At 69.2% G+C, this 57,671-nt stretch carries 41 protein-coding genes and 1 pseudogene (2 of these 42 running past the window's edge); 23 read left to right on the top strand and 19 right to left on the bottom strand.

Features of this window, described 5'->3' with window-relative positions; all coding sequences use genetic code 11:
* From GGR16_RS16905 to GGR16_RS16895, 3 genes are all read left to right on the top strand, one after another.
* Positions 1-552, top strand: partial view of a lysine N(6)-hydroxylase/L-ornithine N(5)-oxygenase family protein gene (locus GGR16_RS16905; protein WP_053194195.1) — the 3' portion only. The gene continues 789 nt to the left of window position 1, outside the view; the window shows 552 of its 1,341 coding nt (coding positions 790-1,341); its start codon lies off the left edge, out of view; its stop codon occupies positions 550-552.
* Positions 549-1,349 (top strand): GNAT family N-acetyltransferase, encoded by an 801-nt coding sequence (locus tag GGR16_RS16900; RefSeq protein WP_019404887.1) that lies wholly within the window; start codon positions 549-551, stop codon positions 1,347-1,349. Before GGR16_RS16905 ends, GGR16_RS16900 begins: the two co-directional genes overlap by 4 nt.
* A 216-nt stretch (positions 1,350-1,565) precedes the next feature.
* The gene (locus GGR16_RS16895; RefSeq protein ID WP_026015613.1) at positions 1,566-2,972 is read left to right on the top strand and encodes an MATE family efflux transporter; all 1,407 of its coding nucleotides are present in this window, start codon (positions 1,566-1,568) and stop codon (positions 2,970-2,972) included.
* On the opposite strand, the gene fhuB is transcribed toward GGR16_RS16895, so the two are convergent.
* The 6 genes from fhuB to GGR16_RS16865 form a co-directional block, all read right to left on the bottom strand.
* Positions 2,947-4,926 carry a Fe(3+)-hydroxamate ABC transporter permease FhuB gene (gene fhuB / locus GGR16_RS16890; protein WP_019404885.1) on the bottom strand — a complete coding sequence of 660 codons (1,980 nt, stop codon included), beginning with the start codon at positions 4,924-4,926 and terminating at the stop codon, positions 2,947-2,949. The genes GGR16_RS16895 and fhuB overlap by 26 nt on opposite strands.
* Positions 4,927-5,173: 247 nt before the next feature.
* Complete coding sequence (locus tag GGR16_RS16885) at positions 5,174-6,046, bottom strand: ABC transporter substrate-binding protein (RefSeq protein ID WP_019404884.1); 873 nt, start codon at positions 6,044-6,046, stop codon at positions 5,174-5,176.
* Positions 6,043-8,517: a TonB-dependent siderophore receptor gene (locus GGR16_RS16880; RefSeq protein ID WP_156332929.1), complete on the bottom strand. Its 2,475-nt coding sequence runs from the start codon at positions 8,515-8,517 to the stop codon at positions 6,043-6,045. Before GGR16_RS16880 ends, GGR16_RS16885 begins: the two co-directional genes overlap by 4 nt.
* A gap of 122 nt (positions 8,518-8,639) precedes the next feature.
* Positions 8,640-9,653, bottom strand: a complete 1,014-nt coding sequence (locus tag GGR16_RS16875; protein ID WP_183317354.1) for a FecR family protein — start codon at positions 9,651-9,653, stop codon at positions 8,640-8,642.
* 98 nt (positions 9,654-9,751) lie between these two features.
* On the bottom strand, positions 9,752-10,252 hold the full coding sequence (locus GGR16_RS16870; RefSeq protein WP_019404881.1) for a sigma-70 family RNA polymerase sigma factor: 501 nt from the start codon (positions 10,250-10,252) through the stop codon (positions 9,752-9,754).
* A gap of 201 nt (positions 10,253-10,453) precedes the next feature.
* Positions 10,454-11,299 (bottom strand): SIR2 family NAD-dependent protein deacylase, encoded by an 846-nt coding sequence (locus tag GGR16_RS16865; RefSeq protein ID WP_183317353.1) that lies wholly within the window; start codon positions 11,297-11,299, stop codon positions 10,454-10,456.
* A gap of 454 nt (positions 11,300-11,753) precedes the next feature.
* On the opposite strand from GGR16_RS16865, the gene GGR16_RS16860 reads away from it, so the two are divergent.
* The 5 genes from GGR16_RS16860 (at position 11,754) to GGR16_RS16840 (ending at position 18,863) form a co-directional block, all read left to right on the top strand.
* The gene (locus GGR16_RS16860; RefSeq protein ID WP_082312701.1) at positions 11,754-13,127 is read left to right on the top strand and encodes a calcium-binding protein; all 1,374 of its coding nucleotides are present in this window, start codon (positions 11,754-11,756) and stop codon (positions 13,125-13,127) included.
* 297 nt (positions 13,128-13,424) lie between these two features.
* Entirely contained in the window at positions 13,425-15,182 is a 1,758-nt protein-coding gene (locus GGR16_RS16855) for a type I secretion system permease/ATPase (protein WP_210289601.1), read from the top strand.
* A gap of 19 nt (positions 15,183-15,201) precedes the next feature.
* A complete protein-coding gene (locus tag GGR16_RS16850; RefSeq protein WP_019404876.1) occupies positions 15,202-16,605 on the top strand; it encodes an HlyD family type I secretion periplasmic adaptor subunit in 1,404 nt (467 codons plus the stop codon).
* 40 nt (positions 16,606-16,645) lie between these two features.
* Complete coding sequence (locus GGR16_RS16845; RefSeq protein WP_183317352.1) at positions 16,646-17,863, top strand: helix-turn-helix transcriptional regulator; 1,218 nt, start codon at positions 16,646-16,648, stop codon at positions 17,861-17,863.
* Positions 17,841-18,863, top strand: coding sequence for a M23 family metallopeptidase (locus GGR16_RS16840; RefSeq protein WP_019404874.1), 1,023 nt, complete (start codon positions 17,841-17,843; stop codon positions 18,861-18,863). Before GGR16_RS16845 ends, GGR16_RS16840 begins: the two co-directional genes overlap by 23 nt.
* Positions 18,864-18,899: 36 nt before the next feature.
* Here GGR16_RS16840 and GGR16_RS16835 read toward each other — a convergent pair whose 3' ends face one another.
* Positions 18,900-19,574, bottom strand: a complete 675-nt coding sequence (locus tag GGR16_RS16835) for a TetR/AcrR family transcriptional regulator (protein WP_183317351.1) — start codon at positions 19,572-19,574, stop codon at positions 18,900-18,902.
* Between the two features lie 151 nt (positions 19,575-19,725).
* Between GGR16_RS16835 and GGR16_RS16830 the strand changes: the two genes are divergently transcribed.
* The 9 genes from GGR16_RS16830 to GGR16_RS16790 all read left to right on the top strand — a co-directional run bounded on the left by GGR16_RS16830 (position 19,726) and on the right by GGR16_RS16790 (position 30,059).
* A complete protein-coding gene (locus tag GGR16_RS16830) occupies positions 19,726-20,634 on the top strand; it encodes a shikimate dehydrogenase (protein ID WP_246373144.1) in 909 nt (302 codons plus the stop codon).
* A 38-nt stretch (positions 20,635-20,672) separates the two neighbouring features.
* Positions 20,673-21,659, top strand: coding sequence for a TRAP transporter substrate-binding protein DctP (gene dctP, locus GGR16_RS16825; RefSeq protein ID WP_183317350.1), 987 nt, complete (start codon positions 20,673-20,675; stop codon positions 21,657-21,659).
* Between the two features lie 62 nt (positions 21,660-21,721).
* A complete protein-coding gene (locus tag GGR16_RS16820) occupies positions 21,722-22,240 on the top strand; it encodes a TRAP transporter small permease (RefSeq protein WP_053194188.1) in 519 nt (172 codons plus the stop codon).
* On the top strand, positions 22,237-23,538 hold the full coding sequence (locus GGR16_RS16815; RefSeq protein ID WP_183317349.1) for a TRAP transporter large permease: 1,302 nt from the start codon (positions 22,237-22,239) through the stop codon (positions 23,536-23,538). Before GGR16_RS16820 ends, GGR16_RS16815 begins: the two co-directional genes overlap by 4 nt.
* 2 nt (positions 23,539-23,540) lie before the next feature.
* Positions 23,541-23,981 (top strand): type II 3-dehydroquinate dehydratase, encoded by a 441-nt coding sequence (locus tag GGR16_RS16810; protein WP_183317348.1) that lies wholly within the window; start codon positions 23,541-23,543, stop codon positions 23,979-23,981.
* Positions 23,978-25,876: a bifunctional sugar phosphate isomerase/epimerase/4-hydroxyphenylpyruvate dioxygenase family protein gene (locus tag GGR16_RS16805; protein WP_183317347.1), complete on the top strand. Its 1,899-nt coding sequence runs from the start codon at positions 23,978-23,980 to the stop codon at positions 25,874-25,876. The genes GGR16_RS16810 and GGR16_RS16805 overlap by 4 nt, the downstream gene beginning before the upstream one ends.
* 199 nt (positions 25,877-26,075) lie before the next feature.
* The gene (locus tag GGR16_RS16800) at positions 26,076-26,555 is read left to right on the top strand and encodes a hypothetical protein (RefSeq protein ID WP_183317346.1); all 480 of its coding nucleotides are present in this window, start codon (positions 26,076-26,078) and stop codon (positions 26,553-26,555) included.
* Positions 26,556-26,737: 182 nt separating this feature from the next.
* Positions 26,738-28,375, top strand: coding sequence for an alpha-amylase family glycosyl hydrolase (locus GGR16_RS16795; protein ID WP_183317345.1), 1,638 nt, complete (start codon positions 26,738-26,740; stop codon positions 28,373-28,375).
* Positions 28,376-28,445: 70 nt separating this feature from the next.
* Entirely contained in the window at positions 28,446-30,059 is a 1,614-nt protein-coding gene (locus GGR16_RS16790) for an alpha-amylase family glycosyl hydrolase (protein ID WP_183317344.1), read from the top strand.
* A 66-nt stretch (positions 30,060-30,125) separates the two neighbouring features.
* Here the strand turns inward: GGR16_RS16790 and glgB are convergent, their stop codons facing one another.
* From glgB to GGR16_RS26080, 7 genes and pseudogenes are all read right to left on the bottom strand, one after another.
* Entirely contained in the window at positions 30,126-32,369 is a 2,244-nt protein-coding gene (gene glgB, locus GGR16_RS16785; RefSeq protein ID WP_183317343.1) for a 1,4-alpha-glucan branching protein GlgB, read from the bottom strand.
* Complete coding sequence (gene treS, locus GGR16_RS16780; protein ID WP_183317342.1) at positions 32,366-35,641, bottom strand: maltose alpha-D-glucosyltransferase; 3,276 nt, start codon at positions 35,639-35,641, stop codon at positions 32,366-32,368. Before treS ends, glgB begins: the two co-directional genes overlap by 4 nt.
* A pseudogene (locus tag GGR16_RS16775) lies at positions 35,638-37,647 on the bottom strand (alpha-1,4-glucan--maltose-1-phosphate maltosyltransferase); the annotation flags it as partial. The pseudogene GGR16_RS16775 and the gene treS, both read right to left, overlap by 4 nt.
* Positions 37,610-42,379, bottom strand: a complete 4,770-nt coding sequence (gene treY / locus GGR16_RS16770; protein ID WP_183317341.1) for a malto-oligosyltrehalose synthase — start codon at positions 42,377-42,379, stop codon at positions 37,610-37,612. The gene treY and the pseudogene GGR16_RS16775, both read right to left, overlap by 38 nt.
* The gene (treZ, locus tag GGR16_RS16765; RefSeq protein ID WP_183317340.1) at positions 42,376-44,190 is read right to left on the bottom strand and encodes a malto-oligosyltrehalose trehalohydrolase; all 1,815 of its coding nucleotides are present in this window, start codon (positions 44,188-44,190) and stop codon (positions 42,376-42,378) included. The genes treY and treZ overlap by 4 nt, the downstream gene beginning before the upstream one ends.
* A complete protein-coding gene (gene glgX / locus GGR16_RS16760) occupies positions 44,156-46,288 on the bottom strand; it encodes a glycogen debranching protein GlgX (protein WP_183317339.1) in 2,133 nt (710 codons plus the stop codon). Before glgX ends, treZ begins: the two co-directional genes overlap by 35 nt.
* Positions 46,289-46,318: 30 nt before the next feature.
* Positions 46,319-46,648 (bottom strand): DUF2934 domain-containing protein, encoded by a 330-nt coding sequence (locus GGR16_RS26080; RefSeq protein ID WP_082312700.1) that lies wholly within the window; start codon positions 46,646-46,648, stop codon positions 46,319-46,321.
* 383 nt (positions 46,649-47,031) lie between these two features.
* Between GGR16_RS26080 and GGR16_RS16750 the strand changes: the two genes are divergently transcribed.
* Positions 47,032-49,395: a caspase family protein gene (locus GGR16_RS16750; protein WP_183317338.1), complete on the top strand. Its 2,364-nt coding sequence runs from the start codon at positions 47,032-47,034 to the stop codon at positions 49,393-49,395.
* A gap of 31 nt (positions 49,396-49,426) precedes the next feature.
* On the opposite strand, the gene GGR16_RS16745 is transcribed toward GGR16_RS16750, so the two are convergent.
* Positions 49,427-50,065 carry a class I SAM-dependent methyltransferase gene (locus GGR16_RS16745; protein ID WP_183317337.1) on the bottom strand — a complete coding sequence of 213 codons (639 nt, stop codon included), beginning with the start codon at positions 50,063-50,065 and terminating at the stop codon, positions 49,427-49,429.
* A 345-nt stretch (positions 50,066-50,410) separates the two neighbouring features.
* On the opposite strand from GGR16_RS16745, the gene GGR16_RS16740 reads away from it, so the two are divergent.
* The 5 genes from GGR16_RS16740 (at position 50,411) to GGR16_RS16720 (ending at position 52,977) form a co-directional block, all read left to right on the top strand.
* Complete coding sequence (locus GGR16_RS16740) at positions 50,411-50,854, top strand: cupin domain-containing protein (RefSeq protein WP_019402312.1); 444 nt, start codon at positions 50,411-50,413, stop codon at positions 50,852-50,854.
* Between the two features lie 18 nt (positions 50,855-50,872).
* Positions 50,873-51,232 (top strand): methyltransferase domain-containing protein, encoded by a 360-nt coding sequence (locus GGR16_RS16735; protein WP_183317336.1) that lies wholly within the window; start codon positions 50,873-50,875, stop codon positions 51,230-51,232.
* A gap of 79 nt (positions 51,233-51,311) precedes the next feature.
* On the top strand, positions 51,312-51,905 hold the full coding sequence (locus GGR16_RS16730; RefSeq protein ID WP_019402314.1) for an RNA polymerase sigma factor: 594 nt from the start codon (positions 51,312-51,314) through the stop codon (positions 51,903-51,905).
* Complete coding sequence (locus GGR16_RS16725; protein WP_019402315.1) at positions 51,898-52,140, top strand: anti-sigma factor family protein; 243 nt, start codon at positions 51,898-51,900, stop codon at positions 52,138-52,140. Before GGR16_RS16730 ends, GGR16_RS16725 begins: the two co-directional genes overlap by 8 nt.
* A gap of 21 nt (positions 52,141-52,161) precedes the next feature.
* Positions 52,162-52,977, top strand: a complete 816-nt coding sequence (locus GGR16_RS16720) for a methyltransferase domain-containing protein (RefSeq protein WP_183317335.1) — start codon at positions 52,162-52,164, stop codon at positions 52,975-52,977.
* A 145-nt stretch (positions 52,978-53,122) separates the two neighbouring features.
* Here GGR16_RS16720 and GGR16_RS16715 read toward each other — a convergent pair whose 3' ends face one another.
* From GGR16_RS16715 to GGR16_RS16700, 4 genes are all read right to left on the bottom strand, one after another.
* Positions 53,123-55,300, bottom strand: a complete 2,178-nt coding sequence (locus GGR16_RS16715) for a xanthine dehydrogenase family protein molybdopterin-binding subunit (protein ID WP_183317334.1) — start codon at positions 55,298-55,300, stop codon at positions 53,123-53,125.
* A gap of 4 nt (positions 55,301-55,304) precedes the next feature.
* On the bottom strand, positions 55,305-55,763 hold the full coding sequence (locus GGR16_RS16710; RefSeq protein WP_019402318.1) for a (2Fe-2S)-binding protein: 459 nt from the start codon (positions 55,761-55,763) through the stop codon (positions 55,305-55,307).
* A 286-nt stretch (positions 55,764-56,049) separates the two neighbouring features.
* Entirely contained in the window at positions 56,050-56,943 is an 894-nt protein-coding gene (locus GGR16_RS16705) for a LysR family transcriptional regulator (protein WP_183317333.1), read from the bottom strand.
* A gap of 259 nt (positions 56,944-57,202) precedes the next feature.
* Positions 57,203-57,671, bottom strand: the 3' portion of a protein-coding gene (locus tag GGR16_RS16700) for a LysE family transporter (protein WP_183317332.1). Its footprint extends 134 nt past the window's final position; only the last 469 of its 603 coding nucleotides appear in the window; its start codon lies off the right edge, out of view — the gene reads right to left on this strand; its stop codon occupies positions 57,203-57,205.

The following is a 57,671-nucleotide window of genomic DNA, read 5'->3' as shown; positions in this document are numbered from 1 at the left end:
TTCTTCGGCCAGCCGCCGGCGGCGCGCCACGCCTTTCTCGACGAGTTCCGCAACACCAACTACGCGGTGGTCGACCACGACCTGATCCAGCGCATCTACGACATGCTCTACGAGCAGCGGGTGGCCGACGGCTCGCGGCTCGCGCTCTCGAGCGGGCGCGCAGTGGTGGCCGCTGCGACCGACCGCGACGGCATCACGCTGACGCTCGCCGACAGCAGGGGCGGGGCGGCCGAGGAGCGGCGCTACGACGCCGTCGTGCTCGCCACCGGCTATCGCCGTGGCCTCGACCGTCGGCTTCTCGCACCGCTCGCGCCGTATCTTGCCGATGCAACGGTGGACCGGGACTATCGCCTGCCGATGGCGGAGGCCTGCGAGGCGGGGCTCTTCATGCAGGGGCAGTCGGAGACGACGCACGGGCTGAGCGATACCCTGCTCTCCGTCGTCGCCGTGCGGTCCCGCGAGATCGCGACGGCGATCGTCGAGCGGCTGCCGCCTCCACCTCTCCCGGCGGAGCAGTTCATGCGGCCCGTGCGCCTGGCGGCTTCCTCGTGACCGCCGCGGCGACAAGAACAGCGGCCGAGCCGGATGTCGAGGCGCTCGTCTCGGCGCATCTTGCCATGCTCGCCGGCAGCTATCTCACCGAGGTCATCGCAGGGCCGGGCCGCGCCCGCTACGCCTTTTCGGCCGGCATCCCGGACGTGACCATGAACTTCGCCGTCGGCCTCGGCACCGGCGGCATCGGCTGGCTTGAGGAGACGGCCCGAGCGCGTGGGCGCGCCCCGGCCTTCCTGGCCGAGGGGGAGGCGGCGCTCGGCTGGCTCCCCGGCGCCCGCGCCTATGCGGCGCGCTGGATGGTGGCCGAAGCCGCGCCCGTCGCACGGGACGACCTCGCTCTCGCCGGGCTTGCCTTGCGCCTGACCGACGGCCCTGCGCCGGATGCCTCCTTCCTCGCCGTCTTCGGCGCCTGTCACGACGGCGGGCCGATCGATGCGCATGTCGCGCGCTATTATGTGCCGGTGCTCGCCGCCGCGCAGCCGGTGGCCGGCGTCGCGACGCGCCACGCGGTCGTGTTCGACGGGCAGGATCCCGTCGCCTGCGCCACGCTGCATGTCGCCGGTCCGCTCGCCGGGCTCTACAATGTCGGCACGCGGCACACGCGCCAGCGCGGCGGCATCGGCCTCAAGCTCACGCGGCGCCTCATCGCCGAGGCGGCCCGGCTCGGCGCAAGCCACGTCTTCCTGCAATGCGCGGCAGGCACGCATCTCGAGCGGCTCTACGGGCGGGCGGGCTTCCGCACCACGTTCTCACCTCTGCTCGTTTGCCGGGAAGGCGCGCGGGATGACCATTGATGAACCGTCCGCCACTGGCCCGGCGCTTTCCGCCGTCATGGCCGGGCTTGTCCCGGCCATCCACGCCTCTAGCGTTGCCTCGAGCTGCAAGGCGTGGATGCCCGCGACGAGCGCGGGCATGACGGAGGGGGGCGTTGCGCTTCACCACCATGCGGGCGCGTTGCCCGGGCAGGGCGACCGAAAGACGGGCGCGGCAGAACGGGCAGGACGCAACCGATGAGGCCGCGGATGCGCCTCTTCCTCTCCGCGCCGCTCGATCTCGGCGCGCCGGACCTGCGGCGCCTCATCGTGCGCCTGGCGCTGCCGGCCGTGGCGGGGCTGTCCATCAACGCCCTGCATCACCTCGCCAATGCCGCCTTCCTCGGCATGCTGGGGGCGGAGGCGGTGGCGGCGGTGAGCTTCGTCTTTCCGCTCGCCATCCTGCTCGCAGCGCTCGGCGAGGGCATCGGCGTCGGCACGGCGGCGCTCGTCTCGCGCCTTCTCGGCGCCGGGCGAGAGGAAGCGGCCGGCCGCGCGGCGACCGCGGCCATGGTGGTGGCGCTCGTGACCGGCCTCGGCGCCGGCGGGCTCGTGCTCCTGTTTCTCGATCCGATCCTCCATGCCTTCGGCACGACGCCGGGAGCCTTCGGCGCGGCGCGGGCCTATGCGCTCATCCTCGCCCTCGGCACGGTGCTGACGCTGACGCAGATCCTCGCCGACTTCATCGCCATCGCCGAGGGCAACACGCGCTTCAGCATGTGGACGCTCGTCGGCTGCTTTGCCGTCAATATCGCGCTCGATCCCCTCTTCATCTTCGTCTTCGGCTGGGGCGTGCCCGGCGCGGCGGCGGCGACGCTCGTGGCGCAGCTCCTCGTCATGGCCGTCTGGGCCGTCTATTTCGCCGGCGGCTACGGGCGGGTGCGGCTGCGCCTTGGCCTGTTGCGCGGCCGGCTCGGCGCGCTCTGGCGGGAGATGCTGCGCCCGGTCCTCGCCGTCGGCGCGCCGGCGGGGCTCGCCAGCGTCGTCTCGGCCGCCGCCTTCACGCTCGTCTACCGCACGGCCGGGCCCTATGGCGAGGCGAGCGTCGCCGGCCTCGGCATCGCCCTCAGGCTGCTCGCGGCGGGGGTGCTGCCCGTCGCCGGTTTCTGCATCGGTGCCCAGGCGGTGCTCGGCTATGCGCTCGGCGACGGCGACACGGCGCGCGTGCGCGCGGCGCTCGGCTTCATGCTGCGCGTCACCGGCGTCTTCGCGCTCGTCCATGCCGTGGTCATGATCACCTTCGCCGATGCCGTCGTATCGGTGTTCTCGGCGGATGCGGCGGTGCGCGCGGTGGCGGCGCGGGCGCTCGTCGCCGTCCATCTATTCTTCGCCCTCTTCGGCCTGCAGATGGTGCTCGTCGTGCTGCTGCGGGCGAGCGGGCGGGCGCGGCTCGCGGCCCTCGTGACGCTGGCGCCGCAGGGCTATCTGCTGGTGCCGCTCGTTCTCGTGCTGCCGCGCGTCTGGGGGCTCGACGGGCTCATCGCCGCGCCGGCCGTCGCCGCAGGCTTTGCCGGCTTTGCCGCTGCCGTGCTGCTGGCGCGCGAGATGCGCGCCCTCGGCCGCGCCGCGCGGCCGGCGCTCAGCGCCTTCGCAGCAGCCAGATGAGGCAGGGCGTGCCGACGAGCGTCGCCATCAGCCCGGCGGGGATGGCGCTCGTCGGTGACACGAGCCGGCCGAGCCAGTCGGCCATGGCCATGACCGTGCCGCCGAGAAGCGCGGCGCCGAGCGCCTGCGGCAGGCCCTGCGCGAGCCCGGCGAGCCGCGCCAGATGCGGCGCCATGAGCCCGACGAAGCTGAGAGGGCCGACGACGAGCGTCGCGGTGGCCGTCGCGACCGCCGAAAAGAGAAGAACGGCGAGGCGGCTTGCGCCGAGCGGCAGCCCGAGCGTGCGGATTGTGGCCGTGCCGAGGGGCAGGATGTCGAGCCAGCGCGCCATCGGCGGCAACAGGGCGATGAGCGCCACGGCGACGCCCGCGGTGACGAGCGCATCGCCCGCGCCCACTCGATAGGTCGAGCCAACGAGCCAGGCGAGCAGCATCTGGGCGCGTGGATCGCCCGCGGCCATCAGCGCGACGACGAGGGCGTCGAAGAAGGCACCGAGGGCGATGCCGGCGATCAGCACCCGCTCGGGTGAGAAACTGCTGCCGCGGGCGAGCGACAGGATGGCGAAAAGGGCGAGGAAGGCGCCGGCCGCGCCCGCCGCGAGGCTCTCGGACCGGCCGGCCGCCGGCACGAGGATGAGCAGGAGCACGAGGCCGAGCGCCGCGCCGGTCGAGATGCCGAGCACCTCCGGGCTCGCCATCGGGTTGCCGGTGAGGCGCTGCATCAGCACGCCGGCCGCCGCGAGCATGGCGCCGGCGGCGAAGGCAGCCGCAATGCGCGGCAGGCGCCACGGCAGCAGAGCCGACAGGTTATCCGGCCCGGCGACGGCGATCCCGTCCGGCCCGCGGCCGATGACGAGCGTTGCCGCAATGACAACGAGCGCGAGGAGAGCGAAGAACCCGACGCTGCGCCACGGCCGCCGGCTACGGCGGGCTGCGGGCAGAGCGGCGCTGCGCGGCGGCGTGGCCGTCATCGCGAGACGCCGCAGCAGGACGAGGAGGAGCGGCGCCCCGAGGAGGGCCGTCACGGCCCCGGTCGGCACCATCTCGCCGAAGGGCCCGGCCCAGCGCTGCAGGAGTTGGTCGGTCAGCCACAGGAGGGCGGCACCGGTGAGCGGTGCCCAGAGAAGGCGCTGCCGCAGCGTCCGCGCGCCCATGAGGCCGGCGAGCGTCGGGGCGGCGAGATCGACGAAGCCGATGACGCCGACGGCGCTGACGACGGAAGCGGCGAGCGCCACGGCCAGCCCCAGCAGGACGAGGCGGGCGCCGCCGAGCGCGAGCCCCAGGCTGCGCGCCTGCCCGTCGTCGAGGCCGGCGAGCGTCAGCGGGCGCACCATCAGCGCGACGAGCAGCGCAACGGCGGCGAGCCGCGGGGCGAGGAACCACACGGTGCCCCAGCCCTGCTGGCTGAGCGAGCCGCCGCCCCAGAGGAAAAGGGCGGTGAGATAATGCTCGTTGAACAGGACGAGCGCCGCTGCCGCCGTGCCGGCGGCAAGGCTCACCGCCATGCCGGCGATGACCACGGCGAGCGGCGACAGCGCCCGGCCCCAGGCGATGGAAAGGACGAGGAGGAGCGCGGCCGCGGCGCCGCCGAAGGCGACGATCTCGCTTCCTTCCGTCAGCACTCCCGGCAGCCACAGCCCGGCAACGGCGAGGGCAAGACGAGCTCCGGCCGCGACCCCGAGCGTCGTGGAGGAGGCGAGGGGATTGCGCAGCACCTGCTGGAACACGGCGCCCGCGAGACCCAGCGCCGCTCCGGCGAGGATGCTGACGACGAGCCGGGGCAGAAAGCTCTCCCGCGCCACGAGCTGGCGCATGTCTGCGAGGTCCGGAGCGGTCAAAGCGGTAAGCCACAGCTCCGGCGGCAGCCGTGCCGCAAGCGCATCGACGCTGAGGAGTGCCGCGACGGCGACCATGGCCGCGACGCCCCAGGCCGGGTGGAGGCGCGCGCGCGACAAGTCCCTCTCCCCGCAATGGAGCTCGGGCTTGCCCGAGCTCCTATTCGTCTCGCGCAAGTCGGGTGAACCCGACTTGCCTTCGGGGCGAGGGTCGGGGTGAGGGGGAAGACGCATCCGCCGATGCGGCGCCGTCGCCTCCGGTCCAGGCCCTTGCCCTTCATCCTGCCCTCTCCCCGCAGGCGGGGAGAGGGTTCCTGCGGCCGGCGTCGATCTTTCCGGCTCGGCGGCCGCATGCTCACGAGCGCGCTCAGCCATGACCGTTCTCCCCCGTGAGCGCATCGGTGAGGAGGGTGCAGAAGCGCATGGCGGCGGGCAGGGTGCCGAACATCAGGACGGGCGGCAGGCGCAGCACACGGCCGTCCCGCGCCATGGGCAGGTTGTTCCACAGGGGGCTGTCGCGGAAGGTGCGCGCCGTCTCGCGCGGCAGGGGCTCCAGGAGCACGAGCCGCGCCTCGGGCATTTCGGCGAGGGCCTCGAGGCCGACCGTGGCGAAACCCCAGGCGTTCGTCGGCCCCTGCCAGGCATTGGCGAGGCCGATGCGCGCGAGCACGGCATCGAAGAGGCCGTGACGGGCATAGATGCGCACATGCCGCCCGTCGAGGAAGGAGGCGACGATGACAGGCCGCGCGTCAGCGGAAGTCGTGAGCCGCGCCCGGGCCGACGCCATCGTTTCCTCGGCGCGGAGGGTGAGCGCCTCGGCCTCCGCCGTCCGGCCCGTGACGGCGCCTAGGCGACGGGTGGCCGCCTGCGCGACGGTATAGGGCGTGCCTTCCGGGCCGTAGATGGGCAGGGACAGCACGGGAGCGATGCGCTCGAGCAGGGGGCGGACCGTCTCGTGCTCGGCGATGGCGAGGATGAGGTCGGGCGCCAGCTGCTGCAGGATCTCGAGGTTGGGCTCGACCCTGAGGCCGACGTCCGCCGTCCCCGGCGGCAGCGCCGGGGAAACGACCCAGTCGGCATAGGTGCGCGTCTCGGGCACGCCGACGGGCGGCGCGCCGATCGCGATCAGCGTCTCGGCCAGCCCCCAGTCGAGCGCGACGATGCGCCGGGCGGGGATCGGCGCCGCCGCCGGCAGGAGCGCCAGGCCGGCGAGCGCCGCGAGGACCTGCCGCCGCCTCACCAGCGATAGCGCAGCGAGGCGATGACGCTGCGGCCCGGGCCGTAGACGCAGGAAAGGTCGCCGCCGTTGCAGATGACGTAGGTCTTGTCGAACAGGTTCTTGGCGTTGACCGCGAAGCGCCAGTTGTCCCGCTCGTAGTGCACGGCGGCGTCGACGAGCGTGAAGGCCTGGTTCTGGAAGGTATTGGCGTTGTCGGCGTAGCTAGCGCCGACATAGCGCACGCCGCCGCCGAGCCCGAGGCCCTTCAGCACGCCCTCCTGCAACGTGTAGTCGAGCCACAGCGAGGCCATGTGACGCGGGGTGACCGCCGGCGTGTTGCCGACGAGGGCCGCGTCGGTGTCCTTGCTGATCTCGGCGTCCGTATAGGTATAGCTGGCGACGAGATCGAGCCCGTCCATGAGGCTCGCCAGCGCCTCCACCTCGAGGCCGCGCGTGTGGATCTCGCCGGTCTGGACGCTGAAGAAGGGATTGAGCGGGTCCGTGGTCAGCACGTTCTGCTGCTTGAGGTCGAAGAGTGCGAGGGTGACCATCGAGCGCATGCCGGGCGGCTGGTACTTCAGGCCGACCTCGAACTGCTCGCCGGTCGTCGGCTTGTAGGCGGCGCCGAGCCGGTCGGTCCCGACGACGGGCTCGAAGGAGGTGGCATAGGCGGCATAGGGCACGAGGCCGAAGTCGAACTCGTAGCCGAGGCCGACGCGCCAGGTGAGCTCGTTGTCGTCCTGCGTGCGCGAGGAATTGGCGATGTAGTTGTTCAGCTTGCTGGTGGCCCAGTCCTGCCGCAGGCCGGCCGTGAGGATGAAGCCGCCGAACTTGATCTGGTCCTGGGCATAGAGGCCGAGCTGCGACAGCGTCTGCTCGTTGTTCTGGTAGATCGGGGGCAGCGCCACCGCCTGGCCGTAGCTGGGCTGGAACAGGTCGATCGGCGGCACGCCCGGATCATAGGTGCTGTCGGAATAGCCCTGCACCGAACGCGCGGAGAGATTGAGGTAATCGAGGCCGAAGAGCAGGGTGTGCTGCAGGGGCCCGGTCTCGAACTTGCCCTCGACCTGGTTGTCGACCGTGAAGGAGCGCAGCTTGCCGTCGACGGTGAAGGCGGCGCGGTCGAGCGTGCGCAGGTCGGCGCGCAGGCCGGCGCCGTAGAGCACGTTCTGGTCCGCCTCGAGATGACCCCAGCGCAGGTTCTGCCGCACCGTCCAGGCTTCGTTGAAGCGGTGCTCGAAGGCGTAGCCCAGCGAATAGGCGGTGCGGTCGACGCGGTCGAAGTTCGGGTCGCCGATGAAGAAGCTGCGCGCGATGCGGCCGTTGGGATTGGCGAAGCGCGTGCCGAGCGCCGGCAAGGTGCCGTAGGCGGAGGCCTCGTCGTGCTGGTAGCTGCCGAAGAGGGTGAGCGAGGTGTCGGCGCTCGGCCGCCAGGTCAGCGCCGGGGCGATGAAGCGCCGGTCGTTGCGCGTGTAGTCGACCTGCGTCTCGGAATCGCGCAGGAGGCCGGTGACGCGGTAGGACCAGATGCCGTCCTTGTCGATGGGGCCGCCGAGGTCGGCGTTGATCTGCTTGTTCGCGTAGCTGCCGCCGGAGACTTCCACCTCGTGGAAGGGGGTCGACGGCGGGCGCTTGGTGACGAGGTTGACGATGCCGCCCGGGGATGCCGCGCCGTAGAGCACGGAGGAGGGCCCCCGCAGCACATCGATGCGCTCGACACCGTAAGGGTCGTAGGCCCAACTCATCATGCCCACCGTCGGCATGCGCATGCCGTCGCGGTAGGCGCCCACGGAAGTGATCTCGAAGCCGCGCACCTTGAACTGGTCGAAGCGCGGGTCGAGGCCCCACGGCTGGGCGAGGACGCCGGGCGTGTAGCGCAGCGCTTCCGGCAGCGTCTCCGCCTTCTGCGCCTCGATGCGGTCGCGGGTGATGACGGAGATGGACTGCGGCACCTCGATGATGGGCGTATCGGTCTTGGCGCCCGTGCCGGTGCGTGTAGCGACATAGCCGTCGACCGGGCCGTAGGCCGTCTCGGCGCTGCCTTCGATATTGATGGTGTCGAGCAGGATGGAGCCGTCGGCGGTCGGCGCCGCACCACTGGCGGCACCGCGCGCCACAGTCACCGTGCCGCCGGCGATGCGGAAGCTCGCGCCGGTGTCGGCGAGCAGGCGGCGCAACGCGGCCTCGGCGCTCATGGTGCCGCGCACGGCCGGCGCGTTGAAGCCGGCCACGGCATCGGCCGCGGCGCTCACCTGCAGGCCCGCCTGGCGGCCGAAGGCGGCGAGGGCGCGTGACAGCGGCTGCGCCGGTATGTCGAACGCGCGTGCGGCGCCCGCCTGGCGCGCGTTGCTCGTCTGCCCGGCGGGTGCAGCCGTCTGCGCCATTGCCGGACCGGCGATGATCAGCGCCATCGCCGTCGCGGCAAGCCATGCCCCCTGTCCGCGCGGCCGCGCAACGCCCCGCACCTCGGCACCCGATACCCTACGCCCCATCGATCGTCTTCCTTCGCTTGCGGCCACGCCGCCGTTATTCCGCCGGCGATCGCACCAGCCCCGTGGGTCATGACGAATGGGAGCGAAGGATTTTTCAGAAGGGACGCTTTTTTCGGCAGCTTTCAGCGGCCGCCGACGAGCACGAGATAGGGCGTGATCCGGTGCACGGAGCCGCCGTAGGGCCGCACGGCGGCGCCGAGCGCCTCGACGGGCCGCGACAGGTCGTAGATGCCGGTGACGCGCTGCTCGGCGAGCGTGCCGTCGAGCGTCAGGATCAGCCCGCGGTGGTGATCGGCGAGCCTCGCCACAACATCGGCGATCGTCTCGTTGTCGGCGACAAGGCGCCGCTCGCGCCAGCCGGCAACGTCCCCCGGCTCGCGCTGGCGCCGCCGTTCGCTGCCGGACGCGCGGTCGACGGCAACCTCCTCGCCAGCCGCGATCTCGCTCGCGCCACCCGGCCGGTCGAGGCGCACGCGGCCTTCGGCGACGGCAGCGCTCAGCCAGCGTGGGCCGATCTCCACCGAGAAGGCGGTGCCGACGGCCGTCACGTGAACATCCTCGGCCGCCACGACGAAGGGCCGGGCGGCATCCGGGCGCACGTCGAAGAAGGCGGCGCCGGCCAAGAGGCGGATGTGTCGCTCCTGCCCCGAGAAATCGACGTCGACGGCGCTGCGGGCGTCGAGGACGAGGCGGGAGCCGTCCGGCAGCGCGACATCCCGGATCTCGGCCGTACCGGTGGCGTAGTCCGCATCGCTCCGGCTCAGGAGCTCGTGGCCGGCGACGAGGAGGAATCCGGCGACGATCGCGGCTGCGACTGCGGCCGCCCAGCGCGGGACCGCGCGGCGGCGTGGTTGCGGGCGCTGGCCCGCGGGTGCGGCGGCGACAATCCCTTGCCGCGGGTTCGGTCTCGGGACCGCGCTGTCGAGGGGCGTCTCGCGCAAGCCGGCGAGCGCGCCGGTGAGCTGCCACGTGCGCTCGGCCCGGCGCCAGGCGCGGGCATTCTCGTCGCTCTCGGCGATCCAGGCATCGCGTGCCCGGCGCAGCGCCTGATCGGCGGGGGCATTCTCGATGGCAAGGAGCCAGTCGAGCGCCTCGTTGAGAACCGGATCTTCCCCCTTGTCGCGCGCTCCCGCCATGTCCCGTCGCTTCCTGCGGCGCCCGGCCGTCCCGGCCCTGCTTATCTCCTTAGAGACGTTCCGAGGAGGGGATTTTTTCAGGCGAAGGCCGGATTTCGCTAATCGTCGTCGCCGAGCCGGCGGGCACAATGGGCGAGCGCGTCGCGCACGAGGCGATGGGCCCCGGCGACGGAGATGCCGAGCCTGTCGGCGATGACCTGCAGCGTCAGGCCGTCGAAGCGATGCATGGTGAAGGCGCGCTGCGTCGTCTCGGGCAGTTCCGCCAGCGCTTCGGCGAGCAAGCGCAGTTCGTCGCGGTAGAGCACCTCGTCCTCGGGCGAGGGCGTGTCGGCCACGAGCGGCTCGGCGGTGCCGGCGTCCTCCCGCACCTCGGCGCCGAGGCGCCGCACCCAGTCCACGGCGAGGTTGCGCACGATGCGATAGAGATAGGCCACGGGCTGCAACACCTTTTCGTCCCGTGCGACCTGGACGAAGCGCAAATAGGCCTCCTGCACCACATCCTCCGCCCGCGCCCGGCAGCCGACGATCGGCGCGGCATAGTTGATGAGCGCCGGGCGGTGCGTGAGATAGAGGACGAGTGTGTCGGAATCGGGCCGCATGCCGCTTTTCGCCACCTCTTGCAAGTAGTGGCCCGTGTATAAACATGGTGCGCAGCGCGCTCAACGGAAATTTATTGGAACGGTTCTATGGAGTGACCTCGGTGGATTGAGTTAAAACAGTTATAAACTGCGATGGGGAATTTCTTCACGATAGCGGCCGTGGCCGCCGCGGGTTCAACCCCGTCGCATTCCCCGGCCGGATCACACCCGCTGCCGCAGCTGTTCGAGAAAGCCGGTCAGCGCCTCCTCGGGATCGGCTCCTTCCTGGCTGAGGAAGGTTATCCCCCAGCGCGCCAGCACCGCTTCCTCCACCTCGTCGCGGTGCGGCATGAAGACGAAGGATGGCGGCCGGTCGTCCTCATAGCCGGAGCGATGCCATGTCTGCCACAGGCGGTGCAGCAGCAGCCGGATGTTCATGTCGGTGAGGCTGTAGCCGATGAAGAGCACGGTCCTGCCGAGCGCATCGGACCGGAACTTCACGTCGAGGGGAGAATCGAACGACAGCCGCTCGTAATAGTCGGTTTCCGTCAGCACCAGCGAAGCGTCGTCGTCGAAATCACCATGGTACTTGACGATCTGCGTGGCGGCGTTCGCGGCCGTGCTGACGTCGCGGGCATTGGCGATCTTCACGTAGGGGCGGCCATGGGCTTCGTAGGCGACCTCGAGATTGCGATCGTAATTCGTCGTGTAGATGATGGGGAAGTCGAGTTCCACCAGCACGCGGTGCAGGCGCGAGCGGCGAACCTGCTCGGCCGTGACGCGCCAGTTGCGGTCCATCCAGCTGCGCAGCGGACCGATGCTGCCCTGCTTCAGCCGGTAATATTCGGCGAGCGTCTGGTAGCGGTCGCGTGACTGACCCTGTTCCTCCTCGTCGAGGCCGAGTTCAGCGCGCATGTGGCGGATCAGGGCGTCCCAGGAGGGCAGCCCGAGGCTCATCGACACGCCGGCGCCGACGAAGAGGATCGCGTTGCGGCGCCGGATGGCGTCGGCCAGACGCTCGATCGGATCCTCCGCGGCCGACGAGCAGCGCTGACGATCGGGAGCCATTACGGCGACCTCGTCAATGCTTCGCCCGGCGCGGCCGGGGGGCCGCCGCTGTCCCTCGGTCATCTCCGGACGGCCCGGGAGGCCTTGGCTCGGAGCGCTCGGATTGCTGCTTCCGGCGCCGCAACTCGCGCTCGACCACGTCGCGCGAACCCTCCGGCGGATCGGCCTGCGGCGTCCTTGTCTCGTCTGCCATCTCGTGCCTCCGGTCCGGCTGGTGGGGGTGAGTTGTTCGAACCGCCGGGACGGAATGATGTTCCCGCGAGCCCTTCTGCGCACCGCTATGCCCTTTTGTCTCCAGTTGGGGATTGTGTCCTGTTCCGGTGCTCGCTAGCCTCCCCAAGCTCTGCACGGCGCGAACCCCTCGGATCGGGGCCTGACACGCGTAAGCAGTCAATGCACATCAAGAAGAACCGCGCGCTCATCGCAGGCTCGTCCTGAACGATGGAGTATCACCATGGCTGTTATCGTTGGAACGCTTGGAAACGACAACGGCATCGACAATCCTATTCTCATCGGGACAGCTTTGGCCGACACGATCAGCGGCCTCTCCGGTGATGATGTCCTGTTGGGCCTCGCTGGCGACGACATCCTGAACGGCGGCCCGGGCGATGACCTGCTCGACGGCGGCGACGGCAACGACACGCTCAACGGCGGTGCCGGCAATGACGTAATCGATGGCGGCGCCGGTGACGACATCGCCTTCGGAGGCGCCGGCGACGACTGGATCGACGGTGGCGACGGCAACGATGTTCTCAGCGGCGGGGCAGGCGCGGATACGATCTTCGGCGGCGCGGGCACCGACACGCTGAACGGCGGCGCCGGCGACGACTGGCTGGACGGCGGCGATGACAACGACGTCCTCAACGGCGGTGCCGGCAACGATACGCTGTGGGGCGGGGCCGGTGACGACACACTGAATGGCGGTGCTGGCGACGACGTCATGGACGGCGGCGACGGCAACGACCTGCTGAACGGCGGGCTCGGTGACGACACGCTCAGCGGCGGCGCCGGTGACGACACGCTCAATGGCGGCAACGACAACGACACGCTGGACGGCGGCGACGGCAATGACGTGCTCAACGGCGGCAACGGTGACGACACGCTGGACGGTGGCGCCGGGGACGACACGCTGGACGGTGGAGCCGGCAATGACGCCCTCAGCGGCGGCGACGGCAACGACACCATGAACGGCGGCGACGGCAGCGATCTCATGGATGGCGGCGCCGGTAACGACACCATGTTCGGGGATGCCGGTGACGACGTGATGGACGGCGGCGACGGCGACGACACGATGAGTGGCGGCGACGGTGATGACGAGCTCAACGGCGGGGCCGGTGTCGACGTACTCAATGGCGATGCGGGTGACGATACGCTCATCGGCGGTGACGGCGCCGACACGATAAACGGCGGCGACGGGGCGGATGACCTCGCCGGCGGCGCGGGCAACGACGAGCTCTACGGCGAGGCCGGCGACGACACCCTCGACGGCGGCAACGGCGCCGACTTCCTCGACGGCGGTGAAGGCGACGACACGCTGACCGGCGGAGCCGGGACCGACACCTTCAGCTTCGGCGACGATACCGACACCGGGTTCGGCGACGACGAGGTGACGGACATGAGCTTCGCCGATGGGGATGAAGTGGTCGTCGACGCTCCGGACGATTTCGACCCGGAGACCGTGGTCGTCACCGACGACGGCACCAACACGACGCTCGACTTCGGCTTCGGCAGCATCCAGCTCGATGGCGTCACCGGAGGTGCCACGCCCTATACCTCGATCGCCGACATCAACGACGATGCGGGCTACACCGCCATATCGATCGTCTGACCGGCGGCGGCCAACGGCCACGAGGAGCGGCGGCTCGCGCTGCCGCTCCTTTTTTGCTGCCAGGCCGCTGCGGGATCATTTCCCGCCGGCGACGCGTGGACGCTTTTTCATCCCCAATTGGGGATTTTTATCCGAGGCGCTCTTCCGTAACCTCGGCAGGTATCAAGACGGCGGTGGACGGGGCGGCGGAGGGTGTTTTTCTCCGAAACCCCGGAGGGGTGGCCGGTACGCAGAGCGCGGCGGCGGTGGGGCTGTCGGTCGCGAAGGACGTCTATGCTGTCCGCTGTCGGAGGGCGCATGCCGCGAGTATCGGCAAGGCTGGCGACTGGCAAGGACCGCCCGGAGAGCCTGGTGTCGCTGCTCGGCGCGATACCGGGCCGCGGCGTCTTCGTCTGGGTTGTCGTCTTCAGCGTCGCGATCAACACGCTCCTTCTGATCCTGCCCCTCTTCGCGATCCTGGTCTTCGACAGGGTGCTCACCAGCGGCAGCATCGAGACGCTCGTCGCCCTGACGGCGCTCGCCTTCGGCGCCCTGGGCTTCGGCGCGGCCTTCGACGTGCTGCGCGACCGCCTTCTCGGTCGCCTGGCGGTGCGGTTCGAGCAGCATGTCGCCCCGCTCGTGCTGAAGGCCTCCATCGCCGATCCGGCGCGGAGAACCGAGGGCGGCATCCACGACATCGTGCGGGTGCGCGAGCTCAGGGGCCTCCTGTCGAGCGGCACGATCCCGATGCTGATCGACGCCCCCTTCCTGCCCGGGTTCATCGTCGTGCTCTACCTGATCCACCCCTACTATGGTCACATCGCGCTCGGCGGCGCCGCGATCCTCGCGGTCCTCGCGGTCGTCAGCCAGCGCATCGCACGGGCGGAAAGGGAGGGCGCCGCCGCCGCGGCAGGCCGGGCGCAAGGCACCCTCGACGGCATGATCCGGCATGCCCATCTCATCCGGGTGATGGGCTGGAGGACCGGGGCGGTCCGCGAATTCCTCCGCCTCAACGACGAGGCGCTGGCGCCGGTCGTCAGGGCGAGCGAGCGCGTCGCGGCCGTCGCCTCCATCGCCCGCATGCTCAGGATGGCGCTGCAGGTCGCCGCCATCGCCGTCGGCGCATGGCTCGTGCTGCAGAACGAGGCGCTGCCCGGCAGCATGATCGCCTCCTCGATCATCATCAGCCGCACGCTCGCCCCGATGGAACATCTGGTGGCGGCCTGGCGGCCCCTGATGGCGGCGCGCGATGCCTGGACGCATGTCCGGGCCGCCATCGCCGCCGTCCTCGCCGAGCGGCGCAAGACCCTGCTGCCGCCGCCCTCCGGGGCGATCGACGTGCAGGGCCTCGTCTTCCGCACCGGCGAGGCCCGGCGCCCGATCCTCGCCGGCGTCACCTTCGCCTGCCCGCCGGCGAGCGTCGTCGTCGTCATCGGGCCGACGGGGGCGGGCAAGTCCACGCTGCTGCGCATGATCGCGGGTCTCGCCCGGCCGACGACCGGCATCATCCGGCTCGACGGGGCCTCGCTCGACAACTGGGACGCGGACCAGCTCGGGCGATATGTCGGATATCTGCCCCAGGAGGCCGAGCTGATGGGCGGCACGGTCGCCGAGGCGATCGCCGGCTTCGACGAGAATGCGACGGATGACGACGTGGTCAGGGCGGCCCTGCTCGCCAACGCCCACGACATGATCCTGTCCCTGCCGCGCGGCTACCAGACCGAGATCGGCCGCGACGGCAGCAAGCTGTCCGGCGGCCAGCGCCAGCGCATCGGGCTGGCGCGGGCGTTCTTCGGCGACAGGCGCCTCGTCCTGCTCGACGAACCCAACTCGAACCTCGACCACGATGGCGAGGAGGCGCTCTGCGATGCGATCCGGGAAGCCAGGATCCGCGGCGCCACCGTGCTCGTCGCCTCGCACCGGCCGCGGCTGCTGACCGTTGCCGACTTCATCCTGTTCCTGCGCGACGGCGCCCAGGTCGCCTTCGGCGTGCCGGGCGAGGTGATGCCGCGGTCCATGGCGAGACCCGCTTCCGTCCGGCCCATGAAGCCGGCGCACAGCGGGGTCGGTCCGTGATCGCCGGGAGGAAGCGCTGATGCATCCGGAGCGCGACGGTTCCGACGGGCGATGGACGCCGACGCTGGTCGGCGAGAGACGGCCGACGCTGGCAGGCGAGGTCGTGGGCATCCGGCCGGCGGTCGCCCTCGACCAGCCCCGCTCGGAGACACGTCGCCTCGTCGCCTGGGGCTGCGTGCTGTGCATCCTGCTGTTCGGCGGCTTCGGCGCCTGGAGTGCCACCGTGCCCCTGAGCAGCGCCGTCATCGCCCCCGGCGTCGTCAAGGTTCTGTCGAAACGGCGTCCGGTGCAGCACCTCCAGGGCGGCATCGTCAAGGAGGTCCTCGTGCACGAGGGCGACCAGGTGGAGCGCGGCCAGCTCGTGGCAAGGCTCGACACGACGCAGATCGAGGCCAATCTCGGCGTGCTCGAGACCAAGCTCTTCGCCGATCTGGCGATGGAGGCCCGGCTCGCGGCCGAGGGGGCGGGCGCGGGCATGATTTCCTTCCCCGAGGAGCTCAACGCCGCGGCCGCGCGCCCCGAGGCGCAGGCGGCCATCCAGGCCCAGCTCGCCGAGTTCGCGGCGCGGGCGGCTTCGCTCGAGGGGCAGCGCAAGGTGCTCGACGAGCAGGTGCGCCAGCTCGAGGACGCGATCCGCGGCCTCGAGACGAGTTCGGACGGGCTGCGGCAGCAGCTCGATTATCTACGGGACGAGATCAAGGATTCGGAGGTGCTGCTCGCCAAGGGCCTCGCCAGGAAACCGCGCGTCCTGGCCCTGAGGCGCGCCGAGGTGGAAGCTTCGACACAGATCCAGGCGAATGCCGCGTCGATCGCCCAGTCCAGGAGCAAGATCGCCGAGGTGAACGAGAGGCGCCGCCAGCTGCTCTACGACTGGCTTGAGAACATCGCCAAGCAGCGTCACATTGTGCGGGAGGAGATCGCCGATGTGAGGCACCGCATTGCGGCCGCGCGCGACATGCTCGTTCAAAGCGAACTCAGGGCGCCCGAGAGTGGCATCGTCGTCGGTCTCAACACCAGGGACCTGAACGCGACGCTCGGTCCGCGCGAGACGCTTCTCGACATCGTGCCGGTGGCCGACCGCCTCAGCGTCGAGGGCGAGGTGCGCCCGGCCGACCGCGACGAGGTGAGCGTGGGGCAGCACGCCCGCATCCGCATCCTCGCCTTCAACTCCCGGCGTGCGCCGATGCTCACCGGGGCGGTGACGACCGTATCGGCCGACGCGCTGCTCGAGCCGAAGTCGGGCATCCTGTTCTACAAGGTGGAGGTGGAGCTCCACGCCGGCCCCGATGCCACGCCCTATCTCGGCCAGCTGCAGCCGGGCATGCCGGTCGAGGTGTTCATCGAGACGGGGCAGAGGACGTTCGTGGACTATCTTCTGACACCGCTGATGCTGCGCGTCGAGCGCGCTTTCAGGGAAAGTTGAACGGTTCTTTGGGGGGCCCAGGTAGCGTCGGAGGGCGCCCATGCGCGAAGCAGCGAATGAATCCGGAGGCCAGAACGGAAGCGATTTCATCCTCTACAGGGCCGAATTGCTCCTCGACGAGACGTCCGGGGCCCGTCGGACAGGCCGTCAGCCGCTGTCGAGCGAGATCGTTCGGATGACGCGCGCCTCGGCCGAGGTCTTCGGCCGGGCCATTCTCGATCTGCTCGGTTGCGAGCGCTGCTGCGTGGCCATGGTGGCCCGGGCGGCGGGTTTCGTGATCGACGTGGTCGAACTCGGACCGGCCGCCGGCAATCCCGCCGCCGTCGAGGCCATGACGCAACTCGCCCTCGGGGAAGACCCCGACGGCGCCGCGATCCGCCTCGTCGGCCCGGAGAATGCCCCGGCGGTCGCTGCCCTCGGCCGCCCTCCCGCCGGCCAGCTGCGGGGGCTCGCGGGAAGCGTGCGGGCGGAAGACGGCATCGATCTCGTCTTTCTCGCCGGCTGGCATCCGGCGCCACTCTCGTCGCTCGAACTCGACCGCATCGCCCGCGCCGTGCGCGCCATCTGGACGGCTGCGCGACATGCGCCGCCGAGCAGGCAGGAGGGCAGCGTGGGTGCCTTTCTCAACGAGCTGATCTTCCCGGCTTTCATCGTCGACGGGGGCTTGCACCTCCTCAAGACCAACGACGCCGGACGGGACTATCTGCTCAAGGGCGGCCCGCTGCAGCTCAGCGCCGGGGTGCTCACCGGCGCGAACGACTCCGTGACGCGGCAGCTGCAGCAGGCGCTCGGCGACGCCGCGGCGGCGCAGCCCGAGCGCATGCCGCCGACGATGGTCGTTCCCCTGTCGACCGAGCGGGGCGCTTTCGCCTTCGCCTGGATCGGCCCGGCTTGGATGGAGGACGAGGCTGACCGCTTCCTGCTCGTCGTTCCCCAGGTCGATCCAGCCGCAGGCGCCAAGCGCATCGCATCGGCCTTCGGTCTCAAATGGGCGGAGGAGCGGATCGTGGCCTGCGTGCTGTGCGGCCAGCCGCCTTCGCGGATGGGCAGCGTCCTCGGCCTCACCGAGGCGACCGTCAGAACCTACACGAAACGCATCATGCTCAAGCTCGGCATCAATCGACAGGTCGAGTTCTTTCTGCTCTACATCCTCACCATGTCGCCCTTCAGGCGGGGAGCCCGGGAACCTGCCCGCGCCCCGGAAGGAAGCCTTTCCGCGACCGGAGGCACAGGCGATGAGCGACCGCACGACGCGTAACCCGCGGACCCTCGTCGCGGCGGCGCTGCTGGTTTTCGGGTGGACGGCCGGTGCCGTCGCTGCCGACCGCCCTGTCTTCCAGCTGCCCATCGCCTGCGACATCGGCCGCGACTGCTTCATCCAGACCTATGTCGATGCCGACCCATCTCCCTCCGCCCGTGACTACATGTGCGGCACCCGCGCGCAGGACGGTCACAACGGCACCGATTTCCGCCTGCCGAGCATGGCCGCGCAGCGCGCCGGCGTTGACGTGCTCGCCGCTGCCGACGGACGCGTCCTGCGGCAGCGCGACGGCATGGCCGACGTGCTGGTCGCGGGCAGCGACCATTCGGCCGTGCAGAACACGGAATGCGGCAACGGCCTCGTCATCGACCACGGCGGGGGGTGGGAGACGCAATATTGCCACCTCGCCAAGGGGAGCCTGCGGCTGAAGCCGGGCGAGATGGTGAAGGCGGGGCAGCCGGTCGGGCGCGTCGGCCTTTCCGGCCTCAGCCAGTATCCGCACGTCCATTTCACGGTGCGCCATGGCGGCCGGATCATCGATCCCTTCGCCCACGATGCCCCGCCCGGTTCCTGCGGCGCGGGCGCGAGTCTGTGGGCGCCGGCACTGCAGCCGGGCCTCGCCTATCGACCGCGCGCGATCATCAACCACGGATTTGCCTCGAGCCCGGTGACGATGCAGATGGTCGAGGAAGCCGGCGCCGGGCAGGCCCCGGACGGCGCCGATGCCGCCGCGCTCGTGGCCTATATCCGCGCGATCGGCCTTCAGGCCGGCGACATCCAGCTTCTGACTGTCAAGGACCCATCCGGGCGCGTCATCGCCGAAAACCGGGCGAAGCCGATGGAGCGCAACCAGGCGCAGACGCTGCTCTATTCCGGCAGGAAACGGCCCCAGGACGGGTGGCGGCCGGGGCTCTACCAGGCGAGCTACCGCGTGACGCGCGACGGCGCCGTGGTGCTTGAGCAGGATTTTTCAGTGGAGCTGCGCGAGCAGCCCTGAAACCTGCCGGCGATGCCCGGCCGCGGCCGGCGAGCGTCAGGACATCTTGTCCTTGAGCATGAAGCGCAGGATCAGCTCGACCACGTGCCGGCGCATGGTCTCCTGGCCTTCGGAACCGTAGAGCCGGCCGCCGAAGATCCGCGAGAAGGTTGCGCGGTTGGACACATTGAAGAAGCTGAGCGCGCTGATCTGCCAGTGCAGCTCCAGCGGCTCGACGTCATCGCGGAACAGCCCCGCCTCGCGCCCGCGACGGCAGATCGTCTCGAGCTTCTCGATGGCGCCGGCGTTCAGGCGCCCGATGAGGTCCGAGCGCTCGAGATAGGCGCCGTGATGGATGTTCTCGATCATCACCAGCCGGATGAAGTCGGGGTTTCGGCTGTGATGGTCGAAGGTGAACTCGACGAGCCGCGTGAGCGCCTCGACCGGCGGCAGATGGTCGAGATCGAGCTTGCGCTCCCCTTCGCGGACCTTCCGGTAGGCCTCCTCCAGCACACGGCGGTAGAGACCCTCCTTGTCGCCGAAATAGTAGTAGATCATGCGCTTGGAGGTGCGGGTCTTGGCGGCGATCTCGTCGATGCGCGCGCCTGACAGGCCGTTGTCGGCAAATTCCGACATGGCGACCGCGAGGATGTTCGACTGCACGCCGGCGGGGTCCTGCTTCCAGCCGCCGCGGCCGGTGGCCTTCTCCGTGTCCACTCCTGCCTCGTCCATCGCTTGAATCGCCCCCGCGTCCGCTCCGTCCTACTATATGAATTATCCGGATCGTTCAAAGTGCTTGCCAGAATTAACCAGGTGGTTCAAAGTTGGTCCCATGGACATGGAGCGCTGGACGGACAGCGCTCCGGCAGGGGAGGCGATCGTCTTGGACGGAACGGCAATCACGGCCGAAGCCCCGGCGGCACGGGAGCGATCCCGCCGCGGCGTACTGGTGGGTCTGCTCGGCCGCGGCATCCAGCTGTCCCGGACGCCGGCCATGCATGAGGCCGAGGGGCGCGAGCAGGGGCTCGCCTATGTCTATCGCCTGCTCGACACCGAATTGATGGGCGATCCCGCTCCGCCGATCGCCGAGATCATCCGCTTCGCCGAGTTCTTCGGCTTCTCCGGCTTCAACGTCACCTTTCCCTACAAGCAGGAGATCTTGCCGCTGCTCGACGAGCTGTCGCAGGCGGCGCGCCAGGTCGGCGCGGTCAACACCGTCGTGTTCAGGGACGGGCGGCGCTTCGGGCACAACACGGATGTCTGGGGCTTTCGCGAGAGCTTTCGCACGGGCATGGCCGGCGCCCCATGCGATCACGTGCTGCTGCTCGGAGCGGGAGGAGCCGGCGCGGCCGTGGCGCATGCGCTGCTCGACTGCGGCGTCAGCCGGCTCGCCATTGCCGACGTCGAACCGGACAGGGCGGGGGCTCTCGTCCGCAACCTCGCCGCCAGTTTCGGCGCCGGCCGCGCGGAGATCGTCGACGACGTGCGCGAGGCCGCGAAGGCGGCGCAGGGGATCGTCAATGCCACTCCGGTCGGCATGGCGAAACTGCCGGGCATCCCGATTGCGGCCGACTGCATCGAGGCGCGCCACTGGGTCGCCGACGTCGTCTATTTCCCGCTCGAGACGGAGCTGCTGCGCGAGGCGCGCCGCAAGGGCTGCCGGACGCTCTCGGGCGAAGGCATGGCGGTCTTCCAGGCCGTGCGTGCCTTCGAGCTGTTCACGGGCATCGCGCCCGACGCCAACCGGATGAAGGCCGCCTTCGCGGCATTCACGCACGAGCCTGCCGGATAGCAGGCCAGTTTCGGAAAGAAGAACAGGGAGGAATTCAAATGAAATTACATGCCACACGCCGCCAGTTCCTCATCGGGAGCAGCATTCTCGCAGCCTCCTCGGCCATCCCGGCGCTCGCGCAGGACAAGCCGAAGCTGCGCTTCTCGGCCGTCTTTTCCGAGCAGGACATCCGTGCCGAGATGATGAAGAAGTTCGCCGACGCGATTGCCGGCGACTTCACCTTCGAGGGCTATTACGGCGGCAACCTGTTCAAGCAGGGCACCGAGCTCGTGGCGCTGCAGCGCGGCAACCTCGAGATGGGCAACATCGCCCCGCAGGACATCTCCAACCAGATCCCCGCCTGGTCGATCCTGACCGCCGGCTACCTCTTCCGCGACGCCGCGCATCTCAAGGCCTTCTTCGCCAGCGAGGCCGGCGCCGAGATGAAGAAGATGACCGAGGACCAGCTCGGCGTGAAGGTGCTGGGCCCGACCTATTTCGGCGTGCGCCAGGTCGGCCTCAGGGTCGACAAGGAGATCAAGACGCCGGCCGACATGGCGGGCATCAAGCTGCGCATGCCCGGCGGCGACGCCTGGCAGTTCCTGGGCCGCGCGCTCGGCGCCAACCCGACGCCGATGGCCTATGCCGAGGTCTATACGGGCCTGCAGACCGGCGCCATCGACGGCCAGGACAATCCGCTGCCGAACGTGGAGAACATGAAGTTCTACGAGGTGATGAAGCAGATCGTGCTGACCTCGCACCTCGTCGGCTTCGATCTCCTGACCGTGTCCAAGAAGACCTGGGACGGGATGGATGCCGACAGGCAGGCGCGGTTCCAGGCGGCGGCGGACGCGGCGATCGACTTCTCGACCGAGAAGCACCTCGCCCGCGAGACCGAGCTCGCCGAACGGTTCAAGGCGGCCGGGCTGAAGATCTACGAGCCCGACGTCGAGGCCTTCCGCAGCCATGTGCAGCAGCAGTATCTTGCGTCGGACCTCGCGGCGAGCTGGCCCGCGGGCATGGTCGACAAGATCAACGCCCTCTGAGAACGTCACGCGGCGTACCGCCGCCCGCGAGGGCCGGCGGTACGTCCACGGGAGACAAGCCGATGCGGCACGGTGCGCGGCTCCTGGCGGGCTGGCTCTATCGACGCGGCGAGAACCTCGTCGTCGTCATGATCGGCGTGATGTTCGCCGCCTTTCTGCTCCAGGTGATCTTTCGCTATCTCCTGCAATGGCCGACCGGCTGGAGCAACGAACTCACCGTGGTCCTCTGGATCTGGGTCGTCCTGTTCGGGGCCGCCTTCGTGGTGCGCGAGGAGGAGGAGATCCGGTTCGACCTCATCTACGGCGCGGTCCGCCCCCGCGTGCGCCGCGTGATGACGGTGATCGCGGCGGCCGCGCTCCTCGTGCTCTACGGCGGCTCGCTTCCCGCCGTCTACGACTACGTGACCTTCATGAAGGTGCAGAAGACCGCCTATCTGAAGATCCGTTTCGACTGGCTGTTCTCGATCTATGTCATCTTCGTCGTCGCCGTCCTCGCCCGCTACCTGTGGCTCGGCTGGCATGCTCTCACGGGTCGGGAGCCGGACGAAACCGATCCCGCCAAGGCGAGCCCCACCACATGATCGTCATCGACCCGTTCTGGCTGGCGCTGGTCTCCATCTGCGCGCTGGCACTCATCGGCCTGCCGATCGGCCACGCGATGATCGCATCCTCGATCCTCTATCTGTGGCTCGCCGGGCTCGACATGGGCACCGCGGCAGAGCAGATCCTCAACGGCCTCTATACCGGATACCTCCTGCTCGCCGTGCCCATGTTCATCCTCGCCGCCGAGATCATGAACGCGGGGACGATGACGCAGCGGCTGCTCCATTTCTGCAATGCCGTCGTCGGCCGCTTCCGCGGCGGCCTCGCACAGGTCAACGTGTTGCAGTCCCTCATCTTTGCGGGCATGTCCGGCTCGGCGATCGCCGATGCGGCCGGCACGGGCAAGATGATGCAGCAGCTCATGACGAAGGACGGCAGGTATCCTGCGAGCTATGCCGCCGCGCTGACGGCGGCCACGGCCGTGATCGCGCCGATCATCCCGCCCTCCATTCCGCTCGTCATCTACGCGCTCGTCTCAGACGCCTCGGTCGGCTTCCTGTTCCTCGCGGGGATCACGCCGGGGGTGATGCTGGCGCTCGCCCAGATGTCGATCGTGGCCATCGATGCCCGCCGCAAGAACTTCCCCGTGGAAAAACCCGTTCCGCTGCGCCTGCTGCCGGGCCTCACCCTGCGGGCCCTGCCGGCACTCATGCTGCCGGTGGTCCTGCTCGTCGGCATCAGGGGCGGCGTGATGACGCCGACAGAGGCGGCTGCCGTGGCGGCGGGCTATGCGCTCCTCATCTCCATCGTCATCTACCAGAGCGTCACGCCCGGGCAGCTCTATCGCGCGCTCCTCAGCAGCGGGCGCACCACCGCCTCGATCGGCATGCTGCTGGCCGGCGCGATGGTGTTCAACTACGTCGTCACCGTCGAGAACATCCCGCAATCGCTGTCTGCCCTGCTGCTCGGCTGGAATCTCACGCCGACGCAGTTCCTCCTCCTCGTCAACGTGCTGCTCCTCCTCCTGGGCTGCGTGCTCGAGGGCACCACGATCCTGCTCGTCATCGTGCCGGTGCTGATCCCCACGGCGCGGGCCCTCGGCATCGACATGGTGCATTTCGGCGTGGTGGTCGTCCTCAACATCATGCTCGGGCTGATCACGCCGCCCTACGGGCTGCTGCTCTTCATCATGACCCGCATCGCCGAGGTGCCGCTGCGCGACATCGTCCTGAACGTCCTGCCTTTCCTGTTCGCCATGCTCGGCGCGCTCGCCATCGTCACGCTGGTGCCGGGCACCGTCCTGTGGCTGCCGCGCCTGCTCGGATACGGGGGATGACCATGAAGCCGATATTCGTTCTCAACGGGCCCAACCTCAACCGGCTCGGCACGCGCGAGCCGCACGTCTACGGCACGACGACACTGGCCGAGGTCGAGGCGATGTGCCGGCAGGCGGCCGGCGACACGCCCGTGCGCTTCCACCAGACGAATGCCGAGTACCAGCTCGTCGACTGGGTGCACGAGGCGATCGACGGGGGAGCGGGCATCCTCATCAATCCGGCGGGGCTGAGCTTCCGCTCCATTCCGCTGCTCGACGCCCTGAAGATGTTCCCCGGGCCGATCGTCGAAATCCACATCTCGAACATCCATCGGCGCGAGGAGATCTATCACCACTCGCTGGTGTCCAGGGCCGCCACGGCCGTCATCGCCGGGCTCGGCCCCCGCGGCTACGTCCACGGCATCCGTGCCCTGATCGAGATGATCGATGGAGGATCGCCATGAAGACATCCATCGCCACGGTCTCGATCAGCGGTGACCTGCGCGAGAAGCTGGCCGCGATCGCCGCGGCCGGGTTCGACGGGGTCGAGATCTTCGAGCAGGACTTTCTCGCCTTCGACGGCACCCCGGCGGAGGTCGGCCGCATGGTGCGCGACCACGGGCTCGAGATCACGCTCTTCCAGCCCTTCCGCGACTTCGAGGGCCTGCCCGAGCCGCAGCGCAGCCGCGCCTTCGACCGGGCCGAGCGCAAGTTCGACCTGATGCAGGAGCTCGGCACGGACCTGATGCTGGTCTGCTCCAATGTCTCGCCGGCGGCGCTCGGCGGCATCGACCGGGCCGCCGCCGATTTCCGCGAGCTCGGCGAGCGGGCGGGCAAGCGCGGCCTGCGCGTCGGCTATGAGGCGCTCGCCTGGGGGCGCCACATCAGCGACCACCGCGACGCGTGGGAGATCGTCCGCCGCGCGGACCACCAGGCGATCGGCCTCATCCTCGATTCCTTCCACACGCTCGCCCGTGGGATCGACGCCGACACCATCCGCGCCATTCCCGGCGACCGCATCTTCATCGTGCAGCTCGCCGACGCGCCGAAGATGACGATGGACCTGCTCTCCTGGAGCCGGCACTACCGCAACATGCCCGGCCAGGGCGACCTCCCGGTCGTCGATTTCATGCGCGCGGTGGCGGCGACGGGCTATGCCGGGCCGCTCTCGCTGGAGATCTTCAACGACCAGTTCCGCGGCGGCTCGCCCCGGTCGATCGCGGTCGACGGCCGGCGCTCGCTCGTCAACCTCATGGACCAGGTGCGCCGGTCCGAGCCGGCCATCGCGATCGACGTGCCGGCGATGCCGGAGCCGGTGCAGGTGGAAGGCGTCGCCTTCGTCGAATTCGCGGCGAACGAAGAGGAAGCGGGCGCCCTCGGTTCCCTGCTCATGACGATGGGTTTTGCCCCGCACGCCAGGCACCGCAACAAGGAGGTCGTGCTGTGGCGGCAGGGCACGGCCGCCGATGGCATCAACATCGTCATCAACACCGAGCACGAGGGCTTTGCCCACTCGTCCTACCTGGTGCACGGCACCAACGCCTATGCCTTCGGCATCAAGGTGGGGGACGCCGAGGCCACGGTGGCCCGCGCCCGTGCGCTCGGCGCGGAGCCCTTCGAGCAGAAGCACGGGCCCGGCGAACTGGCGATCCCGGCCATCCGGGGTGTCGGCGGCGGCGTGATCTATTTCATCGACGACCGCAGCGCCTCCGTCTGGGACATCGAATTCGAACCCGTGCCGCAGGCCGCCCAATCGACGCAGGCGGGACTCGTCGGGATCGATCACGTCGCCCAGACGATGAACTACGAGGAGATGCTGACCTGGATCCTCTTCTACACGGCGATCTTCCGCATGGAGAAATCGCCGATGGTGGACGTGGTCGATCCCGGCGGCCTCGTGCGCAGCCAGGTGGTGGAGAGCGCCGACGGGGCCGTCCGGCTCACGCTCAACGGCGCCGAGAACCACAAGACCCTCGCCGGTCACTTCATCGCCGAGAGCTTCGGCTCATCCGTGCAACACCTCGCCTTCCGCACGGACAACATTTTCGCGACCGCGGCGGCGATGGCGGGACGCGGCTTCCGCGCGCTGGAGATCTCGCCCAACTACTACGACGATCTCGCGGCCCGCTTCGGCATCCAGCCGGAGCTGCTCGACCAGCTGCGCACCCACAACATTCTCTACGACCGCGACGACGGTGGAGAATATTTCCAGGTCTACAGCACCAACTACAGCGAGGGCTTCTTTTTTGAGATCGTCGAGCGCCGCGGCGGCTATCGCGGCTACGGCGCCGCCAACGCACCATTCCGCATCGCGGCGCAGAAGCGCCAGCTCCGGCCGACGGGGCTGCCCAGAAGCTGAAGCGCCGCAAGCGGCGCATCCTGCGTCAGACGACGTAAAGTGCGCGGCGGCCGGGGGCGAACCTCGCGCAGGCGCAAGCGTCCTCCTCGCCTGCAAACCTGCGCGATCTTGCGGCCCGCCCTCCGCCATAACAAACTTGGCGGGGCCGAAAGGCCGCTCTGCCGGAGGAGCGCAAGCCCAGAAAGGCGGATGGCGTCGCATGATCACGAAGGATCCGCTGCCGAACTGGTCCGAGCCTGCGTCCTATGCGGCGTGGGGCAGGGAATGGATGCCGCCGCTCGAATGCGCCTGGCTTTCATGGATCGCCCACAATGTTCATCCCGACGAAGTCGTCGCCGTGGGCCGGCTCCTGTTCCCCCGCTTTGTCGAGTTCAACGGCGGCGTTTTCCTGGAGATGAAGTTCAAGGAAGCCTCCTTCTTCGAATGGATGGCCAAGCTGAAGCGCCTGCCGGACGTCGAAAGAATTCTCAATCACGTTCACATCTATGATCTGTTTTCAAACTCCACGGACGCGCCCGAAGAATCATACATGGCCGTCGCCGAATTGCTCGCGGCAACGTGGAGACAGGCACTGGGCACATGCTTCCCCGACCGGCGCTTCCTGGTGGAGGTCTCTGCGGATCCCGACGGTGATCCGGTCGTCACCTTTGCGCAATCCGGCCAGACGGCTTCCACATAGGAGCGTTGCGGGCGGGAGCTCCAGGAGCCGGAACCGAACGGGCCGGCCGAAGTTGGTGCGGGTGCAGGCCGACGCCCATCCCCACGACCGGCCGCACTCCCGGCAGAAACTGGAGGCGATGGAGCTTGCCGAGGGTTCGACGATCTCATCGCCGAAGAGCGGGCGGAGCAAAGGCCAAGCGAATGAGCATCGGCGAGCCAGCGGCAGGCGGCGCGTGGTGGCAGGCGGCCGTCATCTACCAGATCTACCCGCGTTCGTTCCAGGACACGAACGGGGACGGCATCGGCGATATTCCCGGCATCATCAGCCGGCTCGACCATCTCGTGGAGCTCGGGGTCGACGCCATCTGGCTGTCGCCGATCTTCCCTTCGCCCATGGCCGATTTCGGCTACGACATCTCGGATTATACGGCCATTCACCCGCTGTTCGGCGACCTCGGCGATTTCGACCTTCTGCTCGCGGAGGCGCATGCACGGGGCCTGAAGGTGCTGCTCGACCTGGTGCCCAACCACACCTCCGACCGGCACCCCTGGTTTCGGGAAAGCCGTTCGTCACGTCGCAGCGACAAGCGTGACTGGTATATCTGGCGTGATCCGGCGGCGCAGGGCGGGCCGCCCAACAACTGGCTCTCCGAGTTCGGCGGCAGTGCCTGGGCATATGACGAGCCGACCGGCCAGTATTATTACCATGCATTTCTCGCCGCGCAGCCCGACCTCAACTGGCGCAATCCGCAGGTCCGGGCGGCGATCTACGAGGTGATGCGCTTCTGGATGCAGCGTGGCGTCGACGGCTTTCGCGTCGACGTCATCTGGCACCTGATGAAGGACGACCGCTTCAGGGACAACCCGCTCAACCCGGACTACCGGGAAGGGGACCCCGAGCCGCATCGGCTGGTGCCGCTCTATACGACCGACCTGCCCGAGGTGCACCAGGTCATCGAGGAAATGCGCTCGGTGGTGGAGGAATTCGAGGACCGGCTGCTGATCGGCGAAATCTACCTCCCGCTCGAAAAGCTGGTCGCCTACTACGGCCGCGATCTGCGCGGCGTCCATCTGCCGTTCAATTTCTCGCTCCTTCTCGTCAATTGGCATGCTCCGACGATCGCGCGCCTGATCGAGGACTATGAAGCGCTGCTGCCGCGCGGCGGCTGGCCCAACTGGGTGCTCGGCAACCATGATCGCCCGCGCGTCGCAGGCAGGGTCGGCGAGGACCAGGCGCGCATAGCGGCCATGCTGCTCCTGACCCTGAGAGGAACCCCAACCATCTATTACGGCGACGAACTCGGCATGCCGCAGGTTCCGATCCCGCCGGAGCGCGTCCACGATCCGGTGGAACGGAACATGCCCGGCAAGGGTCTCAGCCGCGACGGCGCGCGCACGCCGATGCAGTGGGACGGAGGGCGCTTCGCCGGCTTTTCCGAGGTGGAGCCCTGGCTGCCACTGGCGGCGGACCACGCAAGCCGCAATGTCGCGAACATGCGCGAGGACACCGGGTCGATCCTCAACCTCCACCGGAGGCTCATCGCCCTGCGCCGGCGGCATCCGGCGCTGACGACCGGCAGCTATCATCCGGTTCACGCGAGGGACGATCTGCTCCTTTTTGCCCGGCACAGCGGCGGGGAACGGTTCCTCGTGGCGCTCAATCTCGGGCGGGATCCCGTATCGCTTGGTTTCCGCGAGCCGCTGCGCGGGACGGTGATCTTGTCCTGCTTCGCCGATCGGGACGGAGAGGCCGTCCGAGGGTCTATCGACCTTGCCGGCGACGACGGCCTCGTGATCGAACTTGAGCCCGAAAGCGCCATGCCGGCTGCATCCTTCTGAGCCGGCGGAACTTCGTGCGGCCACCGGCGTTCGTCAGCATGAGCATGGGGCTCCAAGGGCGGCACGCATCATGTCCTCCGCTATCCGCGCGGTCGAGCAACCGGAATGGTGGAAGCGGCATGCGATCTACCAGATCTATCCGCTCTCGTTTCAGGACAGCGACGGTGACGGGATCGGGGATCTCGCCGGCCTTGCCACCCGCGTCGATTATCTCGCCTGGCTCGGCGTCCACGCCGTCTGGCTGTCGCCGGTCTACCGCTCGCCGATGCTCGATTTCGGCTACGACATCTCGGATTACACCGACATCGACCCGGTCTTCGGCTCCCTCGACCAGTTCGACCAGCTGCTCGAGGCGTTGCATCGCCGCGACATCAGGCTGATCCTCGATGTGGTGCCCAACCACACGTCCGATCGCCATGCCTGGTTTCGCGAGAGCCGCTCGTCCCGCCACAACCCGAAACGGGACTGGTATGTATGGAGCGATCCCCGACCGGACGGAGGACCTCCGAACAACTGGCTGAGCCGCTTCGGCGGCAGCGCCTGGGAATGGGATCCACAGACGGGACAATATTACTATCACGCCTTCCTGCGGGAGCAGCCGGATCTCAACTGGCACAATCCGCAGGTGCGGGCGGCGTTTGCCGACGTTTTGCGGTTCTGGCTGAAGCGAGGGGTCGACGGTTTCCGCATCGACGCCAGCGCGGTGCTGGCCGAGGATCCTCTCCTTCGCGACGATCCGCCTAATCCCGAATTCGACGACAAGATGCCGCCGCCGGAGAAGTTCAGGCGCGTGTTCACGGACGCGCGGCCGGAGACGATGCGGTATCTCGAAGAGATGCGGGCGGTGGTGGACGAATTCCCCGATCGGGTCGTTCTCGGCGAGGTGCAGGGCGGCACGGGCCGCATCGGCCAGTTCTATGCGGGTGAGCGACCGCGGTTTCACCTGCCGCTCAACTTTCTGCTGCTGGACACGCAGTGGGACGCCGCCTCGCTCAGTGGCGGCATCGACCAATATCTCAACGCCGTCCCCGAGGGCGCCTGGCCCGTGTGGATCCTGGGCAGCCACGACAAGCCGCGGATCGCGTCGCTGGTCGGCGAAGACCGCGTCCGGCTCGCCGCCATGCTCCTCTTCACGCTGCCGGGGACGCCGATCCTCTTCGCCGGCGATGAAATCGGCACGCCGAACCTGGACATGTCGGGGCGGGAACCCCGCGACCCCTTCGAGAAGCGGGTCCCCGGCTATGGCCTCAACCGCGACAAGTCGCGCAGCCCCATGCGCTGGAACGCCGAGCCGGGCGCCGGCTTCACGCAGGGCATCCCCTGGCTGCCCGTCGGGGACGGGCTCGACGAGCACAACGTGGCGAAGCAGCGGGACGACGAGCACTCCCTGCTGTCTCTCTACCGCCGTCTCATTGCGCTGCGCCAGAGCGATCCGGCCCTGCTCGAGGGGTCCTACGAACCCATGCGCTGCCAGGACGAGGTCCTGATGTTCAGGCGCTGCCATAAGGCACGGCAGCTGTTCGTCGCTCTCAACCTGGCGGGCGAAGAGAGAGAGGTCCGGCAGGAGATCTCCGGCACCATCCTGGTCTCGACCCACCTCGACCGGTGCGAGGCGATCGTAGCGGGCTTTCATCTGCGCCCCGGCGAAGGGATCGTGCTGGCCGTCGCCGAGCAGGGGCAGTGACACCGCCTTGTGCGAGCCGCGGCGTTCACGAGCCGCGAGCCGCGCCGCGTCGCATGGCCGCTGCCATCACGGCCGGATCCGGCGAAGGAAAAGCGTCGCGAGCGGCGGCAGTGTCAGCGACAGGTGGTAGGGCCGGCTCTGCGCCGCACCTTCCCGGGCCTCCACGGCGCCGAGGTTGCCCACGCCCGAGCCGCCGTAGGCGCTGGCATCGGTGTTGATGATCTCGCGGTAGATCCCCGGCCGCGGCACGCCGACGGCATAGCCCTCCCGCGGCACCGGCGTGAGGTTGCAGACGACGATCACGATGTCCTCGGCATCGCTCCCCTGGCGCAGGAAGGCGAGGACGCTGTTGGCGGCATCGTCCGAGACGATCCACTCGAATCCCTCCGGCTCGCAGTCGCGCTCGTGCAGCGCCGGCACGGTGCGATGCGCGCCGTTGAGATCGCGCACGAGGCGCTGCACGCCGGCGTGGAAGGGATCCCCGGTCAGGTGCCAGTCGAGGCTAGTGTCGTGATCCCACTCGCGCTCCTGCGCGAACTCGCCGCCCATGAACAGCAGCTTCTTGCCCGGATGCCCCCACATGAAGCCGTAGTAGGCCCGCAGGTTGGCGAAGCGCTGCCAGCGGTCGCCCGGCATGCGGCCGAGGAGCGAGCCCTTGCCGTGCACGACCTCGTCGTGGCTGAGCGGCAGGATGTAGTTTTCCGAGAAGGCGTAGAGCATCCCGAAGGTCAGGTCGTGATGGTGGAAGCGGCGGTGCACGGGGTCGTACTGCATGTAGCGCAGCGTGTCGTGCATCCAGCCCATGTTCCATTTGAACCCGAAGCCGAGGCCGCCGTGGTCGGGCGGTCGCGATACGCCGGGCCAGGCGGTCGATTCCTCGGCGATGGTGACGATGCCCGGCGCCGCCGTGTAGGCGGCGTGGTTCATCTGCCGCAGGAAGGCGATGGCTTCGAGGTTCTCGTTGCCGCCGTAGCGGTTGGGCACCCATTCGCCGGGCTGCCGGCTGTAGTCGAGATAGAGCATGGAGGCCACGGCATCGACGCGCAGCCCATCGAGATGGTAGCGCTCCAGCCAGAAACGGGCGCTTGCCGTGAGGAATGTCCGGACTTCGTCGCGACCGTAGTTGTAGATGTAGGTGCCCCAGTCGAGGTGGAAGCCCTGGCGCGGATCGGCATGTTCGTAGAGCTCGGTGCCGTCGAAATCGGCGAGACCGTGCGGATCGTTGGGGAAATGGCCCGGCACCCAATCGAGGATGAGGCCTATGCCATTCGCGTGCGCCGCGGCGACGAAATCGGCGAAGTCTTCCGGCGTGCCGAAGCGGCGCGTGGGCGCGAACAGCGACACGGGCTGGTAGCCCCACGAGCCGTCGAAGGGATATTCGGTGATCGGCAGCAGCTCGATATGGGTGAAGCCGAGATCGCGCACGTAGGGCAGGAGACGCTCGGACAACTCGCGATAGGTGAGATAGCGGTTGCCCTCCTCGGGCACGCGCGCCCAGGAGCCGAGATGGCATTCGTAGATCGCCATGGGCCGGCGGCGCGGATCGCCCGCCTGCCCGCGCTCATCGAGCCACGCGTCGTCACCGGCGGGCCGGCGCAGGGGCCCGTGCAGCACCGAGGCGGTCGCCGGCGGCGCTTCCGCGGCCAGGGCGAGCGGGTCGGCCTTGAAGTGAAGATTGCCGTGCGCGTCCCTGATCTCGTACTTGTAGCGCATGCCAGGCGACAGGCCGGGAACGAACAGTTCCCACACGCCCACGTCGTGCCGCAGCCGCATGGGGTGGCAGCGGCCGTCCCAGTCGTTGAAATCGGCGATGACGCTGACACGCCGGGCATTCGGCGCCCAGACGGCGAAGCGGAAGCCGTCGATCTCGCCGAGCCGCGTCGGCCTCGCCCCGAGGATATCGGGATACGCCGCCGTGTCGCCCGTCTTGAGAGCCGCGATCTCGTCGTCCGTGATCGCCGCGAAGAACGCATAGGGGTCGTGCCGCACCTCGGTCCCGGCCGCCCGCTCCACCTGCAGGCGGTAGTCGGGCCTGTCGGCCTGGCCGAGGCGCGCGACGAAAAGCCCGGCCGTATGGACGCGGACCATCGGCGCGAGCACTGTCTCGCCGTCGGCGCCGAGAAGCCGGGCCGCGTCGGCTTCCGGCAGCATCGCGCGCACCTCCCATGTGCCGACCGAGACCCGGTGCGGCCCGAGCACCGCGAACGGGTCGCCGTGATCGGCACCGACGAGTGCCGTGATCTCGGCCTGCGAGAGGGTCGTCGGGACGACTTTCTGCGTTGCCCCCGGCTTGTTCTCTGTGGGTCTCATGTCCCCACTCCTTGGCGCAACAGGTCGAGGACGCCGCGCACCGGCGTGCCGATCCACGCCGGACGGTGCGCCGCCTCGTAGCAGATCTCGTAGAAGGCCTTGGCGAGAAGGAAGAGGCGCAGCAGCCCGAGGCGCCGTTCCTCCTCGGCGATCCACAGGGGATGGCCGGCCGCCGCAGCGGCATAGGCCTCGAGGAACACGTCCTGCGTCAGCCGGCGCTTGTGCTCCGCCACATCCGCGATGCGCCGATCCGCATCGGGGAAACGCTGGCGGACCTCCTCGGCGGCCGTGTCCGCGAGATAGGCGAACGACCGCAGCATGCCGGCCACGTCGCGCAGGGGCGAGGTCTTGGCACGCCGCTCGTCGGCCGGCCGCGCGGGCTCGCCCTCGAAGTCGACGATCACGACGTCGTTCTCCGAGATGAGCACCTGGCCGAGATGGAAATCACCGTGCACGCGCATGCACAGCCCGGCCGGCCGGATGCGGGCGCTGCGCTGCAGCAGTGCTTCCGCCTGGCCGCGGCGGGCGAGCAGGTCCGCGATCGCTTCCCGCGCCCGTTCGGGGGCCTGCGAACGGAGTTCCTGCAGGGCGCTGAAAGCCCGTCCTGCCAGCGCGAGCGCGTCGTCGGCGACGGCCGCAACGTCTTCGGCCGCCAGCGGCGCGGTGCGGAAGGCGGGATCCTCCGTCGGCGTGGCGAGGGCAAGGTGCAGTTCGGCGGTGCGGCGCCCGAGCAGGTCGAGGTAGCCCCGCAGGTCGCGGGCCGAGATCCCGGCCGCGATCGCTTCGGGATGGCCGTTCAGCGGCTTGTTGAGGGCGACATGCTCGAGGTCCCGCTTCAGGGCTTCCAGCGACCAGGACCAGGCATCGCCCTGGTTGGCGACGAAGAGCTGCAGGACGGCGAGCGCCGTCGGTGTGCCGTCCTGTTCGACATATTCCAGCGTGCCGAGGAGCCCGGGCGTATTGCGGTAGCCGACCTCGGTCAGAAAGCGCCCCACTTCGAGCTCGGGATGAATGCCCGGCTGCAGCTGCCGATAGAACTTCATGACCAGCTTGTCGTCGAGCGCGATGGACGTGTTCGATTGCTCGAGCCCGAGGCGCCGGGGCGTGAGCTGGTCCTCAGGGGGAAGGCGCGCGAGGAACTCCGCCAGCTGCGGCATGGGCGTGAAGCGCATTTCCCCCTTTCTGGCCGGGATCCGTTCGCCCCGTTCGATGGCGGCGAGCATGGCGGCCGGGAATTCCGCCGTGGCCGTCGCGTCGACGAGCAGTCCGACGCGGGCGCCCCGCCGCACGCGCGCGAGCGCATAGGGCATGAGCGGCTCCGCCTCGTGATCCTCGATCGAGAGCGGTGCGAAATAGCGTTTGGGCGGCTGACCGCGCCCACTCGTCGACAGGAGGGCGAGCGGGAAGGCCTCGCGCCCCGTGCCGTCCTGCAGGATGGCCATGTCGAGGGAGACGTGCGGCCGCCCGCCGACCGACGCGAACCAGCGCTGGCCCGCGAGGAAGGGCGGCGCGATGTTGGTCTCGAAGGCGCTGCACTCGCGCCCGTCGAAGAGGGAGGCCGCCGCGCCGCGCATGACGAGCGTGAACAATTCGTGCATCGGCCGCGGCCCGAAGCGCGCCTCCTCCGCCGGCACGGTCACGATCTTGAACCAGAAGAAGCTGTGCGCCGGCAGCGTCAGGAGATAGGGCAGCTCGCCGAAGGGTGGAAACTGCTCGCCGGTCGTCATCTCGCAGGGCGCGTAGCCGACGAATTCCGACAACTCCAGCTCCACCGCCTGCGGTGCGCGCGAGAGATTGGCGACGCACAAGATGCGCTCGTCGTCGAGCTCGCGCAGATAGGCGAGCACGCGGCGATTGGCCGGGAACAGGAAGCGCAGCGAACCGCGCCCGAAGGCCTGGGAGGTGCGGCGCACCGACAGAAGGGTCCTGAGCCAGTGCAGCAGGCTCGGGAGGCTGCGGTACTGGGCCTCCACATTGACGGCGGTGAAGCCGTAGATCGGGTCCTGGATCGGCGGAAGGAACAGCCTCGCCGGATCGGCGCGGCTGAAGCCGCCGTTGCGGTCGGGTGACCATTGCATCGGCGTGCGCACCCCGTCGCGGTCGCCGAGATAGATGTTGTCACCCATGCCGATCTCGTCGCCATAGTAGATGACCGGCGTGCCCGGCATCGACAGCAGGAGGCTGTTCAGGAGCTCGATCTTGCGCCGGTCGTTGCCGAGAAGGGGCGCGAGCCGGCGCCGGATGCCGAGATTGATGCGTGCCTGCCTGTCGGAGGCGTAGAACGACCAGAGATAGTCACGCTCCTGGTCGGTGACCATCTCGAGCGTCAGCTCGTCGTGATTGCGCAGGAAGATGGCCCATTGGGCGCCCTCGGGGATCTCGGGCGTCTGGCGCACGATGTCGGTGATGGGATGACGATCCTCCTGCGCCACGCCCATGTACATGCGCGGCATGAGCGGGAAGTGAAAGGCCATGTGGCATTCGTCGCCCTCACCGAAATAGGGGGCGGTGTCCTCCGGCCACTGGTTCGCCTCGGCGAGCAGCATGCGGCCGGGGAATTCGGCATCGAGCGCGGCGCGGATGCGCTTGAGGACGGCGTGGGTCTCCGGCAGGTTCTCGCAGTTCGTTCCCTCGCGCTCGATGAGATAGGGAATGGCGTCGAGCCTGAGGCCGTCGACACCCGTGCGCAGCCAGAAGCGCATGATGTCGATGACCGCCTCGACCACCCGGGGATTGTCGAAGTTGAGATCCGGCTGGTGGCTGAAGAAGCGGTGCCAGTAATAGGCCTTCGCGACCGGATCCCACGACCAGTTCGACGGCTCCGTGTCGAGAAAGATGATGCGGGCGTCGCGATATTTCCGGTCGGTGTCGGACCAGACATAGAAATCGCGCCAGGCCGAGCCGGGCCGCGCCCGCCGCGCCCGCTGGAACCACGGATGCTGGTCCGAGGTGTGGTTGATGACGAGTTCGGTGATGACCCTGAGCTCGCGCTCGTGCGCCTCGCGCACGAAGCGGCGGAAGTCGCGCATGGTGCCATAGGCCGGGTTGATGCCGCGATAGTCGGCGATGTCGTAGCCGTCGTCGCGCAGCGGGGAGGGATAGAACGGCAGCAGCCAGATGGCGGTGACGCCGAGATCCTTGATGTAGTCCAGCTTCTGGATGGCCCCTTCGAAGTCGCCGATGCCGTCGTTGTTGGCGTCGAAGAACGACTTGATGTGCAGCTGGTAGATGATGGCGTCGCGGTACCAGTACGGATCGCTGCGGTCGATCATGGCCGTGCCTCCGCGGGTGGCACGAGGCGCCAGACGACGACCGGGTTGTGGGCCGGATCGAGCGCGATGCGGTGCACCTTGCCGTGCAGCGTGAAGCGGCCGCCGAAGATGAGGTCCTCCGCGTCGATTGCGGCGTCGTCCGGCAGGCCGAACTCCCACAGCGGCACCTCGTAGTCGCATTCCTGCCGGTTGTGCGGATCGAGGTTGGCCAGCACCATGACCGCGTTGTCCCGGGCGGGAGTGATGCGGGCGTAGGCCAGCACCTGGTCGTTCCAGGCGTTGAGGACGAGGATGTTGCGAAAATCCTGCAGCGCGCGGTTGTCGCGCCGGGCGAGGTTGAGCTTGCGGATGTGGTCGCGGATGTTGCCCGGCGCATCCCAGTCGCGCGCCCTGAGCTCGTATTTCTCGGAATCGAGATATTCCTCACGCCCGGGCAGCGGCGCCGCCTCGCACAGCTCGAAGCCGGAATAGAGGCCCCAGCTGCTCGACAGAGTGGCGGCGAGCGTCGCCCGGACGACGAAGCCCGGGCGCCCGCTGCTCTGCAGGTAGTAGGGATTGATGTCGGGCGTGTTGACGAAGAAGTTCGGCCGGTAGCATTCGGCCATGTCGCCGCTCGTCAGCTCGCGCATATAGGTCGTGAGCTCGGCCTTGGTGTTGCGCCAGGTGAAGTAGGTGTAGGACTGCTGAAAGCCGACCTTGGCCAGCGCCCGCATCATCTTCGGCCGGGTGAAGGCCTCGGAGAGGAAGATCACGTCCGGATGCCGGCCGTTCACCTCGGCGATGAACCATCGCCAGAAGGGCAGCGGCTTGGTGTGCGGATTGTCGACGCGGAAGATGGTGACGCCCTGCTCGACCCAGAACAGCACCACGTCGCGCAGCGCCTGCCAGAGGGAGATCTGGCCGTGGCCGTAGAAGTCGACGTTGACGATGTCCTCGTACTTCTTGGGCGGGTTCTCGGCATGTTTGAGCGAACCGTCCGGCCGCCAGTCGAACCATTCGGGATGTTGCTTGATCCACGGATGGTCGGGCGAGCACTGGATGGCGAAGTCGAGCGCGATCTCGAGGCCGTGGTCGCGCGCGGCAGCGACGAGGCGCCGGAAATCCGCGATCGTGCCCAGTTGCGGATGCACGGCATCGTGCCCGCCCTCGGGCGAGCCGATGGCATAGACGCTGCCGACATCGTCCGGCGCAGCCGTGAGGCTGTTGTTGCGGCCCTTACGGTTGGTGGTGCCGATGGGATGGATCGGCGGGAAGTAGAGGACGTCGAAGCCGAGGTCGCGCACATAGGGCAGGCGGGCGATGACGTCGTCGAAGGTGCCGTGGCGCTGGCCGTCGTTGGCGGCGGAACGCGGAAAGAGCTCGTACCAGGCTGAGAAGCGCGCCTTCGGCCTTTCGACGACGACCGTCCGCTCGCCGGCAAAGCGCGTAAGGTCGAGCCGCTCACCCCAGCGGCCGATGAGCTCGGCATTGGCGGGATCGAGCAGCATGGCAAGATGCTGGTCGGCGTGGGCGGCCTGCACCGCCGTCAGCAGCTGCGACAGGTCCACCGCCTCGGGCCCTTGCGCAAGACCGACGGCCGCCCTTGCGATTTCGACGCCCTCGATGGTCTCCAGCGTCAGGTCGCGCCCCGCGGCCTGCTTGACCTTGACCTCCTTGAGCCAGCTCGCGAAGGGATCGCGCCAGGCCTCGATGGTGAAGACGTAGCGGCCTGTCTCGGTGACGGTGAAGGAGCCGCTCCAGCGGTCGTTGTCGCGCGGGCGCATCGGTGCATGGCGCCAGCCCTCCTCGTCCGCCTTGCGATAGAGCAGGGCGGCAGCGATGACGTCATGGCCGTCACAGAAGATGTCGGCAAAGACCTCGACCGTGTCGCCGATGATGCGCTTGACCGGCGTGGCGCCGCAGTCGACCTCCGGCCATACGTGCTCGATGGCGATACGGTCGGCCGCCGGCGGCCAGGGGAACGGGGTCTCATCCGCCATCTCGCGTCTCCAGGAGCACTGCAACCGGCAAACGAGCGAAGAGTTCCCGCAAGGCTCCGCGCTGCGCCCGGCGCCCCGTCAGCACGTCCGTCCAGGTGCCGGGCGGCAGGTCCACGGCGGTGTCGTGCCAGATCTCCGCAGGCGGCAGCAGGCCTTCATCCTCGTCGAGGAGAGCCGCGAAAAGGCGGCCGACCACCACGACGAGCCGCGCCCCTTCCGCGCCACGCATGAAGGCGAGCCCGTGCCTTTCACGCGCGCCGCTGACGGCGAGGGGGCGATAGTCCCCCTGGGCGAAGAGTGCCGGATGGGCGGCCCGCAGCTGCAGAAGGCGGGCGAGCAGCGCCTGCTTGACGGCGCCGCTGCGCCAGTCGCGCAGCAGGTCGGCGGGACCGGCGCGCGCGGCGACGTCGAGCGCCGCCCGACGCGCCGCATAGTCGACGGCACGGCGGTTGTCGGGATCCACCAGCGACAGATCCCAGAATTCGCAGCCCTGGTAGATGTCCGGGATGCCCGGCACGGTGCACTTCAGCACCGTCCGCGAGAGGCTTGCCGCCGCTCCGAGCCGGGCGAGGCGCCGGGCGAGGGGGGCGAACGCGTCGAGGAAGGGCGAGCCCGGCACGATGAGCCCCGCGAGAAGCTGTTTCGCCGCCGCCTCGTAGCCGGTGTTGACGTTGAGCCAGCTCGAATGGCGCTTGGCCTCGCGCAGCGCCTTCTCCGCATAGGCCTGGAGGCGGGCGAGAAAGTCCGTGCAATCCGCCGCACCGGCGTCGTCCAGCATGGCGATGGGCCAGGCGCCGAGGATCGTCTGCAGCAGGAGATATTGATCGTTCGCATCCGGCGCCGGCCGGTCGTCGATCTCCGTCAGCAGCGGCCGCACGACGCGCCGCCAGCGCTGCCAGGCGCGCGACCATTGTGCCGGCATTTCCGACAGGGCGGCGATGCGCAGGCGGGTGTCCTCGCCGCGCTTGGTATCATGCGTCGCCGTGGCGGTGAGCGCATGCGGCCAGTCGGCCGCCCGCGTGGCCATGGCGCCGTGGAAGGCCTGGCGCGGAACGCCGAAGCGGCCGGGATCGCTACCGACCTCGTTGAGCGGGACGAGCCGCACCCAGCGATAGAACAGGGTGTCTTCCAGGCTCTTGGCCATCACGGGGCCGGTGAGCTGCTGAAAGCGCGTGCGCAGATCCGCCTCGGTTTCCGCGCCACCGGCAAGCAGGCGCGCGGCGATGAAGTCGTGGGCCGAACCGTCGGGCAGCCGCGTCCTGCCCTTGGCGGCCGCGACGGTGGCGGCGATGATGCGCCGATCCTCCGGCGACACCGCCTGCCCGTCGAGATAGGTGCGATAGACCGGCAGCGCGGCGACGATCTCCGTCAAGGCCCGCCGCAGCGTGTTGAGCGAGAAGTCCCGCGTGTGCCGGTCGGCATCGGCAACGTCCTTCAGCCGCGCGGCGAGCGCGTCGCGTTCTCCGGCGAAGAGCGTGTCGAGGATCATCGCCTTGACCGTGCGCAGGTCCTCCTCGACATCTCCCGCGATGCCGGCGGCACGGCGGTAGATCCCGTCCATCGACCGTTCACGTGCGCTGTCCACGAAGACGCCGTCCAGCAGGCCGAGCACGTCGTAGCCGGTGGTGCCGGCGATGGGCCAGCGGCGCAGCTCCTCGCCGGGCTCGAGGATCTTCTCGGCGACGATATAGACCTCCGGTCCGACCTTCCGGCGAAGGGCCGCCAGATAGCCGGCGGGATCGGCGAGGCCGTCGATGTGGTCGATCCGCAGGCCCGCAACGACGCCGTCCCGTACGAGACGGGCGATCAGGGCGTGGGTGCGCTCGAAGACCGCCGGCTCCTCGACGCGCAATCCCGCAAGGTCACTGATGTCGAAGAACCGGCGGTAGTTGATGGCATCGGCGCCGACGCGCCAATGCACCAGCCGGAAGTGCTGCGCCTCGAGCAGCCGGTGCAGGCACGCGGGCTCGCCATTCACGGCCTCGACCCGGGCGGCGATGGCCGCTGCCACTTTCGCGTCCCGGGCGATGGCGGCGATGTCGGCCTTGACCTCCTGCGCCAGCTCCAGCGCGTGGGTCCCGTCCGTGGCCGCGAGGCTCCGGAGCGTGTCGACGGCCGCCGCGAGGGCAGGGTGCCCGCCGAGGACCGGGTCGAGGATCATCGGATAGGTCGGCGGCGAGAGCGGGAAACGATGCTCCCAGTACCAGACGCTGAAACACCCCTCGGCCGCCTCGAAGGCGAGCTTCAGCTCGCCCTTGTCGAGGGCTTCCCCGTAAGGCGAACCGAGGGAGGCGACGACGAGCTTGCCGTCTGCCCCGGGCCGGCGCCAGTCGATGTCGAAGGCCTGGGCCGCCGGCGACCGGGGCCCCCATTCGAGCACCGACAGCCAGTCGCGGTTGTCGGCGCCGCCGATGCCCATGTGGTTCGGCACGATGTCGAGGATGAGGCCGAGGCCGTGCTTGGCGAGCGCCCCGCCGAGCCGTCGCAGGCCTTCCTCGCCGCCGAGCTCCGCGCTGACCGCCGCGTGGTCGACGATGTCGTAGCCGTGGGTGGAGCCGGCCCGGGCCTGGTGGATCGGCGAGGCATAGGCGTGGCTGATGCCCAGTTCCGACAGGTAGGGCACGATCGCGCCGGCACCGTCGAAGGTGAAGTCCCGGTTGAACTGCAGGCGGTATGTCGCGCGCGGAACGGCGGAACGGCGCGGCACGGCGGCGGGAGACCGCCCTTCCTCCGCGATCGCCGCTGCCGTGCGCGCGAGCGTCCCGCCTGCGGCAAACAGCGCTTCGTTCGTCATCGACAGGCGCCGCCGCCAGTTCGGATATTCGTCGACCGTGCCGGGAAGGTTGGCCTGGTCCATCTCGCCCGCCATGTCCTCGAGCTGTACGGCGACGAGGGCGCTCGCCGTACGCGCCAGAAAGCGCGTCGCCGCCTCGAGCGGCGGGGCCTGCGATGGCTCCGGGGGTGCGAGCCCTTCCTCGGCGAGCGCGGCGGCGAGGGCGGCGCGGTCGCGCGCCCGCCTGCGCCGCTCGTCCTGGGCGCGGCGGCGGCTGAAGATGCCGAGCCTTTCGCGCGCATCGACATCGGCGGCCGCCCACCAGCCGCGGAAGGTCGGCAGATCGTGCGTGCTCATCGCCGCGAGCGCCGAGGAGGGATAGTTCCGGGGCGAGCGGAAGCCGCCGTCCCCCGTGCGCTCGAAGGGCAGGAGCCGATAGCTCAACAGGCCGGAGGCGATGATGGCGTCGGAAAAACCTTCGGGCGCCGTGCCGAGGTCCTCGGCGATGACGAGGCAGCGGGCCCGATGGCTCTCGATGCGCAGCACCGCGAGCAGCGCATCGAAGGGATAGGTGACATAGGCGCCGTCGGCAGCCGTTGCGCCGGCCGGGATGACGAACAGGCGCTGCAGCTGGAAGGCATGGTCGATGCGGATGGCGCCGGCATGGCGCAGGTTGGCGGCGACGAGGGCGCGAAAGGCGGCAAAGCCGTCCATGGCCATCGTCAAGGGGTTCGGCGGCGGCAAGCCCCAGTTCTGCCCCTGAGGGCCGAGCAGGTCGGGCGGGGCGCCGGTCGTGAGGCCCTGCGCGAAGGCGGCGGGCTGGGCCCAGACCTCGGAGCCGGCCCCGTCCGGCCCCACCGCAAGGTCGCGATAAAGGCCGACGGGCATGGCCCGCGCCCGCTCCGCCGCCGCGGCGAGCTGCCTGTCCGCCTCATACTGAAGCCAGGCGTGGAAACGCACACGCTCGGCCTGCGCCGCGGCAAAGTCACGGACCTCCCGTGCGTGGCAGTCGCGGAACGGCGCCGGCCAGTCGCCGCTCCAGCGGCATCCCTGGTCGCGGAAATGCTCCGACAGCGCCTCGAAGATCGCATGCAGCGTCAGCGGCTGCCCGCGCTTCTCGACGAATTGCGCGAAGGCGGGATCGTCCCCGCCGCGGCGCTCTCGCCACAGGCTCTCCAGCACGGCGGAGCGATGCCGCCAGGCGGCTTCGTAGTCCACCAGAAGGCTGTCAGCGGAGGGCCCGGCGCCAGGCGCTGGCGGCGTCCGGCCGTCGACCGCCGCCGGGTCGATGTAGAGCGGATCGAGGAACAGGCGCGACGATGGCGAATAGGGCGAGATCTTGCTCCGGTCCGACGGAAAGAGCGCATGCAGCGGGCTGAGGCCAACGAAAGCAGCGCCGAGATCCGCTGCCCGGGCAGCGACATCGCCGATGTCGCTCAGGTCTCCTATGTCCTCCCCGGGGGGCGAGCGCAGGCCGTAGACCTGGGCCGTGATGCCCCAGAGCCGCTCGCCCCGCTCCAGGGCCTCCGGCTGCCAGCACCGTGGGGGCGCAACGAGGAGCCAGGTAGCGGCATCTTCAGGCGCGTCGGCAAGTTGCAGGCGATAATAGCCGGCGCCCAGCGGCGGCAGGGCCAGCGCCGCGCCCGCCTCCGTCACGACGACGTCGACGGTCCTGTCGATCGGGGCGCCGCCCTCGTCGGTGATCCGCACCCTGCGCCTGCCCGGCTGGGACGGACCCTGCCAGGGCAGGTGGCTCGGCTCCTTGGCGCGAGCGACGAAATAGGGCGGCAGGGATAGCCGCTTCTGCGCCTCCATGACCTCCAGGCTGTCGGCATCAAGGCCGAATGCGGCGAGGATCGCCCGGCGCGTCGCGATGGAGGGGCGGCGCAGGCGCCCGAACCCGTCGACATGGCGCGGCGCGATGCCGACCGCATCGGCCACCTTGGCGAGGCGGGCGTCGAGCCCGGCGACACGACGCGCCGTCATGGCCGGGGGCTGGCGAAAAAAGCCGCGCACCAGGCCGGCAGGATGCACTCGTCTCCTTCCAGCCGGGCAGGTTCGCTCATGGAGATCGCGGTGGATTGGTCAACGCCCGAGAGCGTCAGCGGCGCGTCGCCCACATTGAGGATGAAGCGCAAGGTGCCGGCCTCGAAATGCCAGGAGACGTCCAGGCAATAGGGCGTCGGTAGATCCCAGCGGGCGTCGCGAAAGCCGGAACGCAGCAGGGGCAGCACGTGCGCCTCGCGCAAGGCGAGAAGGCGCCGCACCTGCCCGAGGATGGGCGCATGCGGCGGGTGCTCCCGCTCGTTCCAGTCGATGCGGGAGCGGCCGAACGTGTCTTGCGCATTCGGATCCGGGATAGTCTCGGCGCGCGCCGGATCGGAGAAGCCGGCGCCTTCCGCGAATTCACGCCGCCGCCCCTCGCGCACCGCCCGGGCGATATCCGGCTCCTCCGCATAGTCGACGAAATAGAGGAAGGGGCTCGTGCTGGCCCATTCCTCGCCCATGAACAGCATCGGCACCTGGGGTGACAGCAGCAGCGCGGCCCGCGCGGCGGCGAGGCGCTGCTCCGGCACGAGCGTCGTCAGCCGCTCGCCGAAGGCACGGTTGCCGATCTGGTCGTGGTTCTGCAGGAAGGCCACGAAGGCAACCGGCGGCAGATGGCGCGACGGCTCGCCGCGTGGTGCGCCCTTGCGGAAGCGCGAGGGTTCGCCCTGGTAGACGAAGCCCTCGGCCAGGGCCCGGCCGAGGGCCCGAAGCGGGGCGTCGCCATAATCCGCGTAGTAGCCCGAGCTTTCGCTGGTGAGCACGACATGCCAAGCGTGGTGCAGGTCGTCGTCCCATTGGGCCGTGTAGCGCCGCGCCACTCCCCCCGAGCGCTCGAGATGACGGGCTTCGTTGGCATCGTTCTCGAGCACCAGATGCACGTGCCGGTCCGGGAAGCTCTCCCGCACCGCCCTGGCGATGTCGTCGAGAATGTGCGGGTCGCTGTCGTCGGCGATGGCATGGACGGCATCGAGCCGCAGGCCGTCGAGATGGAACTCCTCAATCCAGTAGAGCGCGTTGTGGATGAAGAAATCGCGCACCGGCGCGTTGCCGCCCTCGAAGTCGATGGCCTGGCCCCAGGGCGTCGCATGGCGGTCCGTGAAGAACGGCGCGGCATAGGCGTGGAGATAGTTCCCCGAAGGACCGAAGTGGTTGTAGACGACATCGAGCAGCACCATGAGCCCGAGGCTGTGCGCAGTTTCGACGAGGCGCTTCAGGTCGTCCGGCGTGCCATAGGCATGATGCGGCGCAAACGGCAGGACGCCGTCGTAGCCCCAGTTGCGCAGGCCCGGACATTGCGCGACCGGCATCAGCTCGACGGCGGTGATGCCGAGGCCGGCAATGTCCGGCAGCTGGCCGGCGAGCGCCGCGAAGGTCCCGTCGGGCGTCGCCGTGCCGACGTGCGCCTCGTAGAGGACGGCCTCTTCCCACGGCCGCCCGCGCCAGCCGCCATCGCGCCAGTCGAAGGCCTGCGGGTCGACGACGAGGCTGGGGCCGTGAACGCCGTCCGGCTGGCGGCGCGAGGCCGGATCGGGCACGACCAGCGTGCCGTCGATGACATAGCGGTAGCGGGTGCCGGCCCGCGCCTCCGGCACGAGCAGGCGGCGCCAGCCGTCGCCCGCCTCCGGCATGTCGACGCGCTGACCGTCGAGATCGAGCGCGACGGAGCGGGCCGTCGGCGCCCAGAGCGAGAAGGTCGTGCCCTCGTCGGAGAGCTCAGTGCCGAAGGGCATCGGGTGCCGGCGGCGCATCCTCGTCCTCCTCCGTGGGCGCGTGTTGAAACAGCTGCAGCGAGCGGGCGCCGAGCACGAGTGGATCCGCGGGCGTCAGGGGGGCTGCGTCGGCGGCCGGGCTCCCGTCCGGCGTGGCGCTGTCGAGGACCGGGATCCAGCGCCCGTCCCCGAACTCCTCCGGCAGGCTGAAGGAAACCTCCTCCGGCGCGGCGTTGAGCAGCAGGAGGAAGCGGACCGCGTCCGGCGCATCGTTGCCGAACTGCACGCCGAGCGTGCGGCGAAGATCCTCGTCCCAGTCGCTCTCCGTCATCTCCCGGCCTTCCGGGGCCAGCCAGTAGACGTCCTTGAGCCCGTTCGTGGCGCGGCCCGAGTAGAAATTGCGCCGCCGGAAGGCTTCGAAGCGCTTTCGCAGCGCGATCGTGCGGCGCATGAAGTCGATCATGGCCCGGTCGCCGCCGTCGTCATCCCAGGCGAGCCAGCTCGTCTCGTTGTCCTGGGCATAGGCATTGTTGTTGCCGTTCTGCGTGCGCGACAGCTCGTCGCCCATGAGCAGCATGGGCGTGCCCTGCGAGAGCAGCACCGTCGCAATCATGTTGCGCTTCTGGCGCGCGCGCAGGGCGATGATGTCCGGATCGTCGCTGGGGCCCTCGACGCCGCAGTTCCAGGACAGGTTGTGGCTGTGCCCGTCCTGATTGTTCTCGCCGTTGGCCCCATTGTGCCGCCGGTCGTAGCTGACAAGGTCCTGCAGGGTGAAGCCGTCGTGCGAGCAGACGTAGTTGATGGACGCCCAGGGGTGTCGTCCGGACGGCCGAAAGCACAGGGCCGAGCCGGCCAGCGCATCGCCGAGCGCCGGGAGCTTGCCGGGGTCGCCCCGCCAGAAGCTGCGGACGGTATCGCGGAAACGGTCGTTCCATTCGCTGAACCCGGGCGGAAAGCCGCCGAGGCGGTAGCCCTCGTGGCCGACGTCCCATGGTTCCGCGATGAGCTTGACCTTGCTCAGCGTCGGATCCTGCCGGATGGCCTGCAGGAAGCCGGCATGGTCGGAAACGTCGTAGGGATCGCGCAGGAGGGTCGCGGCGAGATCGAAGCGGAAGCCGTCGACATGGTACGAATTGACCCAGTGCCGCAGCGAATCCATGACGAGCTGCAGGACGCGCGGGTGGCTGAGGTTGAGGCTGTTGCCGGTACCGGTGGCGTCCCAGCAGTGTCGCCGGTCGTGCGGTGACAGCTTGTAGTAGACGGCGTTGTCGATGCCGCGCAGCGACAGGGTCGGCCCGAGCTCGTTGCCTTCGGCCGTATGGTTGTAGACGACGTCGAGGATGACCTCGATACCCGCATCGTGGAGGGCATGGATCGCCGCGCGCAGGCCGTCGGTGCCGGCGCTGCCGTGATAGCGCGGCTCGGGCGCGAAATAGGCGAGGGTGGAATAGCCCCAGTAGTTGCGCAGGCCCTTTTCCGTGACGAAACGATCGTCGACGAAGGCCTGGATCGGCATCAGCTCGACCGTGGTGATGCCCAGGCGGACGAGATGCTCGAGAATCAATGGATGCCCCAGCGCCTCATAGGTGCCGCGCAGCGGCTGGGGAAGCTCCGTGCGCAGCTGGGTGAGCCCCTTGACGTGGGCCTCGTAGATCACCGTGTCCTTCCACCGGGTGCCCGGCGGCGCATCCGCCCCCCAGTGGTGGGCGGGGTTTCCAACCACGGCCTTCGGCATCAGGCGGGCACTGTCGCGCCGGTCGAAGGTGAGGTCGGCACGGGCGGAACCGAAGCGATAGCCGAAGAGCGCGTCGTGCCAGCGCACGCGGCCGGACAGCTGGCGCGCATAGGGGTCGATCAGCAGCTTGTTCGGGTTGAAGCGATGGCCGTTGTGCGGTTCGTAGGGCCCATGGACGCGATAGCCGTAGAGCTGGCCCGGATAGACCCCCTCGAGATAGCCGTGCCAGACCTGCTCGGTGAGGCAGGGCAGGGGGATGCGATGAATCTCGCGCAGGCCCGTCGCCTCGAAGAGGCACAGCTCGACCTTGCTGGCGTGGGCGGAAAAAAGGGCGAAGTTGACGCCCTTCCCATCCCAGGTGGCGCCCAGCGGAAAGGGGGAGCCGTCGTCGATGGCGAACATTATCCAGCCCCAGTTGCCGACGTTGCTGCATCAGCTCTGCCGTCGGCGCCCCTTGGGCTTGCCGATGGAGGAGAGCGGTTCCGCCTTCGCGCGCCGCCGGCCGGGCGGCGCGGGCGGCGGGAGATCACCGGTCTCGCCGGCAGATCCAGCGGCTTCCGCCGGTGTCTCGCCCGATCGCGCGCTGCCGGCCGGGTCGGGCGCGAGGGCTCCGCCGGTCTCCTCCTCCTCGCCCGCGCTGCCCTCGCTGGCGATGATCTGCCGGGCCATCTCCCAGTGACGCTCCTCCTGGCCGGTCGGGCATCCTTCCTCCTGCCAGATCTGATAGGCGCGCCTGCGGATCCGTTCTTCTAGGCTGGCCATGGTTCAGGGCTCCCGCACGGTGCTGTCCGGAAGCTCCGAACCGGAGCGGCGTTTTTTTGTTCCGTGTTCGTCCGCCGCATCCGCTGCCGCGTGACAGCGCGAGCGGCAGCAGCGCGCCGACCGGACCGGCGGACCCGGACACCCTGCCGGAACGAAATGCCGGGCTGGGCGTTTCTTTCCAGCCGAAGAGGCGAAAAGCTGCACGGGAAAGGACCACGCTCGCGAATGACAGCGTACAGGCGGGGCCATGAAAGCCGACACGGCAGCGTGCAGCCGGAAACCGTATAAATATGAATATTATGATCGTATAGTCTGAATTATTATTTCTGTTTACTGATCGAGGCCATAAATCCGGGGCTGGCGGCGACAAGGAATAAAGTGACATGCTTCGCCGGACCCTGTTTCTGATCATCATGGCCAGCGCCCTCATCATGGGCGCAGGAACCTCCTTCGCGCAGCAGGAGCGCTTCGCGCTCGTCATCGGCCAGGCCGACTATCCGAGCGGCAGCTTGCCGACCACCCTCAACGACGCCGGCCTCGTGGCCCAGACCCTGCGGACGGCCGGGTTTGACGTATCGGGCGGAGCCGATCTTGGAGGCGACGATCTGCGCCATGCCGTACGTGAGTTCCTGGGCAAGGTCCAAGGCGCCGGCCGGGATGCGACTGTCGTCGTCTATCTGGCGGGCCAGGCGTTGCAGATCGAGGGGGAGAACTATTTCCTACCGATCGACGCCCGGCTGAACAACGACAGCGATGTTCCGCTGGAAGGCTTCAGGATTTCGGACATGCTCCGGTCGCTGGCCGGAACGCCGGTCGGCATCAACATCGTCATCCTTGACGCCGCGCGCGCCTACCCCAAGCTGGGCGGGCAGCCGATCGCGCCGGGCCTCGCCATCATGGATGCCCCGCAGGGATTCGCCATCGCGTTCTCAGCGGCGCCGAACACGGTCGCGCCGGAAGAGCAGGGGCCCTATGGCCCGTACGCCACGGCGCTCGCCGAGATGATGCAGCAGCCGGGACTGCCGCTCGAGGTGCTTTTCGACCGCGTGCGCCTGCGCGTGCACGAGGCGACCGCGGGCCGGCAGACCCCCTGGGACAGCCTCAATCTCGGCGGCGCCGACTTCTTCTTCTTCGAGCCCGAGCCCGGGTCCGCGCCCGTGGCCGGCCCGCCGCCGCGCCGCTCGATCGAGCAGCTGCCGGCTCCGGAAGCCTATGTCTATGCGATCGAGGAAGACACCATTCCGGTCTACCAGGAGTTCCTGCGCGTCTATCCGCAGGATCCGATGGCCCGGCGCGTGCGGGTCATCCTCGCCGAGCGGCGCGAAGCGCTGATCTGGCGCCGCACCCTCGTCATGGATTCGCCGGAAGCATACTGGACCTACCTGCGCCGCTATCCGCGCGGCCCGCATGCCGAGGACAGCCGCCGCCGCCTCTCGAGGCTGTCGGTCGCGCTCGAGCCGCCGCGCCAGTTCGACATCATCGAATACGACGACCTGCCGCCGCGGCTGCCGGACGAGTTCGAGGATTATGCCGAGATCTACGAGATCCGCGACCTGCCGCCGCCGCCACCGCCCCCCGTCGCCATCCTGCCGCCGCGGCCGGCCGAATTCGAGCGCCTGCCGCCGCCTCCGCCGCCGCCGACAGCCGGCTTCCTGCCGATCCCCACCGACGTGCCCGTGCCGAGCGCAGCGCGGCGGCGGCCGGAAGGCGTTTTCCGTCCGGCGCTGGATCCGCAGAGGGTCATCGACGTTCAGGCGCCGCAAACCGCGCCCTCGCCGGCAGCGCCCGAAGGCGCGCGCCCGGGCACCGATCAGCCACCGCCCCCGACCGCGCCTGCCCCGCAGCGCACGGCGCCGCAGGGCGACCGGGCGCCGCAGCCGGCCGACGATGCCCGGCCCGGCTCACCCGCGCCCGCTCAGCCGGGCGAGGCGCCCCGCCAGCGCCGCGCACCGGGTGAACCGCCCGTGCCGGACCGGGACGCGGCGCCGCCCGCATCCGCCCCCGGCCGCCTGCGCGACCAGGAAAGGGCTCCTGCCGATCAGGTCCGGCCGCGGCGAGAGCGGACACCTCGACCGGCAGATCGCGAAGCCCCGCGGCAGCGCCGCGCCCCGGGCGAACTGCCCGTGCCCGGAGAAGGCGCGGCGCCATCGGCGCCAGCGCCGGAGCCCGGCCGGCTTCGCGACCGGCGGACAGCCCCGAGCGACGAGGTCCGGCCGCAGCGGAGAACCCGACCCGCCGAGCGCGAAGCCCCGCGGCAGCGCCGCACGCCGGGTGAGCCTTCGACGCCGAGGCGCGACGCCGCACCGCCGGAGCGTCCGCCCGCCGCGCGCCTTCCCGGCCGCCAGACGGCGCCGGACGAGGTCCGGCCGCGGCAACCGGCAAGGCAGGCGCCGGCCGACGCCAGGCCCCGGCGCGAGCCCAGGCCTCCGGCAGCCGCTCCCCCTCCTGCACGCATGCAGCAGCCGTCCGTCCGCGAGGCGCCGCCGCGAAGCGAAAGGCCGAGGCCGGCGCGGCCGGAACGCCCATCCGGGTTCGAGGGGGGCGCCCCGGCAATGCCCGGAGCGCGGCCGGGCAGGGCGGAACAGCCCCGCGCGCCCGCCGCCATGCCGCGGCCAGAACAGCCCGCGCCGGAACAGCCCCGCATGCAGGCCCCCCGTCAGCAGCCGTCCGGTCCACCGGCGGAGCGCGGCCCGCGCGGGCCTGGCCGGCGCGGCTGCCCAGAAGGCGCAGACTGCCCGCAGCCATAGATGCGTGGTGAATGGACGACCGGTCCAGTGATCATCGCCTGCGGGCCACGATGTAGGGGCGCCGGTCCTTGCCTCTGCTGGCGTGGGTCTCCCGGGCAAGAATGTCGAACCCCGCGCCGGTGATCAGCCGTTCCAACGCGGATGTGTTGAACGAACTGACATGCGGCGCTTGTCCGACAGCGCGCATCGCGGGCAGCAGGAGCAGCCGGATCAGCGGGTTCATGTCTCCGAGGCAGGGGGTCTTCGAGATGAACAGGCCCGCGGGCTTCAGCAGCGTGTGAATGCCACGCAGGGTGCCCGGCACGTCACGCACCAGGTGCAGGTAGTTGAAACCCAGGACGACGTCGAACCGGCTTTCGTCGCGGACCAGCTCCTCGGCCGTCGCCGTGCGAAACGAGAGCGCCGGGACCGGCTCCGCCGCCAGCTTCTCTTCGGCGATCGCGATCATGCCGCGGGAAATGTCCGTCGCGAGATAGCTCTGGACGCCACCTGCAAGTCGCAGTGCCGTCGTCCCCGTGCCGCAACCCAGTTCCAGCACGTCATCGGCGGGCCGCAGACGGGCGCGCGTGCGGTCGAGGGTGCGCTCGTACCCATCCCGATCCGCGATGGCGGAGCGGGCATATCTGCGGGAAGACCTGTCCCAGAAGCGGGCGTCGCTGGCGGTGCTCATAATGCCGTTCTCCCTGGGCAGGAAAGCTTGCCCTGATATGCGGCGGGTTAGACATGGGCCGGCCCCGCTCCGCAACACCGGCAGTTTCTCCATCTGCACCGCGTCCGGCAACGGGGCAGATCCGCGCCACCTGAGCGGCACCTTGGCAACGCTGGCCTGCCCAGCAACCGACGATCTCCTCGGCAACCATCCCGCGACGCCACTCATCGGCAGGTCTTGCCGCCGTGCGTCCCGAGCCGGGAACTTTATGCGCCGCGATCGCGTCCTTGCCTTCCGATCGGCCGGTCGCCGCACCTGCGCAGCGGCGCGGAAAGGGGCCCGTGCCGGCAAGGAAGGAGAAGTCCCATGAGAGAGAGCATCATCAGGAGCCTCTTCATCGCCACGGCAATGGGATTGGCGCTGCCGGTCCCTGTATCCGCCCAGGACGACGCTTTGCCGGCCGGGTTCACCGCCGAACCGCTCATCAAGACGGGAGTGACCCGCGACGAGGAGCCGATCGTCTATCCGACGGGGAAGCCGGAGATCATCTCGGTCATCGGCACGCTGGACAAGGACGGGCGCACCGCCCTCCACGAGCATCCGGTGCCGGTCTACGTCTACGTGATGGATGGCGAGATCGAGCTGAAATCCGAAGGCGGCAACCCGCAGCGGTACAAGGCCGGCGAAGCCTTCATCGAGGCGCAGAACCGCAAGCACCAGGCTTTCAACGTCGCTGACGGTCCGAGCAAGATCCTCGTCGTCTTTGTCGGCGAGGAAGGCAAGCCGACCACCGTGACCGCAACCAAGTAACGCCAAGGCGGTGACGCAATGGACCTCCGGCACGGCTGGAGGTCCTGCCCGCGCAATCGGGCCGGCGCCGCCCCCGACAAGGCCAGGGTGTTCAGGGAAGCGGCACGTTTCCTGAAATCGGGCGGGCGGCTTGCTCTGTCGGACATCGTCACCGAAGCGCAGCTGCCCGAGAGCATCGTCTGCAATTCGACGCTCGGGGCGGCTTGCATCGGGGGCGCGACGCAGCAGGACGGCTACCGCTCTCTCATCGAGGCCGCCGGGCTGCGGGTCAAAGCCGTGGAAGACAACCCGGCCTACGCGTTCATTTTCGACAACGCGAAGGGGGCGAGCCGGAAATACGGCGTCAAGAGCGTTTCGCTCCTGGCGGTGAAGGCCTGATCGGGCCGCGAGACGAAACGGCCTCGCGACCCGGCGAGGCCCTCGTTGCGAGCCGCCGTGCAGGCTGGCAGAATGCGACATGGGCGAAGACCCTGATCGCGCATTCTTCCGTGCCGAAATCGAGAGGCTGATGGACAGCCTTTACGGCACGGCGTTGCGCCTGACGCGCAATCCCGCCGATGCCGAGGATCTGGTCGCCGAGACGGTCATGAAGGCGTGGGCGCATTTCGGCCAGCTCGCCGACCGCCGCTGCTTTCATAAATGGCTGCTTCGCATCCTGGCCAACACCTTCGTCTCGAGCCGGCGCCACATGCGGCCGGAGACCGAGGCACTCAACATCGACGACGAGGAGTCCTGCTTCTCGCTGTTCGAGAAGATGCATCAGCCCTTCCTGCTCTGGTGGAGCAATCCGGAACAGGAACTGATCCGCAAGATGCTCCGCAAGGACATCGAGGCGGCCATCGATGCCATCCCCACGGCATTCCGGACCGTGCTGATCCTGGTCGAGATCAACGGCCAGTCCTACGCGGAGGCGGCCGAGACGCTGGGCCTGCCGATCGGGACGGTGCGCTCGCGGCTCAGCCGGGCACGCTGCCTCCTGCAGCGGGCGCTGTGGGAACAGGCCCGGGATGCGGGATTGAACACCGCGAAATCGAAGGTTTCCGATGCCTGAGAGCAAGAACATACGCTGCGAAGAAGTCGTGGAACACCTTCTGACCTTTCTCGACGGAGAAGAGGTCGGAGAAGGGCGGCGAAGTCTCATTGAACAGCATCTGGAGGAATGCCGGAGTTGCTGCTCGCGAGCGGATTTCGAGCTTGCCCTGCGCCACCGCGTGCGCGAGGTGGCGGCGAAGCGACCGACAGCCATCCTGCGGAACAGGATCCGTCAGCTTATCGACCAGTTCTAGGGGAGCTCGGAGGAGGAACGCATGGTTGCGGTGCTGGGCTTCAACAGGGAGCAGATCCTGGGTGCAGTGCGCAACATGTACACGGACGTGGCGCTGCGGCCGGAAAGGGTCTTCCATTTCCCGACCGGACGGGCTGCCTGCCTCTTCGTCGGCTATCCCGAATCCTGGCTCGACGCCCTGCCGCCGACGGCGGTGGAGTCCTTCGCCGGCGTGGGCTTCCCGTTCCACGCCGACGTGATCCGTCGGGGAGATCGCATTCTCGACATCGGCTCGGGCTCGGGCACGGACGTGCTGAGCGCCGCCCGGCTCGCAGGCCCCGCGGGCAAGGTCTATGCCCTCGACATGACCCCTGCCATGCTCGACAAGCTGCGGGGCAACCTCGAGCGCACCGGGACTGAAAACGTCGTCGTCCTGGAGGGCAACGCCGAGGCGATTCCGCTTCCCGACGCCAGCATCGACGTGGTCACCAGCAACGGCGTGCTGAACCTGGTGCCGGACAAGCCGCGCGCCTTCGCCGAGATATTCCGCGTGCTGCGTCCGGGCGGCTCGGTCCAGATCGCCGACATCGTCGTGGCCAAGCCGGTCAGCGAGACCTCGCGCGCCAATCCGAAGCTCTGGGCCGAATGCGTCGTCGGCGCCTCGATCGAGGACGATTACCTCGACATGTTCCACGCCGCCGGCTTCGCGGACGCATGCGTCCTGCGCGGCTTCGATTACTTCGCCGCCAGCTCCAGCCCCGACACGCGCCGCGTCGCCGGTGCACTCGGCGCCAGGGCGGTCGAGATCCGGATGTCGAAGCCGGGTCGTGCCATCCCGAACCCGATCGGCAGGACCTGAGAAGGAGCCGGGCAGGTCCAGACCGCCGGAGCAGGGGCGCTTCCCGGCATTTCGACGGGCTTCTTGCGCCGGCCCGGAGACGCGACGAGGGAGGCCGGCATCGCCGCCCCCCTCGGATGCTCGTGAACGCGACGCCCTGCAGGCGTCAGGCGCCTTGCGCCAACGGCAGGACGTTGACGGCGCGCCCGGCTGCCGCGAGCGCATTGGCGACGGCCGGGCCGATCGGCGGCACCCCGGGCTCGCCGGCGCCCGTCGGCGGGGCGGTCGAGGGAACGATGTGCACCTCGACGCGCGGCATCTCGGAAAAGCGCAGCACCTCGTAGGTGTCGAAATTGCCCTGGTCGACCTCGCCCTCGGTCAGGGTGATCTGCGAATGCAGGACCGCCCCGAGGCCGAAGCCGATGCCGCCCTCCATCTGGGCGCGGATCTGATCGGGGTTGATGGCGACGCCGCAGTCGACCGCGCAGACGACGCGCTCGACCCGGAAGCCGCCCTTGTCGTCTACCGCGATCTCCGCCACCTCCGCGACGACGGTCGAGAAGGATTCGTGCACCGCGACACCGCGGAAGCGGCCTGGAGTCAAGGGCTCGCTCCAGCCCGCCTTCTCGGCCGCGAGATCGAGGACGCGCAGGTGGCGGGGATGGTCCTTCAGCAGCGCGCGGCGATACTCGACCGGATCACGCTCCGCTGCCTTGGCCAGCGCGTCGATCATGGTCTCCATGGCATAGGCCGTATGCGTATGGCCGACCGAGCGCCACCACAGCACGGGTACGCCGTTCGACGTCGTCGTCAGCTCCGCCGTGAAGTTGGGAATGGCGTAGGGGGTACCCGACACGCCCTCGACGGAGGTCACATCGACGCCATCCTTGATCAAGGCGGCGAAAGGCGTGTTCGCCACGATGGACTGGCCGACGATGCGGTGCTGCCAGGCGAGCGGATTGCCGTTCGCGTCGATGGCCGCCCTGACCGCATGAAGGTACATCGGCCGGTAGCGGCCACCCGCCATGTCGTCCTCGCGCGTCCACAGCACCTTGACCGGGGCCCGCCAGCCGATCGCCTTGGCGCATTCGACGGCCTCGACGATGACGTCGGCATCGGGCGTCGCACGCCGGCCGAAGCCGCCGCCCGTCATCATGACGTGAAGGCGCACGTTCTCCGGCGATACGCCGGCGATCTCGGCGGCCATGGCCTGGTAGAGGTCCGGCATCTGGTGGCCGCCCCAGACCTCGAGCACGTCGCCCTCCCGGCGGGCGACCGCATCGAGCGGCTCCAGCGCGGCATGGGCGAGATAGGGGAACTCGTAGGTCGCCTCGACCACCCTCGCGGCGCCGGCGAAAGCCGCCCCGGCATCGCCGCGGCGATCGGCGACGGCGGTCGGCGGTTCTGCGGCGAGGCGCTTGTACTCGGCCATCAGCTCGGCCGAGCCACGGCCTTCCGCAGCCTCGAGGTTCCACTCCACGGTAAGGGCCTCGCGCCCCTTCATGGCGGCCCAGGTGTGCTCCGCGATGACGGCGACGCCGCGCGAGATCTGAACCACGTCGACGACGCCCTTGACGGCCTTCGCCGCCGTCGCGTCGAAGGAGCGGACCGTGCCGCCGAAGCGGGGAGGGTGCGCCACCACGGCCGTCAGCATGCCGGGCAGCCTGACGTCGATGGTATAGGCCTGCCGGCCGGTCGACTTGTCGGCGCTGTCGACGCGGCGGAACGTCTCGCTGCCGATCAGCGTCCAGTCCTTCGGGTCCTTGAGCGACACCTCGGCGGGCACCGGCAAGCGGGCGGCGCTCTCCGCCAGTTCGCCGAAGGTGGCGCGACGCCCCGAGGCGTGGGAGATGACGCCGCCCTCGACCGTGATCTCGCCGGCCGGCACGCCCCATTGGTCTGCCGCGGCTGCGACGAGCATGGCACGCGCAGTGGCGCCGGCGCGCCGGTAGCGCTCGAAGGAGGACGTCATGGCCGTCGATCCGCCGGTGCCCTGCATGGCCCCGCCCCAGGCGAGATTGCCGTAGAGCTTCGGATTGCCGGCGGCGCCGTCGACGCGGATCTGGGCAGGGGCGGCGCCGAGTTCCTCGGCCACCAGAGTGGCGACGCCGGAATAGGCCCCCTGGCCCATTTCCAGATGCGCCGACAGCACGGTGACGGTGTTGTCCGGGGCGATGCGCAGATAGGCGGCAAAGGGGGCTTCGCCTGCAGCCGCCGCCGGCTGCGCAGCGGCCCGCACGGCCGGCAGACCGAGCGTGAGACCGGCGCCCGCGGCGCCGGACAGGACGAGGAAGCGGCGGCGGCTCAGCGCCGGAGAAGGAACGGGAGGAGCGAAGAAACGCATCGGGTCAGCCCTCCAGGGTGCGGGCGGCTTCGTGGATGCCGGCGCGGATGCGCTGGTAGGTGGCGCAACGGCACAGGTTGCCGTCCATGGCAGCGTCGATGTCCGCGTCGCTCGGCTTCGGCGTCTCCGTCAGCAGCGCCACGGCGGCCATGACCTGTCCCGACTGGCAATAGCCGCACTGCGGCACGTCGAGCGCCGTCCAGGCCGTGATCACCGCGTCGGCGACCTTGTTGCCGCCGAGGCCTTCGATGGTCACGACCTTCTGCCCCTCGACGGCACTCACCGGCGTCACGCAGGAGCGGATGGGCTGGCCGTCGACATGTACCGTACAGGCGCCGCACTGGGCTGCGCCACAACCGAACTTCGTGCCCGTCAGCCCGATGACGTCGCGCAGCACCCACAGCAGCGGCATCTCGGGATCGGCATCGATCGTGAATTCGCGGTCATTCACTGTCAGTTTCATGCAACCGCTCCTTGCGGGCCGTTCAAGCGGAAAAGCCACCGACGGGACGGCGGGAGCCCCCGGAGAGGCGGGCAAATGTCCCTGGTGGTGCGGCAGGCGGCCGAGGTCGCGCCTGCCGGTGTGAGGTTTAGATTTAGAGCGAATACAAGCGACGATTAGATGCGGTTTCCCGATAAGGCTTATGAACCGGCTTCATGAATGAGAGCGGCAGCCCCTGTAGAGGAGCAGGGCGCCTGACGGCCCGTGTCGCCGCAATTGCCTTTGGGAAGAGGGGGACCGGCGCCTGTTATGCGCGATAGCGCAGCGCTTCCACCAGCAACGCGAAGGCTGCCGAGGGCTGCCGCCGCGAGGGATAATAGAGATGATAGCCGGCGAACGGCGGGCACCAGTCCTCCAGCACCCGCACGAGGCGCCCGTCCGCCAGATGGGCGGTGACCTGATCCTCCATGACGATGGCGAGCCCGAAGCCGGCGAGGGCGGCGCGCACGATCATGTTGCCATTGTTGAAGGTCAGCTGCCCGTCGACGCGGACGCGCAGCTCGCGGCCGTCCTTCTCCAGCTCCCAGGCATAGAGACCGCCGCCGGTCGAGAAGCGCATGTTGATGCAGCGGTGCTCGGCCAGCTCGTGCGGCATGCAGGGAACCGGATGCCTGGCGAAATAGGCGGGCGAGCCGACGACGGCCAGGCGCAGATCCGGGCCGATCCGCACCGCCACCATGTCCTTGGCAAGCGCCTCGCCGAGCCTGACCCCGGCGTCGAAGCGCTCGCTCACGATGTCGGTCAAGCGGGAATCGATGCTGAGTTCGACGTGAATGTCCGGATAATTGGGGAGGAGCCTTTCGAGGCCAGGCCACAGGATGGTCTCCGCCGCATGTTCGGAGGCCGTGATGCGGATGGTCCCCGCCGGCTTCTCCCGCAATTCGCCGAGCAGGGTGAGCTGGGTCGCGATGCTGTCGAGGGCCGGCCGCAACGTGCCGAGCAGCCGCTCGCCCGCCTCGGTCGGCGCGACGTTTCGCGTGGTGCGGGTCAGCAGCCGCACGCCGAGGCGCGCCTCCAGCCGCCGGATCGTGTGGCTCAGCGATGACTGCGACGTGCCGAGCCTGGCCGCGGCCCGCGTGAAGCTGTGCTCCTCGGCCACGGCGAGAAAAACGTTGAGGTCGACGAGATCCTCACGGCGCATTCATGAACTCCGAACATGACTGAGGGCAATTTCTGACAGTCGATCCGCATGATGTAGGTCATGAGAATGCGTCGGCGGCAGGCCACGGGCCGGCGCGACAGTCACCATCGTCGCAACACCCGTGCTGGCGTCATCTAGGAGCTGCGGCGCGCTTTGCCAGTGGCGGCGAGCCAGTTATGGGCCGCGGCGCGGTCGCCTGCGGAATCCGGCGGCGATTGTCCGCACCGCCGGTACGGGGATTCGGCCGGCAATTTCGCCGCTACGTTGCTGCCGTGACGATGGGATAGAGGGACGCGAGCAGCAGCAGTGCCATGGCGATATTGAAGACACGCCGAGAGGCAGGATTACTCAGAAATCCTCGCAATATGGTTCCGAATGCCGCCCAGGCGCTGACGCAGGGAGCATTGATCACCATGAACAGGGCCGCCACCGTCACGACGTTCAGCAGGAAACCGTCCTGAGGCGTATAGGTCGCAACGGCCCCGACGGCCATGATCCACGCCTTGGGATTGACCCACTGGAAAGCCGCTGCCTGCAGGAAGCTGAGCGGCCTGGCGTCCGAACCATCCGCGCTTGTCGCCGCTGAGCCGCCGATGCGCCAGGCGAGGTAGATGAGGTAAGCCGCGCCGCCGTAGCGAAGCGCATCGTGCAGGATCGGGAAGGCGAGGAACACGCTTCCAATCCCCAGCCCGACCGCCAGCACCATGGCCGTGAAGCCAATGCTGATG

It is taken from the genome of Chelatococcus caeni, assembly GCF_014196925.1.
Lineage (GTDB): Bacteria > Pseudomonadota > Alphaproteobacteria > Rhizobiales > Beijerinckiaceae > Chelatococcus_A > Chelatococcus_A caeni.
Note: the sequence above shows the minus strand (reverse complement) of the source record. Positions and strands in the feature narration are given on the sequence as shown.

Bases quoted from the DNA above. Each gene is read 5' to 3' on its own strand.
- GGR16_RS16895 (WP_026015613.1), top strand. From the start codon at position 1,566: ATGAGGCCGCGGATGCGCCTCTTCCTCTCCGCGCCGCTCGATCTCGGC.
- GGR16_RS16880 (WP_156332929.1), bottom strand. From the start codon at position 8,517: ATGGGGCGTAGGGTATCGGGTGCCGAGGTGCGGGGCGTTGCGCGGCCG.
- GGR16_RS16875 (WP_183317354.1), bottom strand. From the start codon at position 9,653: ATGGCGGGAGCGCGCGACAAGGGGGAAGATCCGGTTCTCAACGAGGCG.
- GGR16_RS16870 (WP_019404881.1), bottom strand. From the start codon at position 10,252: ATGCGGCCCGATTCCGACACACTCGTCCTCTATCTCACGCACCGCCCG.
- GGR16_RS16865 (WP_183317353.1), bottom strand. From the start codon at position 11,299: ATGGCTCCCGATCGTCAGCGCTGCTCGTCGGCCGCGGAGGATCCGATC.
- GGR16_RS16860 (WP_082312701.1), top strand. From the start codon at position 11,754: ATGGCTGTTATCGTTGGAACGCTTGGAAACGACAACGGCATCGACAAT.
- GGR16_RS16855 (WP_210289601.1), top strand. From the start codon at position 13,425: ATGCCGCGAGTATCGGCAAGGCTGGCGACTGGCAAGGACCGCCCGGAG.
- GGR16_RS16850 (WP_019404876.1), top strand. From the start codon at position 15,202: ATGCATCCGGAGCGCGACGGTTCCGACGGGCGATGGACGCCGACGCTG.
- GGR16_RS16845 (WP_183317352.1), top strand. From the start codon at position 16,646: ATGCGCGAAGCAGCGAATGAATCCGGAGGCCAGAACGGAAGCGATTTC.
- GGR16_RS16840 (WP_019404874.1), top strand. From the start codon at position 17,841: ATGAGCGACCGCACGACGCGTAACCCGCGGACCCTCGTCGCGGCGGCG.
- GGR16_RS16835 (WP_183317351.1), bottom strand. From the start codon at position 19,574: ATGGACGAGGCAGGAGTGGACACGGAGAAGGCCACCGGCCGCGGCGGC.
- dctP (WP_183317350.1), top strand. From the start codon at position 20,673: ATGAAATTACATGCCACACGCCGCCAGTTCCTCATCGGGAGCAGCATT.
- GGR16_RS16820 (WP_053194188.1), top strand. From the start codon at position 21,722: ATGCGGCACGGTGCGCGGCTCCTGGCGGGCTGGCTCTATCGACGCGGC.
- GGR16_RS16815 (WP_183317349.1), top strand. From the start codon at position 22,237: ATGATCGTCATCGACCCGTTCTGGCTGGCGCTGGTCTCCATCTGCGCG.
- GGR16_RS16810 (WP_183317348.1), top strand. From the start codon at position 23,541: ATGAAGCCGATATTCGTTCTCAACGGGCCCAACCTCAACCGGCTCGGC.
- GGR16_RS16805 (WP_183317347.1), top strand. From the start codon at position 23,978: ATGAAGACATCCATCGCCACGGTCTCGATCAGCGGTGACCTGCGCGAG.
- GGR16_RS16800 (WP_183317346.1), top strand. From the start codon at position 26,076: ATGATCACGAAGGATCCGCTGCCGAACTGGTCCGAGCCTGCGTCCTAT.
- GGR16_RS16795 (WP_183317345.1), top strand. From the start codon at position 26,738: ATGAGCATCGGCGAGCCAGCGGCAGGCGGCGCGTGGTGGCAGGCGGCC.
- GGR16_RS16790 (WP_183317344.1), top strand. From the start codon at position 28,446: ATGTCCTCCGCTATCCGCGCGGTCGAGCAACCGGAATGGTGGAAGCGG.
- glgB (WP_183317343.1), bottom strand. From the start codon at position 32,369: ATGAGACCCACAGAGAACAAGCCGGGGGCAACGCAGAAAGTCGTCCCG.
- treS (WP_183317342.1), bottom strand. From the start codon at position 35,641: ATGATCGACCGCAGCGATCCGTACTGGTACCGCGACGCCATCATCTAC.
- treY (WP_183317341.1), bottom strand. From the start codon at position 42,379: ATGACGGCGCGTCGTGTCGCCGGGCTCGACGCCCGCCTCGCCAAGGTG.
- treZ (WP_183317340.1), bottom strand. From the start codon at position 44,190: ATGCGCCGCCGGCACCCGATGCCCTTCGGCACTGAGCTCTCCGACGAG.
- glgX (WP_183317339.1), bottom strand. From the start codon at position 46,288: ATGTTCGCCATCGACGACGGCTCCCCCTTTCCGCTGGGCGCCACCTGG.
- GGR16_RS26080 (WP_082312700.1), bottom strand. From the start codon at position 46,648: ATGGCCAGCCTAGAAGAACGGATCCGCAGGCGCGCCTATCAGATCTGG.
- GGR16_RS16750 (WP_183317338.1), top strand. From the start codon at position 47,032: ATGCTTCGCCGGACCCTGTTTCTGATCATCATGGCCAGCGCCCTCATC.
- GGR16_RS16745 (WP_183317337.1), bottom strand. From the start codon at position 50,065: ATGAGCACCGCCAGCGACGCCCGCTTCTGGGACAGGTCTTCCCGCAGA.
- GGR16_RS16740 (WP_019402312.1), top strand. From the start codon at position 50,411: ATGAGAGAGAGCATCATCAGGAGCCTCTTCATCGCCACGGCAATGGGA.
- GGR16_RS16735 (WP_183317336.1), top strand. From the start codon at position 50,873: ATGGACCTCCGGCACGGCTGGAGGTCCTGCCCGCGCAATCGGGCCGGC.
- GGR16_RS16730 (WP_019402314.1), top strand. From the start codon at position 51,312: ATGGGCGAAGACCCTGATCGCGCATTCTTCCGTGCCGAAATCGAGAGG.
- GGR16_RS16725 (WP_019402315.1), top strand. From the start codon at position 51,898: ATGCCTGAGAGCAAGAACATACGCTGCGAAGAAGTCGTGGAACACCTT.
- GGR16_RS16720 (WP_183317335.1), top strand. From the start codon at position 52,162: ATGGTTGCGGTGCTGGGCTTCAACAGGGAGCAGATCCTGGGTGCAGTG.
- GGR16_RS16715 (WP_183317334.1), bottom strand. From the start codon at position 55,300: ATGCGTTTCTTCGCTCCTCCCGTTCCTTCTCCGGCGCTGAGCCGCCGC.
- GGR16_RS16710 (WP_019402318.1), bottom strand. From the start codon at position 55,763: ATGAAACTGACAGTGAATGACCGCGAATTCACGATCGATGCCGATCCC.
- GGR16_RS16705 (WP_183317333.1), bottom strand. From the start codon at position 56,943: ATGCGCCGTGAGGATCTCGTCGACCTCAACGTTTTTCTCGCCGTGGCC.